The 57,318-nt window shown below is 41.3% G+C and carries 60 protein-coding genes and 1 riboswitch (1 of these 61 cut by a window edge); of the genes, 24 read left to right on the top strand and 36 right to left on the bottom strand.

Annotation, left to right across the window (positions count from 1 at the left end; all coding sequences use genetic code 11):
* Positions 1-78: the 5' end (the start) of a gamma-type small acid-soluble spore protein gene (locus ACFOZY_RS07030; protein WP_378153753.1), read on the bottom strand. The gene continues 105 nt to the left of window position 1, outside the view; the window shows 78 of its 183 coding nt (coding positions 1-78); it begins with the start codon at positions 76-78; the stop codon falls past the left edge of the window.
* 134 nt (positions 79-212) lie between these two features.
* On the bottom strand, positions 213-1,247 hold the full coding sequence (gene mutY, locus ACFOZY_RS07025; RefSeq protein ID WP_378153751.1) for an A/G-specific adenine glycosylase: 1,035 nt from the start codon (positions 1,245-1,247) through the stop codon (positions 213-215).
* 98 nt (positions 1,248-1,345) lie between these two features.
* On the opposite strand from mutY, the gene ACFOZY_RS07020 reads away from it, so the two are divergent.
* Positions 1,346-2,341: a metal-dependent hydrolase gene (locus tag ACFOZY_RS07020; protein ID WP_378153749.1), complete on the top strand. Its 996-nt coding sequence runs from the start codon at positions 1,346-1,348 to the stop codon at positions 2,339-2,341.
* A gap of 35 nt (positions 2,342-2,376) precedes the next feature.
* Here ACFOZY_RS07020 and ACFOZY_RS07015 read toward each other — a convergent pair whose 3' ends face one another.
* The 3 genes from ACFOZY_RS07015 to recX are packed head-to-tail and all read right to left on the bottom strand — an operon-like array spanning position 2,377 to position 3,781.
* Positions 2,377-2,646: a YfhJ family protein gene (locus ACFOZY_RS07015; protein ID WP_378153747.1), complete on the bottom strand. Its 270-nt coding sequence runs from the start codon at positions 2,644-2,646 to the stop codon at positions 2,377-2,379.
* Positions 2,647-2,979 carry a YfhH family protein gene (locus tag ACFOZY_RS07010; protein ID WP_378153745.1) on the bottom strand — a complete coding sequence of 111 codons (333 nt, stop codon included), beginning with the start codon at positions 2,977-2,979 and terminating at the stop codon, positions 2,647-2,649.
* A complete protein-coding gene (gene recX, locus ACFOZY_RS07005; protein WP_378153743.1) occupies positions 2,969-3,781 on the bottom strand; it encodes a recombination regulator RecX in 813 nt (270 codons plus the stop codon). Before recX ends, ACFOZY_RS07010 begins: the two co-directional genes overlap by 11 nt.
* A 128-nt stretch (positions 3,782-3,909) precedes the next feature.
* Here recX and pdaA point away from each other — a divergent pair, with 128 nt between their 5' ends.
* The 3 genes from pdaA (at position 3,910) to ACFOZY_RS06990 (ending at position 6,937) form a co-directional block, all read left to right on the top strand.
* Positions 3,910-4,719: a delta-lactam-biosynthetic de-N-acetylase gene (gene pdaA / locus ACFOZY_RS07000; RefSeq protein ID WP_378153740.1), complete on the top strand. Its 810-nt coding sequence runs from the start codon at positions 3,910-3,912 to the stop codon at positions 4,717-4,719.
* A gap of 67 nt (positions 4,720-4,786) precedes the next feature.
* Positions 4,787-6,142: a 23S rRNA (uracil(1939)-C(5))-methyltransferase RlmD gene (rlmD, locus tag ACFOZY_RS06995; RefSeq protein ID WP_378153794.1), complete on the top strand. Its 1,356-nt coding sequence runs from the start codon at positions 4,787-4,789 to the stop codon at positions 6,140-6,142.
* A gap of 213 nt (positions 6,143-6,355) precedes the next feature.
* A complete protein-coding gene (locus tag ACFOZY_RS06990) occupies positions 6,356-6,937 on the top strand; it encodes a hypothetical protein (protein ID WP_378153738.1) in 582 nt (193 codons plus the stop codon).
* 38 nt (positions 6,938-6,975) lie between these two features.
* Here ACFOZY_RS06990 and ACFOZY_RS06985 read toward each other — a convergent pair whose 3' ends face one another.
* The 5 genes from ACFOZY_RS06985 to ACFOZY_RS06965 form a co-directional block, all read right to left on the bottom strand.
* Positions 6,976-7,704 (bottom strand): HAD-IIB family hydrolase, encoded by a 729-nt coding sequence (locus ACFOZY_RS06985; RefSeq protein ID WP_378153736.1) that lies wholly within the window; start codon positions 7,702-7,704, stop codon positions 6,976-6,978.
* The gene (locus tag ACFOZY_RS06980) at positions 7,646-8,911 is read right to left on the bottom strand and encodes a glycosyltransferase (RefSeq protein ID WP_378153734.1); all 1,266 of its coding nucleotides are present in this window, start codon (positions 8,909-8,911) and stop codon (positions 7,646-7,648) included. The genes ACFOZY_RS06985 and ACFOZY_RS06980 overlap by 59 nt, the downstream gene beginning before the upstream one ends.
* A gap of 142 nt (positions 8,912-9,053) precedes the next feature.
* Entirely contained in the window at positions 9,054-10,235 is a 1,182-nt protein-coding gene (locus ACFOZY_RS06975; RefSeq protein WP_378153732.1) for an MFS transporter, read from the bottom strand.
* A 408-nt stretch (positions 10,236-10,643) separates the two neighbouring features.
* Complete coding sequence (locus ACFOZY_RS06970; protein ID WP_378153730.1) at positions 10,644-11,600, bottom strand: YihY/virulence factor BrkB family protein; 957 nt, start codon at positions 11,598-11,600, stop codon at positions 10,644-10,646.
* A gap of 29 nt (positions 11,601-11,629) precedes the next feature.
* Entirely contained in the window at positions 11,630-12,013 is a 384-nt protein-coding gene (locus ACFOZY_RS06965; RefSeq protein ID WP_378153728.1) for a hypothetical protein, read from the bottom strand.
* Positions 12,014-12,201: 188 nt separating this feature from the next.
* Here ACFOZY_RS06965 and ACFOZY_RS06960 point away from each other — a divergent pair, with 188 nt between their 5' ends.
* Both ACFOZY_RS06960 and ACFOZY_RS06955 read left to right on the top strand, forming a co-directional pair.
* On the top strand, positions 12,202-13,569 hold the full coding sequence (locus ACFOZY_RS06960) for an alanine/glycine:cation symporter family protein (RefSeq protein ID WP_378153726.1): 1,368 nt from the start codon (positions 12,202-12,204) through the stop codon (positions 13,567-13,569).
* A gap of 36 nt (positions 13,570-13,605) precedes the next feature.
* Positions 13,606-13,863, top strand: a complete 258-nt coding sequence (locus ACFOZY_RS06955; protein ID WP_378153724.1) for a DUF1128 domain-containing protein — start codon at positions 13,606-13,608, stop codon at positions 13,861-13,863.
* Between the two features lie 44 nt (positions 13,864-13,907).
* Here ACFOZY_RS06955 and ACFOZY_RS06950 read toward each other — a convergent pair whose 3' ends face one another.
* From ACFOZY_RS06950 to motA, 4 genes are all read right to left on the bottom strand, one after another.
* The gene (locus ACFOZY_RS06950) at positions 13,908-14,822 is read right to left on the bottom strand and encodes a pseudouridine-5'-phosphate glycosidase (protein WP_378153722.1); all 915 of its coding nucleotides are present in this window, start codon (positions 14,820-14,822) and stop codon (positions 13,908-13,910) included.
* A 4-nt stretch (positions 14,823-14,826) separates the two neighbouring features.
* Positions 14,827-15,915 (bottom strand): carbohydrate kinase, encoded by a 1,089-nt coding sequence (locus ACFOZY_RS06945; RefSeq protein ID WP_378153720.1) that lies wholly within the window; start codon positions 15,913-15,915, stop codon positions 14,827-14,829.
* A gap of 104 nt (positions 15,916-16,019) precedes the next feature.
* Positions 16,020-16,787 carry a flagellar motor protein MotB gene (motB, locus tag ACFOZY_RS06940; protein ID WP_378153718.1) on the bottom strand — a complete coding sequence of 256 codons (768 nt, stop codon included), beginning with the start codon at positions 16,785-16,787 and terminating at the stop codon, positions 16,020-16,022.
* Positions 16,771-17,571 carry a flagellar motor stator protein MotA gene (gene motA / locus ACFOZY_RS06935; RefSeq protein ID WP_378153716.1) on the bottom strand — a complete coding sequence of 267 codons (801 nt, stop codon included), beginning with the start codon at positions 17,569-17,571 and terminating at the stop codon, positions 16,771-16,773. Before motA ends, motB begins: the two co-directional genes overlap by 17 nt.
* A 157-nt stretch (positions 17,572-17,728) precedes the next feature.
* On the opposite strand from motA, the gene ACFOZY_RS06930 reads away from it, so the two are divergent.
* The 4 genes from ACFOZY_RS06930 (at position 17,729) to ACFOZY_RS06915 (ending at position 21,131) form a co-directional block, all read left to right on the top strand.
* The gene (locus ACFOZY_RS06930; protein ID WP_378153714.1) at positions 17,729-18,961 is read left to right on the top strand and encodes an aminopeptidase; all 1,233 of its coding nucleotides are present in this window, start codon (positions 17,729-17,731) and stop codon (positions 18,959-18,961) included.
* A 105-nt stretch (positions 18,962-19,066) separates the two neighbouring features.
* Positions 19,067-19,228 carry a hypothetical protein gene (locus ACFOZY_RS06925; protein ID WP_378153712.1) on the top strand — a complete coding sequence of 54 codons (162 nt, stop codon included), beginning with the start codon at positions 19,067-19,069 and terminating at the stop codon, positions 19,226-19,228.
* 253 nt (positions 19,229-19,481) lie between these two features.
* On the top strand, positions 19,482-20,489 hold the full coding sequence (gene mreBH / locus ACFOZY_RS06920) for a rod-share determining protein MreBH (RefSeq protein WP_378153710.1): 1,008 nt from the start codon (positions 19,482-19,484) through the stop codon (positions 20,487-20,489).
* Between the two features lie 75 nt (positions 20,490-20,564).
* The gene (locus tag ACFOZY_RS06915) at positions 20,565-21,131 is read left to right on the top strand and encodes a beta-class carbonic anhydrase (RefSeq protein WP_378153708.1); all 567 of its coding nucleotides are present in this window, start codon (positions 20,565-20,567) and stop codon (positions 21,129-21,131) included.
* Positions 21,132-21,312: 181 nt separating this feature from the next.
* Here ACFOZY_RS06915 and ACFOZY_RS06910 read toward each other — a convergent pair whose 3' ends face one another.
* Positions 21,313-21,870, bottom strand: coding sequence for a GNAT family N-acetyltransferase (locus tag ACFOZY_RS06910; protein WP_378153706.1), 558 nt, complete (start codon positions 21,868-21,870; stop codon positions 21,313-21,315).
* Positions 21,867-23,663 carry a M3 family oligoendopeptidase gene (locus ACFOZY_RS06905; RefSeq protein ID WP_378153704.1) on the bottom strand — a complete coding sequence of 599 codons (1,797 nt, stop codon included), beginning with the start codon at positions 23,661-23,663 and terminating at the stop codon, positions 21,867-21,869. The genes ACFOZY_RS06910 and ACFOZY_RS06905 overlap by 4 nt, the downstream gene beginning before the upstream one ends.
* A 156-nt stretch (positions 23,664-23,819) precedes the next feature.
* Between ACFOZY_RS06905 and ACFOZY_RS06900 the strand changes: the two genes are divergently transcribed.
* A complete protein-coding gene (locus ACFOZY_RS06900) occupies positions 23,820-24,539 on the top strand; it encodes a hypothetical protein (RefSeq protein ID WP_378153702.1) in 720 nt (239 codons plus the stop codon).
* Positions 24,540-24,883: 344 nt separating this feature from the next.
* Here ACFOZY_RS06900 and map read toward each other — a convergent pair whose 3' ends face one another.
* Both map and thiT read right to left on the bottom strand, forming a co-directional pair.
* Positions 24,884-25,633: a type I methionyl aminopeptidase gene (map, locus tag ACFOZY_RS06895; RefSeq protein ID WP_378153699.1), complete on the bottom strand. Its 750-nt coding sequence runs from the start codon at positions 25,631-25,633 to the stop codon at positions 24,884-24,886.
* Positions 25,634-25,718: 85 nt separating this feature from the next.
* Positions 25,719-26,300: an energy-coupled thiamine transporter ThiT gene (gene thiT / locus ACFOZY_RS06890; protein ID WP_378153697.1), complete on the bottom strand. Its 582-nt coding sequence runs from the start codon at positions 26,298-26,300 to the stop codon at positions 25,719-25,721.
* Positions 26,301-26,396: 96 nt separating this feature from the next.
* A riboswitch (TPP riboswitch) is annotated at positions 26,397-26,506 on the bottom strand.
* Between the two features lie 125 nt (positions 26,507-26,631).
* Between thiT and ACFOZY_RS06885 the strand changes: the two genes are divergently transcribed.
* Both ACFOZY_RS06885 and ACFOZY_RS06880 read left to right on the top strand, forming a co-directional pair.
* Positions 26,632-26,982, top strand: coding sequence for a magnetosome magnetite crystal formation protein family (locus ACFOZY_RS06885; RefSeq protein WP_378153695.1), 351 nt, complete (start codon positions 26,632-26,634; stop codon positions 26,980-26,982).
* 62 nt (positions 26,983-27,044) lie between these two features.
* Positions 27,045-27,182 (top strand): hypothetical protein, encoded by a 138-nt coding sequence (locus ACFOZY_RS06880; protein ID WP_378153693.1) that lies wholly within the window; start codon positions 27,045-27,047, stop codon positions 27,180-27,182.
* Positions 27,183-27,199: 17 nt separating this feature from the next.
* On the opposite strand, the gene ACFOZY_RS06875 is transcribed toward ACFOZY_RS06880, so the two are convergent.
* From ACFOZY_RS06875 to ACFOZY_RS06835, 9 genes are all read right to left on the bottom strand, one after another.
* A complete protein-coding gene (locus ACFOZY_RS06875) occupies positions 27,200-28,081 on the bottom strand; it encodes an SGNH/GDSL hydrolase family protein (RefSeq protein ID WP_378153691.1) in 882 nt (293 codons plus the stop codon).
* Between the two features lie 12 nt (positions 28,082-28,093).
* Positions 28,094-29,323: an aminopeptidase gene (locus tag ACFOZY_RS06870; protein ID WP_378153689.1), complete on the bottom strand. Its 1,230-nt coding sequence runs from the start codon at positions 29,321-29,323 to the stop codon at positions 28,094-28,096.
* A gap of 6 nt (positions 29,324-29,329) precedes the next feature.
* Positions 29,330-30,472, bottom strand: coding sequence for a DEAD/DEAH box helicase (locus ACFOZY_RS06865; RefSeq protein WP_378153687.1), 1,143 nt, complete (start codon positions 30,470-30,472; stop codon positions 29,330-29,332).
* A gap of 140 nt (positions 30,473-30,612) precedes the next feature.
* Positions 30,613-31,317: a cysteate racemase gene (cuyB, locus tag ACFOZY_RS06860; RefSeq protein ID WP_378153685.1), complete on the bottom strand. Its 705-nt coding sequence runs from the start codon at positions 31,315-31,317 to the stop codon at positions 30,613-30,615.
* Between the two features lie 3 nt (positions 31,318-31,320).
* Positions 31,321-32,547 (bottom strand): carboxylate--amine ligase, encoded by a 1,227-nt coding sequence (locus ACFOZY_RS06855; protein WP_378153683.1) that lies wholly within the window; start codon positions 32,545-32,547, stop codon positions 31,321-31,323.
* Positions 32,548-32,683: 136 nt separating this feature from the next.
* Positions 32,684-34,162: an amidase family protein gene (locus ACFOZY_RS06850; RefSeq protein ID WP_378153681.1), complete on the bottom strand. Its 1,479-nt coding sequence runs from the start codon at positions 34,160-34,162 to the stop codon at positions 32,684-32,686.
* An 88-nt stretch (positions 34,163-34,250) separates the two neighbouring features.
* Positions 34,251-34,394 (bottom strand): Fur-regulated basic protein FbpA, encoded by a 144-nt coding sequence (locus tag ACFOZY_RS06845; RefSeq protein ID WP_378153679.1) that lies wholly within the window; start codon positions 34,392-34,394, stop codon positions 34,251-34,253.
* Between the two features lie 61 nt (positions 34,395-34,455).
* A complete protein-coding gene (locus ACFOZY_RS06840) occupies positions 34,456-35,004 on the bottom strand; it encodes a VanZ family protein (RefSeq protein ID WP_378153677.1) in 549 nt (182 codons plus the stop codon).
* Positions 35,005-35,008: 4 nt separating this feature from the next.
* Positions 35,009-35,566, bottom strand: a complete 558-nt coding sequence (locus ACFOZY_RS06835; RefSeq protein ID WP_378153675.1) for a nucleotidyltransferase family protein — start codon at positions 35,564-35,566, stop codon at positions 35,009-35,011.
* A 219-nt stretch (positions 35,567-35,785) separates the two neighbouring features.
* Between ACFOZY_RS06835 and ACFOZY_RS06830 the strand changes: the two genes are divergently transcribed.
* Genes ACFOZY_RS06830 through ACFOZY_RS06820 form a run of 3 tightly spaced genes read left to right on the top strand, consistent with a single transcriptional unit; the run spans position 35,786 to position 39,395 of the window.
* Positions 35,786-36,784 carry a TAXI family TRAP transporter solute-binding subunit gene (locus ACFOZY_RS06830; RefSeq protein ID WP_378153673.1) on the top strand — a complete coding sequence of 333 codons (999 nt, stop codon included), beginning with the start codon at positions 35,786-35,788 and terminating at the stop codon, positions 36,782-36,784.
* A 29-nt stretch (positions 36,785-36,813) separates the two neighbouring features.
* Positions 36,814-38,775: a TRAP transporter permease gene (locus ACFOZY_RS06825; RefSeq protein ID WP_378153671.1), complete on the top strand. Its 1,962-nt coding sequence runs from the start codon at positions 36,814-36,816 to the stop codon at positions 38,773-38,775.
* A complete protein-coding gene (locus tag ACFOZY_RS06820) occupies positions 38,772-39,395 on the top strand; it encodes a hypothetical protein (protein ID WP_378153669.1) in 624 nt (207 codons plus the stop codon). The genes ACFOZY_RS06825 and ACFOZY_RS06820 overlap by 4 nt, the downstream gene beginning before the upstream one ends.
* 123 nt (positions 39,396-39,518) lie before the next feature.
* Here the strand turns inward: ACFOZY_RS06820 and ACFOZY_RS06815 are convergent, their stop codons facing one another.
* From ACFOZY_RS06815 to ACFOZY_RS06805, 3 genes are read right to left on the bottom strand one after another with little or no spacing between them, the layout of a single operon-like run.
* Positions 39,519-40,418: a glycine betaine ABC transporter substrate-binding protein gene (locus tag ACFOZY_RS06815; protein WP_378153667.1), complete on the bottom strand. Its 900-nt coding sequence runs from the start codon at positions 40,416-40,418 to the stop codon at positions 39,519-39,521.
* Positions 40,415-41,266, bottom strand: a complete 852-nt coding sequence (locus tag ACFOZY_RS06810; RefSeq protein ID WP_378153665.1) for an ABC transporter permease — start codon at positions 41,264-41,266, stop codon at positions 40,415-40,417. Before ACFOZY_RS06810 ends, ACFOZY_RS06815 begins: the two co-directional genes overlap by 4 nt.
* Positions 41,267-42,508, bottom strand: coding sequence for a quaternary amine ABC transporter ATP-binding protein (locus ACFOZY_RS06805; protein ID WP_378153663.1), 1,242 nt, complete (start codon positions 42,506-42,508; stop codon positions 41,267-41,269).
* 219 nt (positions 42,509-42,727) lie between these two features.
* On the opposite strand from ACFOZY_RS06805, the gene ACFOZY_RS06800 reads away from it, so the two are divergent.
* Positions 42,728-43,276 carry a GbsR/MarR family transcriptional regulator gene (locus ACFOZY_RS06800; RefSeq protein ID WP_378153661.1) on the top strand — a complete coding sequence of 183 codons (549 nt, stop codon included), beginning with the start codon at positions 42,728-42,730 and terminating at the stop codon, positions 43,274-43,276.
* Between the two features lie 64 nt (positions 43,277-43,340).
* Here ACFOZY_RS06800 and ACFOZY_RS06795 read toward each other — a convergent pair whose 3' ends face one another.
* Both ACFOZY_RS06795 and ACFOZY_RS06790 read right to left on the bottom strand, forming a co-directional pair.
* On the bottom strand, positions 43,341-44,093 hold the full coding sequence (locus tag ACFOZY_RS06795) for a hypothetical protein (protein ID WP_378153659.1): 753 nt from the start codon (positions 44,091-44,093) through the stop codon (positions 43,341-43,343).
* 85 nt (positions 44,094-44,178) lie between these two features.
* Positions 44,179-44,619, bottom strand: a complete 441-nt coding sequence (locus ACFOZY_RS06790) for an OsmC family protein (protein ID WP_378153657.1) — start codon at positions 44,617-44,619, stop codon at positions 44,179-44,181.
* Positions 44,620-44,742: 123 nt separating this feature from the next.
* Between ACFOZY_RS06790 and ACFOZY_RS06785 the strand changes: the two genes are divergently transcribed.
* The 5 genes from ACFOZY_RS06785 to ACFOZY_RS06765 all read left to right on the top strand — a co-directional run bounded on the left by ACFOZY_RS06785 (position 44,743) and on the right by ACFOZY_RS06765 (position 50,083).
* Entirely contained in the window at positions 44,743-45,465 is a 723-nt protein-coding gene (locus ACFOZY_RS06785; RefSeq protein WP_378153655.1) for an ABC transporter ATP-binding protein, read from the top strand.
* Positions 45,462-46,211: an ABC transporter permease gene (locus tag ACFOZY_RS06780; RefSeq protein ID WP_378153653.1), complete on the top strand. Its 750-nt coding sequence runs from the start codon at positions 45,462-45,464 to the stop codon at positions 46,209-46,211. The genes ACFOZY_RS06785 and ACFOZY_RS06780 overlap by 4 nt, the downstream gene beginning before the upstream one ends.
* Before the next feature lie 271 nt (positions 46,212-46,482).
* Positions 46,483-47,415 carry a S66 peptidase family protein gene (locus tag ACFOZY_RS06775; protein WP_378153651.1) on the top strand — a complete coding sequence of 311 codons (933 nt, stop codon included), beginning with the start codon at positions 46,483-46,485 and terminating at the stop codon, positions 47,413-47,415.
* Positions 47,416-47,926: 511 nt separating this feature from the next.
* A complete protein-coding gene (locus tag ACFOZY_RS06770) occupies positions 47,927-48,751 on the top strand; it encodes a histidine kinase dimerization/phospho-acceptor domain-containing protein (RefSeq protein WP_378153649.1) in 825 nt (274 codons plus the stop codon).
* A gap of 60 nt (positions 48,752-48,811) precedes the next feature.
* The gene (locus tag ACFOZY_RS06765) at positions 48,812-50,083 is read left to right on the top strand and encodes an ATP-binding protein (RefSeq protein WP_378153647.1); all 1,272 of its coding nucleotides are present in this window, start codon (positions 48,812-48,814) and stop codon (positions 50,081-50,083) included.
* A 134-nt stretch (positions 50,084-50,217) separates the two neighbouring features.
* Here the strand turns inward: ACFOZY_RS06765 and ACFOZY_RS06760 are convergent, their stop codons facing one another.
* Positions 50,218-50,685, bottom strand: a complete 468-nt coding sequence (locus ACFOZY_RS06760; protein WP_378153645.1) for a YndM family protein — start codon at positions 50,683-50,685, stop codon at positions 50,218-50,220.
* Positions 50,686-50,808: 123 nt separating this feature from the next.
* Between ACFOZY_RS06760 and ACFOZY_RS06755 the strand changes: the two genes are divergently transcribed.
* Both ACFOZY_RS06755 and ACFOZY_RS06750 read left to right on the top strand, forming a co-directional pair.
* Positions 50,809-51,264 (top strand): MarR family winged helix-turn-helix transcriptional regulator, encoded by a 456-nt coding sequence (locus ACFOZY_RS06755; protein WP_378153642.1) that lies wholly within the window; start codon positions 50,809-50,811, stop codon positions 51,262-51,264.
* A complete protein-coding gene (locus ACFOZY_RS06750; RefSeq protein WP_378153640.1) occupies positions 51,264-52,451 on the top strand; it encodes an MFS transporter in 1,188 nt (395 codons plus the stop codon). The genes ACFOZY_RS06755 and ACFOZY_RS06750 overlap by 1 nt, the downstream gene beginning before the upstream one ends.
* A gap of 84 nt (positions 52,452-52,535) precedes the next feature.
* Here the strand turns inward: ACFOZY_RS06750 and ACFOZY_RS06745 are convergent, their stop codons facing one another.
* The 3 genes from ACFOZY_RS06745 to ACFOZY_RS06735 form a co-directional block, all read right to left on the bottom strand.
* Positions 52,536-53,930 carry a SpoVR family protein gene (locus tag ACFOZY_RS06745; protein ID WP_378153638.1) on the bottom strand — a complete coding sequence of 465 codons (1,395 nt, stop codon included), beginning with the start codon at positions 53,928-53,930 and terminating at the stop codon, positions 52,536-52,538.
* A gap of 38 nt (positions 53,931-53,968) precedes the next feature.
* Complete coding sequence (yhbH, locus tag ACFOZY_RS06740) at positions 53,969-55,129, bottom strand: sporulation protein YhbH (RefSeq protein ID WP_378153636.1); 1,161 nt, start codon at positions 55,127-55,129, stop codon at positions 53,969-53,971.
* A gap of 140 nt (positions 55,130-55,269) precedes the next feature.
* The gene (locus tag ACFOZY_RS06735) at positions 55,270-57,165 is read right to left on the bottom strand and encodes a PrkA family serine protein kinase (RefSeq protein WP_378153634.1); all 1,896 of its coding nucleotides are present in this window, start codon (positions 57,163-57,165) and stop codon (positions 55,270-55,272) included.
* Between the last annotated feature and the right edge of the window lie 153 nt (positions 57,166-57,318).

Here is a 57,318-nt window from a genome sequence, read left to right as displayed (position 1 = left end):
TTCAGCGCCCTGGTTTTGTTGACGGACTTTCTGAACGTCAGTTTTGGAACCAAAGTTGTTGAAGTTCTTCTTTGCCATTGGATTTTCACCTCCGAGCATTATGATGCGCTGTTCTTTGAGAACTATTCGGAGGTTTTTAAAAATATTTTAAAATGTTTCATCGGCTCTTTTTGATTGGTCATAATGCATAAGCGGCGTTTGTAAATTGCATCTTATTTCATGACTTCATTCTTTATTTTTTGCATTGGAACCGGCAATGGGAGTTCTTCCATCTCTTCTTCAGAAAACCATCTGCAATTTTCACTTAGGTCGTCAGCCTTTGTACTATGAGCTGCCATGCATTTAATATTCCATGTAAGATGGGAAAAGATATGTTTGAACTCCAAAAAAAGGCTCGCTTTTTCAATCCCATAAACATTTTTGACGTCATCAGTTAGAGACTCAACTAACGGAAACTGCCACATGTCTGCCAGAAGGCCGCCTTTAGGACGTTTCTCCATGAGCCATTTTCCTTGTTCATTTTGAATCACAAGCGAAAGAAACTGGATTTCCTTCGTCTTTTTCGCCTTTGTTTTAACTGGGAGAGCTCGTTCCTTCCCTTCATGAAAGGCTTGGCAGAAATCCCGAACCGGACAAAGTAGACATTTTGGTGAGGTGGGCGTGCAAATCAGGGCACCGAGCTCCATTAGTCCTTGGTTGAATGAGGAAGGATCTTCATGGTCAATGAGATTGGTCACGGCCGCTTCAAAAATCTTTCTTGTTTTAGGTTTTGCAATGTCTTCTGTTATTAACAGAATTCGGGAAAGCACCCGCATGACATTTCCGTCTACTGCATGTTCTGGTTTTCCATAAGCTATACTCAAAATAGCGCCTGCAGTATATGGGCCGACTCCTTTTAAGGATGAAATTGTTGGTCTGTTGTCAGGGACAATTCCGTTGTATTGTTCCACTACTTCCCGGACTCCAGCCTGAAGATTTCTGGCCCTTGAATAATACCCCAATCCTTCCCATTTCTTCAGCAATACATCTTCAGGTGCATTTGCTAAATCGTGAATCGTCGGAAATGCGTCGATAAATCGCTCATAATATGGGATAACCGTGTCTACCCTTGTTTGCTGAAGCATGACCTCGGAAACCCAAATTTTATAAGGATCCTTTGTTTGTCTCCACGGCAAGTCTCGTTTTTCAGCATTGAACCAACCGGTTAACGCTTGTCGAAAGGCTTCTTTTTGATCAAAATTCTCCACGATATCCTCCAATGTCAATAGATTATGTCAATAAAATGTAGGGTATAATGGACGTAGATAGTCTCTATTGCAAAAAATCTACATCTTGAAGTAAGGAGATGAGGAAATTGGACACTGGTACACACGTTGTTATGGGAATCGCCTTAAGTGGTTTAGCCACAATTGACCCAATGGTTGCAGCTCATGGTGCGACAGCCACAGCCGTTGTGGCCGGCGTCATGATCGGTTCCCAAGCACCAGATATCGATACTGTCCTGAAACTGCGGAATAATGCAGTTTATATCCGTCACCATCGTGGTGCGACACATTCTATTCCGGCTGTTCTTACATGGCCGTTACTAATATCCATCGCCATTTGGTTTTTCTTCCAGGATGCTAATTTTCTTCACTTATGGCTCTGGTCTTTCTTGGCTGTGTTTCTTCATGTTTTCGTTGATATATTTAACGCTTACGGAACCCAGGCACTTCGGCCATTTTCCGACAAATGGGTTGCACTCGGCGTAATCAATACATTTGACCCAATTATTTTCGGTCTACACGTCGTGGCGATTCTCCTATGGATATTTGGCATAAACCCCGTATGGACTATGCTAAGTTTATACGGAATCCTAACAATCTACTATATTATCCGATTCGGATTACAGGCTGCCGTTCGAAATGCAGTGAAGCATGTACTCCCTGATGAGCCGGAAGAAATTATTGTCGCCCCGACTATGCGATTCTTCCAATGGCGAATTGCCGCCACAACGAAGACACATCACTATGTTGGGCGGGCGTATGGACGCTCTGTTACGATGTATGACAAATTCGAACGGAAAGAACTCCCGGATACCCCACTTGTCCGAGCAGCCATGAAAGATAAAAACATTTCTGCCTTTTGTTCATTTTCACCGATCAACAGGTGGAAGATTACCGACTTAGGGCATCTCCATGAAGTACGATTAATCGACTTAAGGTATCGCAGCAACGGGTATTATCCATTCGTTGCGGTTGCCCACTTAAATGATGACTTGGAAATCGTCAATTCCTATACAGGGTGGATCTTCAGCGAGGATAAATTGCATAAGAAGTTAAGTTTTTTACCCATAGACTAAGAGCATGAGTCAACAGAGTGTTGGCTCATGCTTTGTTATTGTAGAGATGAATCATTGTCTTGCAGTAGGTGTGCGTATTTTGGGTTTGTTGCAGCAAATTCGTGCAATTTTTTCCCGTAGGAGTTAATCCATTGACGGATTACTTTCTCCGTCACTTCCGGTCCATTATAGTCATAACCCGCCTTCGCGTAAGTTGCTTCGAAATCTGACCACAACAATTCAATCCAAGCACGTGCTTTGTTCACAGAAATCATATTGTTTTTCTTTAATAATTCTAATGTGAGTTGATTAATTTTACTTTCCACTTATTTTCCCTCCTTTAAAGATGTGAGCATTGAAATCGGTAGAGCTTCAATATAATTGTCTCCTCCTAATCGATGCCCCCAAGCAAAACGGCCTTTTAGATAATCGATTTTGAAAAAGACTCCAGGGTCCCCTTCAATCCGATATACTTCACCTTTTTTGAATTCAGCAGGATCCATTAAGTAAGCTCTCGCCATGATCGCTTTACGTTCAAGTACGGCAAATTCATTTACGATTCCAAGCTGTTCAGCTTTTCGTGACCGTTCCTTCAAATCAGCAATTTCTTTCCGTAACTCAGCCTCTGTCATATCACTATATTTCTTTTCATTCTCCATCTTCTTCTGCCTCTTTCCGCTCGATAAATCGGTCAATTCTCTCTGATGGAACTCCTTTTTGATACAGTGCTTGTTTTACCCTATAATGGAGTTCCGAACCCTTATATTTCCCGCTATATTTGTTCCAGATTTTTTCTCCTTGCTTATTCAGGAGTAGATCCCAGTCGTCTTCTTCTAATTCAATTTCCACTATCTCAACAACTTGTCCAATCACCTCAAAGCCATAGCCCTTTCGCAAGAGGGTTTCCTGTATTTTTTGCTTTACTTGGAATGGAGTTTTCCCCCGCTCCGTTCTGGCAACCTTCTCAGCGAGTTCTGTTGCTATGGAAATCTGCTCTTTTTCTGAATAGGTGGATAAGATTTCTTCCTGGAGTTCTTTATCGATGCCTTTTTTCCGAAATTCCTGCCGGATCGATTTCGGTCCTTTCTTGCCTGTTGCCTTTTGCGTATTCAATAATGCCTGTGTAAAGGTCTCATCATTTAAAAAACCTAGTTCATTCAGTTTCTGGATCGCTTCTAATACAACCGCCTCACCAAATTCGGAATCCAATAATTTTTTCTTCACTTCAAATTCGCTGCGCATACGGAATCCTAAATAATGGAGAGCCTTATTAAAAGCCTTTCTCACTTCATCCTCGAAAACCATTTCATCGATTGTTAAGTCATCGAGCTCTTTCCCTTTTGTGAGCTGGAACTGGACAAGTACGTTCTCATCTACGCTAAAAGCATATTTGTTGTCCAAATATATATTATAACGCTCAGCATTCTTTTTTTGCCTTGAGATTTTCGTAATTTCCGACATACTTCCACCTCTTCCCCTTTAAAATTATACCTCTAAAAGGACAAGCATTGAAATGCTTCTGCTCATTCCCTGCATAGAACCGGGTGAATGTTGCAACCTATTAGTAAAAAGAAAAGGAAGTGTGAAGTTTGAAACTCAAGCATACAGTTGGCATCTTATTTGCTTCTGCCATTCTTTTAACCGGGATCGCCTTTAATCCATTTTCTTCTGCTGCTGAAAAAGAACTGCATTGGGGATTCAAAAAAGCAGTGAATGAGATCCCTCCCGATGCGGGTGCAGAATTTAATACTCTTCTTGACCAATATGGCGCAATTTATAAAGGTTCACCAGATCAAAAAGTCATTTATTTAACATTCGATAATGGCTATGAAGCAGGTTATACGGAATCGATCTTAGATACGTTAAAAACCGAAAATGTACCAGCAACGTTCTTTTTAACTGGGCACTATTTGGAAAGCGCGACTGATTTAGTTAAAAGGATGATAAAAGATGGACATATGATCGGCAACCATTCTTACGGTCATCCAAATCTGGCAAGGTTAAGTCCGGAAGGCATGGAGAAAGAATGGAAAAATTTTGATAAACGGTTAGAGGAACTGACAGGTCAAAAACGGACGATCTACACACGCCCGCCTGAAGGGACCTTCAATGAACAAGTGTTAAAGGTAGGAAATGACCTCGGCTATAGGCATATCTTTTGGTCTGTCGCTTTCATCGATTGGCACCGCGATCGTAAGAAAGGCGGTCAATATGCTTATAATGAGCTGATGAAGCAAATTCATCCTGGCGCGATTGTCCTTATGCATACTGTTTCCCCGGACAATTCGGATGGACTTCCGGATTTTATCCGTGACGCTAAGAAGAAGGGTTATACATTTGCATCGTTGGATGATTTGGTAGCCAATTATGAAGGATTGCCATATCCTTTAATTCAATAAGTTTCTTCTATATAATAGGAGGATGTGGAATTAAAGGAAGTGAATCGTTTTGCAGACAGAACCAATTATGAAAATGGGACAAAAAGTCCCTTTAACGATAAAAAGACTTGGGATTAACGGAGAAGGGATCGGTTACTTCAAACGGAATGTCGTTTTCGTCAAAGGTGCGCTTCCCGGTGAAGAAGTGACAGCTGAAATCACTGCACTTAAACGTAACTTCGCAGAAGCGAAAGTGCACTCAATTCGAAAACGCTCACCTCATCGCCAGGAGCCACAATGCGGCATTTATGAGCTATGCGGTGGATGCCAGTTACAGCATTTGGCATACCCGCAGCAGCTGAAGCATAAGCGGGACATAGTCATTCAAGCACTTGAAAAATATGTTAAGGACTTAGTTCCTGCCATTACAGTACATCCGACAATCGGAATGGACAATCCATGGCGCTATCGGAATAAAAGCCAGTTCCAAGTGAAGCGGCTTGGCAATCGGGTCGCAGCAGGCTTATATGCAGAGAACTCTCATCGGCTCCTTGATATCGAGGACTGTATCGTTCAGCACCCAGATACTACCCGGATCACGAATGGGGTAAAGAGAATCCTGGACGAATTAAATATCCCGATCTATGATGCGAAGAAGAATAAGGGATTGATCCGAACTATAGTCGTTCGAACCGGAATTAGAACCGGGGAGATTCAAGTTGCCTTAGTGACAACTAAAAAGGAACTGCCAAAGAAAAACCTTTTGTTAGAAAGAATTCGTTCGGTGGATCCGAAAATTGTTTCGATTGTCCAAAATATCAACCCTGCGAAGACTTCACTCATATTCGGGGACGAAACGATGACGTTACAGGGCAAGGACACTTTGCATGAAGAATTAGGAGAGCTTGCTTTCGATTTATCTGCCCGAGCATTTTTCCAGTTGAATCCCGAACAAACGGTCAAGCTTTACAATGAAATTAAAAAAGCAGCTGCGCTTACCGGCAAGGAATCTGTCGTAGATGCGTATTGTGGTGTCGGGACAATCGGTCTTTGGCTGGCTGACCAAGCAAAGGAAGTACGTGGCATGGATGTAATCGCAGATAGTATTAAGGATGCCAATGCAAATGCTGAAAAATACGGTTACGATCACGTTGAATATGTTGTTGGAACTGCAGAAGATTGGCTTGCTAAGTGGAGAAATGAGGGCTATGTGCCTGATGTATTAACTGTTGACCCACCGAGAACCGGACTTGCTGACAGTTTGCTAAAGACGATCTTGAAGGTCAAACCGAAGCGTTTTGTCTATACATCCTGTAACCCTTCTACGTTGGCAAAGGACTTAAGCCAATTATGTAAGATTTATGAAGTCTCCTATATCCAGCCGGTCGACATGTTTCCGCAGACTGCACAAGTGGAGTGCGTAACTTTGTTAACCCTTAAATAACAAAAAACCCGTTTCTGACGGGTTTTTTTCTGTTCACAAATGTCGAATCAGCATTAAATAGTCTTGAGTCAGCATTAACCAGTATTAAGTCAGCATTAAATCCATTTGATTCAGCATTAAATCGATTTAAATCAGCATTAACCAACTTTCTCCCCATTTCATATTGGAATTCAGTGGAAATTCCTTCATACTATCATATAGGGGGGTTCGGGAATGGATCAAAAAGAGATAGGTCAAATGAGATTGAAGCAAGTTGGTTTAATGAATGGGATCTTTATAACTGCAATGTTGCTATTCTACGCTACAACCTATTTTTATCCAATCAGATTTACTCATTTTTTCTTCGTGTTAGGGACGATTGTTCTTATTCAAGGAGTATACGGAATGAGAAAGGGAAGTTCTACAAAATCCATCTTTCCACACATGGAAAAAGTGGCAATCTATGAAAAAGAAAAGATGGGCAATGAATGGGGTAAGCAACGAAAAGCAGTTCATATATGGAATTTGATTTTAAGCTTAATACTTTTTATTCAGGCTTATACATATCAGTCTAATGATAGTGGAGAACTCTTTCAATTACCCCCTTTGCTTATGCTGATTATTGTCTTTTTCCTCTTAGTCCTGATGAATTTCAGCATGATCTTCCACTTCAGAAAGGTGGACCGCTCTACTTCTGAACAGGAGTTAAAAGGTTATACTTGGAAGTCCAACTTAGTAGCTGCAGGAATAGGCATTGTGTTTGCCCTACTAATGATGGTAAACATTATTTCATATGTGTTTTCCCAATTTAATTAAACTAAAAATCCTGTCGCCCACTATGGCTGACAGGATTTTTAATGTTGTCCGTAAAAGTGCTCCCAAGCTTCCAAAATACCACCCGCACATTCAGCTTTTGCGCGGTAAATGGAATCGGTATCTCGTAACTCAGTGACTAATTCCTTTTGTGCATTTCCGACAACGACGGCTGGATAGCCAATTGATAGCATTTCCAAATCGTTTCCTGAGTCCCCTGCAACCATTAAATTGGCGTCCGAGTACCCATAAGTTTCTACTATATACTTTAACGCTTCTCCCTTTCCGCTATCAGGAGGAAGAATGTCCACATCTTTTCCAGAACTGTATATAAGCTTATGGGAGATTCCTTCTCTATTGAGTTGTCGATCGAAAGCATGTACTAATTCATCGTCATTGGACACGTGAAAAGACAGTCTCGTATCAACCGCTATATTTTGGGGAATCAACCCTTCAAATTTTGCTGCCACCATTTTCACCCGCTCCGGCTCCCAGCTCTTCTCCATCTTCTTCTGCCAATCTTGGTCCAACTTTAACGTCTTTCCTTCGAATATTTTCGTCCCGACATCCGTGATCAGGAGTTCTGGTTTTGGGAGATGCTCCTCCTCTATCAGTTCTAAAACTGAAAGGAGATGTCTACCGGTAATATAGACTAAAGTAACCTCATATGGCTGACTTTTATAATAAGTGAGCAACGACTCCAATCCTTCTTTAGAGCCAACTAGCGTTCCATCCAGATCCGTTGCCAACAAGTGTGTCGCGTCTCGCATCGAGAACCTCCTCGTAAAGTCCTTTTACTTTCGCTGTGATCGCAGGCCATTGGAATTCTTCTGCAGCCTTCTGTGATGCTTGTTTCCCAAGTTTCTGTGCGAGTAAGTCGTTGCTTACTATCGCCTCCATTGCCACAGACAAATCGTCTTCATCCTTAGGCTCAACTAAAAGACCTGTCACTCCATCTTCTACGACATTACGTAAACCGCCTACATTGGATGCAATCACCGGGCTTCCACAACCTTGCGCTTCAGCAGCCACCATTCCGAACGACTCATAATAGGAAGGGACGATTGTGGCAGTAGCCGCATTAAAAAAGTTAGAGAGCTGTTCTTGTGATTGTGGACCAACAAAACGGACTTTATCTTCAATACCGGTTACAATCTTGCGCAGCTTGTCCTCTTTTGGAAGACCCTTCTTCAAATCGATGGCATTCGGTTCACCGCCAGCTACGATCAGTTGTATCCCCTCAGGTACACCATTCCGTTTAACCATTTGTTTATAGGCGCGCAATAATGTATAAATCCCTTTTGTTTCCTCAAGTCTGCCTGCATAGACAAGCAATGGACCTGTACAACCGATTTCTTTACGGATCGCTGCGCGATTTGCCTTAATGTGGAAGGCTTTATCGACACCAATTGGAATCACTTTTACAGGTGAGGAATCCGGTTCAATTTCACCTATTAGAAGCTTCTCACTTTTGGTAGTAGCCAGTACAATTTGTGCAGCACGCATAATTTCTATTTCAGCTTCCTGCCTTCTCGTATCTGTAATGCCAGTTGCTCGTTCTTTTGCAATGCCAAGTGAATGTGATGTGTGTATAAAGGGGAGATTTAATTCTTTATCAAGCTTCTTGCCGATTAAGCCTGATAACCAGTAATGAGTGTGGACCATATCATAGGAATATAATTGTAGTGCTTCTTTCATTTCACGATAGAATTCCGGAAGCAATTCGTACATTTTGTTTTTTGAAACAAAGCCTTTATGACCTGCAGCGATTCGAACCACTCTGCAGGATTCGCCGAATTTTTCAATTCGTGGAGCGTCTGCGTCACTCCAATGTGTGACAACATCCACTTTGACTCCTTTTTTATCCAGCGCTAAAGCTAATTGGCGAACATAATTGTTCTGGCCGCCTGCCTGTTCTCCGCCAAGCTTTGCCAAAGGATCGCCATGATCGGAAATAAACAATACCTTTTTTATCATATATTCATCTCATCTCCTAACACGCTGAATTTTCATAAGTCGTGTCAATACTATACCCTTCGCTTAACCTATTAAACATAAACCTTGGTAGATAGTTTTCTAACATAATAAAAGAATCTGCCTAAAAGCAGATTCTCAGCTATTATGGATTAACCAATTTTGTATTATGTTTCCTGCCACTCACTAATAATAAAATGAAAATGAGGAATAGCACTCCGGCAATGAGGATGAAGAAACTTAACTGATCGGCAAGTTCCAAGAAAAGACCTCCTAAGAAAGGACCGGATAATGAGCCTAAACTAAAGAAAATTCCACATAGAAGGTTCCCTGTAGGAAGCAATTCTCTTGGTGTTGAATCAGCCATGTAGGCGATACCAAGGGAGAAAGTCGAGCCGATAAACATCCCTGCTACTAAAAAGAAAGATGCGATGATCCAAGCGTTCGATTCATAAAAACTGGCAATAAAGAAAATGAATGAGCCTACAGACAGTACAGATAGCAAGATATTTTTCCTGCCAAAGCGGTCACTAAGATGTCCAAGTGGTATTTGAGTCAGCAACCCGCCAACCGAGAAAGAGGAAATAATAACCGACAGCATTGAAACGTCGATACTTGTCCTTAAGGCATAGACAGGATAAATCGCATTCAACGTTGACTCAAGGAAGCCGTATCCGAATCCTGGCAATAGTGCAAACCAAGCGATTTTTGTTGTTACCGAAAATCGCTTAAAGGCGCCTTTTGTCGATGTGGAACCAGACATATGTTCAGGGAAGTCATTGTCCACTAAGAATACGAGCGACCAAGCTAACATACATAATATGCTGGAAACGATAAACGGAAGTCCTTCGAATATATGTATCAAATTGACAAACAGTGGACCAGCTGCAAAGCCGACTCCAAATGATAACCCATAAATAGCAATATTCTTCCCAAGTTTCTTTTCGGGCGAAGTACTCGTGATCCAGGTTTGTGTTGCAAAGTGGAGCGCATGATCCCCAATCCCAATGAATAAACGAAGTACGAACCAAAAGATGATGCTCTTCCATAACGGGAAGAGGAGCAAGGACAAGAATACAAGGGCTCCTCCTACAATGATGACTGGTTTATAGCCATATCTCCGTAATGGCGCTTCCATAAACGGAGATATTAGTAGTGTACCGACATACAGGCCAGTTGCATTCAATCCATTAAGTGTCACAGAGATTCCATCCTGCTCAAAGATCACGGAAATAAGGGGCAAAAGCATCCCTTGTGAAAAACCCGATATCGCGACTATCGCAACTAATATGTAAAATCTTTTTTTACCATTTATAATTTGTTTCATATTCTTTCCTCCCAAGTACCAAGAAACATCGTACCACAGGAAAGACGTTTTATGAAAAACAAAAAGGCCCAGTCCGTGTCTTTAACAGATCGCGGCTGGGCCTTTACGTATCATTCATATCTAATTGTTTTTCCATCGACTATCATTTTCGGCGGTATGCCGGAGAAATGTTGTAACCCCTCCTTTGCTCTAAGATGTTCATTGTCTTTTTAGCAGCACTCCCCTCAACCGAAAAGTTAATAATAATGTAACACCTCTCTCGACTTTTGTAAATATTCAAAATACAAATAATATTAAATTATTTCTTTTTACCTATGTCCATTCTCTAATCACTTTGTTTCTCATTTGATTAAGTGCTTTACTCCTAATTGATGAATCGATTAGGAACGAATAAAGAAACCGGAAAGGCTATGCCTTCCCGGTTTTTACAGCAATTGCTTCTTTTCTTTCTTGCCATACCGCATTTACTTGCCCTCCAACCATAAGAACAATAGAGGAAAAGTAAAGCCACATCATTAGGATAATGACGCCTCCGATACTACCATATGTACCAGAATAGTTCGCAAAGTTGGATACGTAAAACGAGAAACCATAAGTGGTAAGTATCCATCCAATAACTGCAAAAATCGCTCCCGGCACAGCATTTTTCCAATGCAACTTCTTATTCGGCACAATCCAGTAAATCAGGGTGAAAATAATCAAGATGAATAGAGGAGTGATTGTCCAACGAAGACTATTCCAAACTTTCACAAAACCTTCTTCAAAACCAAAATTGGAGAAAAGTACCCGTCCAATTTGTTCACCAAAAATCGGAAATACAAGCATGAGAATGACAACTCCGATCATCAACAAGGTGAACAAAATCGACATTCCTCGCACGATATAAAACGGTCGTGTTTCAGTTGAAAAATAAGAGCGGTTGAGCGCCTTTGTCAATGCGTTCATCCCTAGTGAAGCCGACCAAATGGTCGCGATAATCCCGAATGATAAAAGACCGCCATTACGGGTAGCCATGATTTCATTAAGCGTATTAGAAATTGTCCGATACACATTCGCAGGAGCATAGTCCTGTATAAAGCTTAACATCTGATACTCTGGAATATTTAAGAACGGTAATAATGTAATTAAAAAGATTAATAGAGGAAAAAGGGATAAAAGGAAAAAGAAGGCCAGCTGAGAGCCTAACCCTGTCACGTCCACTTTCTGGATTCTTAAGATCAGTTCTTTCGAGAATCCTTCTTTTGTTGTAACATCTGCGTCCCCATCATCGTGAACGAACCATTTCAGCTTGGCCATGAAGCCCTTCTTTTCCCCTTGTTCCTCTTCAAATTCATTTTTTACGCGGTTTTTCGGTTCCAATTCCACTGACTTTTTAACACTTCCTTCAGAAAACGTCAGTTTCCCATCTGAATTTGTTCTGTTGGAGCTTGTGGCTGTTGAATCAGGGTTTTGTATTCTTCCTTTGACTCGGTGAAAGCATCTTTTGTATCCATTACTAAATTCTTCACCTGAGGAGTCAAGTCTTTCATTTCTTGTACCTTTTCTTGCACGTAAGAAATGTCATTAGTAACTTGACCATAAACCGATTTTAACTGTTCCGTCCGGTCCTGCATCTTCCATTTTAAAATGTCCGGATTTTTTGAATAGAATTTGACGTCAGCTGATAGGCTTTTCGTCCTTCTCATCAAGTCTTCTCTTGTCCGTCGGTCGAACAGGCTGATGCAAGCCCCTGCAATTGCTCCGTACATCATGTATTTGCCTAATTTGCTTTGGTTCATCTTCTAATCCCTCCATTCTTGAACATATTTTATTATACCCGGGAACATGAAAAGAAAACTTGAATCACAATGCTAAAAATTACCCTTGACTTTAATTTAAATTTTGTGAATATTGTTAATAAGGAGGTGAACTTGTACTATATTTATAAAGTTCAAGATAGAAGAAAAACCAAAGGAGATGAGAAACTGTGCAAGCATTCGAAAAGGTGTTAGGTGCTATTGGCGATATTGTTTGGGGTCCGCCTTTGCTTATTTTAATCGTAGGTACTGGTATTTATTTAACTTTTAAGTTGGGCTTTTTACAAATTCGCTTACTTCCTTATTCTTTAAAATTGGCATTTTCAAAGAGCCAAGACAAGAATTCCGAAGGGGATATTTCACACTTTAAAGCTTTAATGACCGCCATGGCCGCCACCGTTGGGGTTGGTAATATCGTAGGGGTGGCCACAGCGGTAGTAATCGGCGGACCCGGTGCGCTCTTCTGGATGTGGATGTCTGCCTTCTTCGGTATGGCAACCAAGTATGGTGAAGCCATATTAGCTGTTAAATATCGTGTAAAGGATGCCAATGGCCAGATGGCCGGAGGTCCTATGTATTACATTGAACAAGGTTTGAAAATGAAATGGCTTGCGGTCTTATTTGCCATCTTCGGCTCTATTGCCGCCTTCGGTATTGGAAATGGTACTCAGTCCCAAGCAGTTGCAGGAGTAGTACTCCAAACATGGAACATTCCTACTTGGATTACTGGAGTCATTCTTATGGTTGTTGCCGCTCTTGTTATTTTGGGTGGAATCAAATCCATCGGTAACGTAACAGCATTCTTCGTTCCGATCATGGCTGCTTTCTATTTGATTGCTGGACTAATAATTATTTTAACCAATCTTCCTGCAATTCCTGCAGCATTGGGTCTGGTTTTCAGCGATGCATTCACAGGTTCAGCTGTAGCAGGTGGTGCAATCGGTACGGTAATCCGTTACGGAGTTGCACGTGGCGTATTCTCCAACGAAGCAGGTCTCGGATCTGCTCCGATTGCCGCCGCAGCTGCAAAGACCGATATGCCAGGACGCCAAGCTTTAGTATCAATGACTCAAGTATTTATTGACACCCTGATCATCTGTTCTATCACTGGGCTGACAATCGTCATGTCGGGACTATATGATTCAGGACTTGAGGGTAGCGCTTTGACGGCTGCAGCCTTCTCTGAATTCCTTGGAGGAGCGGGGCCTGTTGTTGTTTCCATCGGGTTGATTTTCTTCGCTTCGTCTACAATCTTTGGTTGGGCATACTATGGAGAGAAATGTTTCCAGTATTTGTTCAAAAATCCGAAAGCCATTTATATTTACCGTATTCTGTTCGTTTTAGTTGTACCAATCGGTGCTACGGCTTCGTTGGATATCGTCTGGACATTCTCGGATGTCGCAAACGGTATGATGGCTATCCCGAACTTAATAGGCTTACTTGGTCTATCCGGAGTCATTGCACTTGAAACGAAGAAGATTTTGGCGAAGATCAAAGAAGAAAAGAATGGTGTTACATCTTCCGATGAAGCTGCATAATCGATTTTCGATTTGACATACGGGAGAATCAATGAAATGATAAATCCGAACAAAGTGAAAGGGGTACTGACTTTGGACTTATCAAATCCAACTCCCGCGAATATCGACTATATGGTCAGCCAAATAAAAGAAAAACTGCGAATGGTCAATGTGGATGCCGTAAAATCTGAACACTTTAGTCAAGAACAGTATGAGGATTTACGCGACATTTATGACATGGTCATAAAAAGAGACACGTTTAGCCCAAGTGAAATGCAAGCAATTGCTGCAGAACTCGGCAGTTTAAGAAAGTGAAAAATCCCGTTCCACATAATCGTGGGACGGGATTTTTTGGGCAATTATTTCAATCCGTTGTATGCAACGGCGATCGCCGCACCGACTTTTGCATTATTTTTTACTAATGCGATATTCGCATCAAGACTCTTACCTTCTGTTAGTTCTTTCACTTTACCTAAGAGGAATGGTGTCACTTCTTTGCCGTGAATTCCATTTTCATTCGCTTCAGCTAAAGCTTGATCAATGATAGATGTAATGAAAGCCTCTTCAAGAGCATCCTCTTCAGGTATCGGGTTAGCGAAAACGACTCCACCCTTCATATTCAAGTCATGCTTTGCTTTTAACAGTTCAGCAGCAGTCGCTGCTTCATCAACTCGGATTTCCAATTTGATCGGGCTCGTCCGAGTATAAAATGCAGGAAGTACATCTGTTCCTACCCCTACAACTGGTACACCTTTCGTTTCAAGATATTCCATCGTGAGTCCAAGGTCCAAGATTGACTTCGCGCCTGCACAAATAATGGACACATCCGTCTGAGCGATTTCTTCCAGGTCTGCTGAAATGTCCATTGTCGTTTCGGCTCCACGGTGAACACCACCAATTCCGCCTGTGACGAAAATGCGAATGTCAGCAAGGTCTGCACAAATCATTGTAGCAGCAACTGTTGTTGCACCCAATTGCTTCGTGGCAATCAGATAAGCGATATCTTTTCTTGAAGCTTTAGCTACATTTTTACTTTGACCAAACATTTCAAGTTCATCATCAGAAAGGCCGATTTTAATCTTTCCGTCTACAATAGCTATTGTTGCCGGTACAGCTCCACCATCGCGGATGATCTGCTCAACTTCTCTTGCAGTCTGTACGTTTTGAGGATACGGCATACCATGTGAGATGATGGTCGATTCCAATGCAATAATCGGCTTTCCTGATTCTTTAGCTTCTAATACTTCTTTTGAAAAAGATAAATACTGTTCCATATTCTTATGCCTCCATCTCGTTTCTTAAACTGTTCGCTGTTAATTCTTTTCTTACGGTGTGTGAAGATTGAAGAGTTTGAAATGCATTCGTTTGCCCTGCTTGAATCGACATTTCCAATGGCCATCCAGTTATTCTTCCATGGATCAATCCACCGACAAATGCATCACCTGCACCAGTGGCATCGCTCATGTGATTTAATTTCTCAGCCGAGAAATGCAAAGTGCTCTTATCACGAGTGCATGCGACGACACCTTTAGAACCCCAAGTGACGATTGCATTCGTCACACCTCTATTGCAAAGCTCCTGAGCAGCAGCTTCCCAAGTCTTCTGATCCTGAATATCGACATTTAAATAGGCCTCAGCTTCGTCAACATTGCAGATTAACCAGTTTACGCCAAGTAGATTGTCCGGCAACCTGTCCATTTTCGGTGAAGATACTGCAACAACGGTCAATTCAACATCTGATTCAAGCGCAATCTTCCGAAGATAATCGATTGTATCTTTTGGACAATTCAAATCAGTTAAGAGCATTGAAGCGTTCCGAAGAAAGCTTTCAGATTTACTCAAGACAGCTGGTGTCAAATATTCATAAACATCCATCACAGCAAGAGCAACGCTCATTTCCCCTGTCGGTTCAATAACAGCTGTGTATGAACCGGTGGAAACAGACGTAAACTCAACGGATTGCAGATTCATGAAAGGTAATGACTCCTGTTCGATGAACGTCCACTCCGAATCTTGTCCAGCTGCCGTTATTAAACGGACTTTGTGGCCAAGCCTGCCCAAGTTTTCAGCAACATTCCGTGCAACCCCACCAACACTTTGTGAAACCTCGGCTGGATTGCTGGTACCCTGCTTCATTACATTTTTAAGATGGAATTTCCTGTCGACATTCGCCCCGCCAATACAAATAATTTCATTTTCCTCTGGCAGAATATAGGCCCTTCCAATGATTTTCCCTTCACGAATTAATCGTGAGATGGCATTAGCCAGAGCAGGTCGGGACATATTCAATTTTTCCGCCATCTCTTGTTGGGAGAGGAAAGGAAATTGTTTGATCAAATCTATGATGGCTTGATCTTTAATACTCATAGCAGCACATCCTATCAAACATTTGTTTATAATATAAACTTTTGTTCATAAGAAGTCAAATAAAAAAAGAGGTGCATAACTAATATAGCTACACACCTCATTTGTTATTCAGTTTTCTCAATGCTTGTACCGTCTTTTAAAACTAAAGGTTCAATCAGGACTTCAACCCGTCTATTTTTAGCTCTTCCCTCAGTTGTATCGTTCGAAGCGATTGGCTGATACTCGCCATAACCTTTCGCACTAAATAAGAGTGGATCCAATTCTTGATTCTCCAAAATGATTTTCAGGAAATTAACTGAACGCATGACACTCAATTCCCAATTGGATCTGAATTCTGATGTATTCATCGGGACATTGTCTGTATGCCCCTTAACAATGATGTGTCGTGGAGGATCAAAAGACAGTAGGTCTCCGATATCTCGTGCTATCGGTAAATATTCTTCTTTTACATCAGCGCTGCCTGGATCGAAAAGAATACTATCACGAATTGTCACAAGTAAACCTTCGTCAGTCAGCTTCGTTTCAAACTGCTTTTCTAATTCGTTTACTGCAATATAATTATCGACTCGATCTTGAATTTCCCCTAATGCTTCCTGATCTTCCAAATAAGCAGCATCTTCATTCTCGTCCTCTTCTCTTTCAGGCGCAACCGGAAGTGGGGTTGAACTTGGCGTCTCTAAAAAAGAAGTACCACCGTCAAAGATCTGGCTAAATGCTTCAGAGAATTGCTGAAGCTTTTGCACGTCTACACTACTCGTTGCAAATAGAACGATAAACAGGGCAAGCAATAGCGTCATCAGATCTGAATAAGGAAGTAGCCACGACTCGTCGACATGGCCACTTTCATGCTTCTTTTTACGCTTCTTTGCCAAGGTCTGTTTCGCCGCCTTCCTGTAAGGATTTCCGCTCCTCCATCGATAGGTACGAAGAAAGCTTCTGCTCGATCACGCGAGGAGCTTCCCCTTCCAAAACAGAAAGAATCCCTTCTATAATCATCAGCTTTTGACGGGCTTCCTCTTTGGATTTCCGTTTCAGCTTATTGGCAAATGGGTGCCAAAGAACATAGCCGGTGAAAATCCCCAATAATGTGGCTATGAAGGCTGCGGAGATTGCATAAGCCAATTTGTCGATGTCACTTAAGTCTTTTAACGCGGCGATCAGACCGACAACGGCCCCCAAAACCCCTAATGTAGGAGCATATGTACCAGCAAGTGAAAAGATTTGAGCCCCTGTACTATGGCGCTCTTCCATAGCATCTACTTCTTCAGTTAATACATCGCGGATGTAGTCTGCATTTTGACCGTCAATAGCCAAGCTCATGCCATTTTTCAAAAATGGATCCTCAATCTCGTCCAATTGGGACTCCAGGGACAGAAGTCCTTCCCTTCTCGCCAAGTCCGCCCATTTTGAAAACAACTTAATAATTTCCATATCTGAAACAAGCTTTTGTTCTTTAAATACTAATCCGAATAGTTTCGGCACTTTCTTAATATCTTTCATCGGGAAACTGATAATAACCGCCCCTGCTGTTCCGGCGATGATAATCAAAAAGGCCGCCGGGTTAATCAAAGCGTCCGGTGTTACACCTTTTAAAAACATCCCTACAAACAATGCGATAAGCGCTAAAATAATCCCGAAAACCGATGATGAATCCATTGTTGTACCCCCAGATTTCTTTTCTTTCTTTTATTTCGGCAGAAACCGTCAATTCTTTAGTGCAAACAACAAATTGAGCTAAAATACGAACATGTTTGACATTGCAGGGGTAAAGTCAAAAAGGTACTATGGTAATACAGAGAAAGGAGAAACGATTATGGCATCTTTTAATGAAAACCTAACAAAGTACGCTGACTTGATCGTGAAAGTCGGTGTTAATATCCAGGAGGGACAAGAACTATACATATCCACATCCTTGGACAGCGTTGAATTAGTACGTGAAATTGTGAAAAGTGCATATGCAACAGGTGCAAAGAATGTCTATGTTGACTGGTCTGATGACATAGTTACTCGCACACGTTTTGAAATGGCTCCTGAGGATTCCTTTAGTGAATTTCCGTCATGGAAAGTTCAAGAACGTGAGCAATTGGCTGATAACGGTGCTGCATTTATCAGCATCATGTCGCAAAGCCCTGACTTGTTAAAAGGCATAGACTCTTCTAAAATTGCAGCCTTTCAAAAGGCAAGCGGCTTAGCTTTAAGTAAATACCGCCAATACGTCCAATCCGATAAAATCAGTTGGACTGTTGTGGCTTCCCCTTCAAAGAAATGGGCTGCCATGGTGTTCCCAAATCTTCCGGAAGAAGAACAAGTACCCGCATTATGGGAAGCGATTTTCAAAGCAGTGCGTGTAGATGAAGCAGATCCAGTAGCAGCATGGAATAAACACGACGAAACACTCCATGAAAAAGTAGCTTACTTGAATGAGAAAAACTATCAAAAACTTCATTACACTGCGCCTAATACCGACTTAACGATTGAACTGCCATCAGGCCATTTATGGGTCGGAGCAGGAAGTGTAAACGAAAAAGGAAATGAATTCATGGCAAATATGCCGACTGAAGAAGTATTCACTGTTCCATTGAAAACCGGTGTAAATGGTGTTGTATCCAGTACAAAACCGCTAAGCTTCGGAGGAAATATTATCGATGAGTTCAAAATCACTTTTGAAAATGGCCGGATTGTTAACGTAGAAGCCAAAGAAGGCGAAGAAGTCTTGAAGAAGCTTGTTGAAACTGATGAAGGTTCTCATTACTTAGGAGAAGTGGCACTTGTTCCACACCAATCGCCAATTTCCCAATCAGGACTTCTCTTCTTCAACACGTTGTTTGACGAAAATGCATCCAACCACTTAGCAATCGGAAGCGCTTATGCTTTTTGTATTGAAGGTGGTAAGTCAATGTCCCAAGAAGAATTGGCTGAAAACGGATTAAACCAAAGTATCACTCATGTCGATTTCATGATTGGATCTGAACAAATGAATATTGATGGCATTACAAAAGATGGGAAAATAGAACCTATTTTTAGATACGGGAACTGGGCGTTCTAATTTCTGTCACAAATTATGTTGTAACTAAGATTTACCTCTTAAAATAAGAGAAAAAGTCTTGTATAATATAGTCGTCGATACAATAGTATTTAAGGAGGTACATTCATGGGTCTATATCTCTCTATCGTGATAGGTTTCACTGTTTTGTTATTGATCACAATATATACTGCCACATATTTCTTAAGAAAAGGTCTTCCTATTGAAGATTCCGTTATAATCGATCCGATTCCAACTAAAGAAGCATCTTCTAAAGAAACCGTCGCCTAAGACGGTTTCTTTTTTATTCTCTCTTTTATTACAAACGCTGTATAACTAAAACATTCATTTACATTTTCGTGACATCCATGTATCAAAAAAGTTACAACGTGATTCTCTTTTCCCATCTTTCTGCACTCATCCCCTCCCTTTTACTCATTTTTTATTGAAATAGTTGATACATCCCAGTTAATACCATATGAGAATAAAATTAAAATCTTCTATAATAAGTGAGTGCAACCTACCTGTAAGGAGGAAATTTATCATGTGGTCAAGTTTAGATATTGGAATTGATTTAGGAACTGCGAATACATTAATTTATACAAAAAATAAAGGAATTATCGTAAATGAACCAACCGTTGTTGCGATTGACAATAAAACCAAAAATGTAGTTGCTGTAGGCACTGAAGCAAAAAGCATGATTGGTAAAACCCCAATGAGTATTTCAATTATTCGTCCGTTGAAAGATGGTGTAATTGCGGACTTTGATATAACGACAGAGTTCTTACGTCAAATGATGGCGAAGGCCGGAAAAGTCTTAGGAAACTCTATTCGCAAACCGAGGGTGATGATATGTGTGCCTTCAGGAGCTTCTACAGTGGAGAGAAAAGCGATTGAAGATGCGGCTCGATTCAGTGGAGCCAAAGATGTGCACCTCATAGAAGAAACTGTAGCCGCTGCAATCGGCGCCGACCTTCCAGTTGCAGAGCCTGTCGCAAATGTCATTATCGATATTGGCGGTGGGACAACTGAAGTCGGTATCATCTCTTACGGTGGAGTAGTTTCCTCCACTACCGTCAAAATGGCTGGCGATCGAATGGTCGAGGATATCGTTAACTTTGTCAGAAAACAATACAATGTCCTGATTGGTGAGCCCACTGCAGAATTGATCAAACAAGAAATTGGCTATGCTCTCATTCCACATAAAGTTGAAACGATCGAAGTTCGCGGACGTGATGTAGTAACCGGACTTCCTAAAATGATTGAATTGAAGTCTACTGAAATTCAAGAAGTATTAAAGGAACCATTATTGGCAATTATGGAAGCAATCCGCTCTACCTTAGAGTTCTGTCCGCCAGAATTGTCCGGAGACATTGTTGATCAAGGTGTTGTACTTACTGGTGGAGGCTCAAAGCTAAAAGGAATGGTAGAGTGGCTTTCTCAAGAATTATCTGTACCCGTCCATCTTGCACCGGAACCTCTTGAATCAGTAGCAAAAGGTACCGGAAAGTCTCTACTAATGATTGACCGTCTAAAGAAAAAAGCAAACTGATAATTTGAAAGTGGTCATACCACTCCTGTTTATGTACAATTAAGATTGAAATCTAAGTAGTAAGGGAGTATAGAAATGACACTTTTACATGACATTTTAAAACATAATGAAACATTTGTAGCTGAAAAACAATACGAACAATATGCAACTTCCAAGTTTCCTGACAAGAAAATCGTTGTACTTACTTGCATGGATACAAGATTGATTGAGCTTTTACCGAAAGCGATGAATTTTAAAAATGGTGATGCAAAAATCGTAAAGAGTGCCGGTGCCATTATCAATCATCCTTTCGGCGGAATCATGAGAAGTATCCTTGTGGCTGTTTATGAATTACAGGCCGATGAAGTATTTGTTGTTGGCCACCATGATTGCGGCATGAGTTCCATTGATCCTGAGAAGATGATGGAAAAAATGAAAGAGCGTGGGATATCAGAGGAAACGTTCGCTACCCTAAGAAATGCAGCTATTGACCTTGAGGAATATTTAAGAGGTTTCGAAAATGTCGAAGAAAGTGTTCGACATAGCGTAGAAATGCTTAAAAGCCATCCATTAATGGATAAGAAAGTCCCAGTTCACGGTTTAGTTATTGATCCTGCAACGGGTAAACTGACAACTGTGGAAGACGGTTATTCGACAAAGTAGAATTCTATTTCCCGGGAAATCGACACTAAATAATAGGTAAAAAGAGGGCATCAGTCTATGACCGATGCCCTCTTTTGCGTAACAATAATTAGTTGTAACAAAGTGTCTTAGTAATTATACACGCCTAATACTGGAACCACTGTCTCATCTTGACGACGGCATGCCGCCAAGCCTTCCCTTTTCAAAAGTCCTTTTCTAAGACAGCATACATGTAGTGATCTTCCCACACACCGTTAATATAGAGAAGTTCTTTGAGCAGGCCTTCACGTTGAAGTCCTGCCTTTTCAAGAACTCTTATGGAACCGGCATTTTTGGGAGAGACATACGCTTCAATCCTATGAAGGCCTAAATCTTTGAAGGCGAATTTCAATACTAATTTAACCGCCTCTGTTGCATAACCTTTTCCAATTTGTTGTTCGTCGATGGAATAACCGATGAAACCGCTTTGGAAAGGTAAACGCTTAATGCTATACATAGAGATATGACCAACAAGTATGCTGGTCGAAGAATCAAATATTCCAAAGCTGTATTCTCGTTTGTCCCTCATCTGATAGAGAGATTCCCTTATTTTTTCGCGTTGGACCGGGACCGTGTAATAGGAATTATGATGTTTCGGTTCATAGATGGACCAATAGAACTTATTTCGAATCAGTAATTCCGTCAGTGCTCCGGCATCTTCTTCTTTTAATATCCGCAAGTAACATTTCTTGCCTTCAAGTAATATCAAAACGATTTTCACCCTTTAGTTAATGTCAAAAATTCCTCCACGTCTTTCACACATAATTGTACACCTTTTTCCCAAAAAGCACGTTGTGTTACATCTTCACCTAAATGTTTCATGGCAAGATCTTCAACTGTCATGACAGCTGTATCACGTAGAAGCGCGACATACTTCTCTTCGAAGTTTGTCCCTTCTTCCAATGCTTTTGCATAGATACTCAAGGAGAACAAGTACCCAAACGTGTACGGGAAGTTATAAAACGGCACTCCCGTTATATAGAAATGCATTTTAGATGCCCAGAAATGCGGATGTGCTGCATCCAAAGCATCGCCATATGCTTCTCGCTGAGCTTCTTCCATTAATTCGTTCAAGCGGCTTGCAGAAACGATTCCATTCTTCCGCTCCTCATAAAATCTTGTTTCAAATAAGAAACGAGCATGGATATTCATAAAGAACGCTACACTTCGCTGAATCTTATCTTCCAGCAAAGAAAGCTTCTCTTCCGGCGAATCCGCCTCTTTAACGGCTGCATCTGCCACAATCATTTCAGCAAAGGTTGATGCTGTTTCCGCAACCCCCATTGCATATAGACGGTTCATCCAATGTACTGGCCGAAGCGCATAAGAATGGAATGCATGACCTAATTCATGAGCTAAAGTTGAAACATTGGACATGGTCCCGCTATAGGTCATGAAAATCCGGGATTGATTCGACAAAGGCATACCTGTACAGTAGCCGCCTGGTTGTTTATGTGGGCGGTCTTCTGCTTCAATCCAACCATCTTCAAGAGCCGTTTTGGCCAAAGAGGTTAATTCCTTACCGAACTTTGAGAAATGCTTCAGGATGAATTCTGCACCTTCCTGATACGAAATCTTTTGGGTAGAAGATGTGATCGGGGCATCGAGATCATACCAATTCATTCTTTCCTTCCCTAAAATCTTCGCCTTCTGATTCAGGTAGTCAACAAATGGCTGCTTATATGCAGTAATAGCATCCCACATTGCGTCTAGTGTTTCCTGTTTCATACGATTGATTTGTAACGGTTCGGAAAGAACATTGTCCCATCCACGTTTTTCGTATACCGATAAACGGAATCCTGCCAGATGATTCAATGTTTTAGCAAAGAAGTCCTCTTTCTGTTCAAATGCACTTTCGAGCGCATCGAATGCTTCTTTACGGACATGAGGATCAGGGTTAGAACTTAAGTTATTGGCTTGGCCAACCGAGAGTTCCTTTTCCTCCCCGGCAATTCTAACTTTTACCTTCATTTCTCCGATCAAAGCATCGTAAAGTTCTCCCCAAGCGTGGTACCCATCCACACCTAAAGTTGTTACTAAGATTTCTTCCTCTTCGGATAAAAGAAGTTTTGATTTAGTTCTCCATTCATTCAGAACGAATGTGAAAGGTGATAATTCGTTTGACTTTAATAGTTCTGACCATACACTGTCATCCGTTTTTGTTAATGTCTGTTGTAATTTTAAGAGAGAAGTAGATAGATTTGCTCGTAATGACGCAATTTCACTGCCTAATAATACTGCCTTTTTGTCAGTCGTATTCTGTGCAGCGAGGCAACCGATGACCGCCCCAGCTTCTTGTAAGTTCATCGCCGTATTTTTCAGTTTTTCGATGAGCTTAGCAACCTCTTCGGCCTGATCACCCGAAGAAGGAACGTTAAATTGTTCTACATCAGTTCTCAGTTTTTTTAACATTTCAGTTGTTGTGTTCAAGTGTTCCCTCAGTTGAGTAGATTCACTTCCACCTTTAAAGAACACGTCTAAATCCCAAACTTCTGGATACATCGTTTTAGTCATTCCATGTACCTCCTGCGTCTAAATTTTCCGAAAACATTATTAGTATAGCATGTTCTTAGCATTAACGGAACAGATTCCAAATTGTACAAAAATATTCACATAATCCGTTTGTCGCTTCATTCTTTCTATGTATACTATTAGAAGGGAGGGTTGCTCATGCCGCAAATTTTACTGATGTCCATCATGCTCATATTACTTGCTGCATTTAATTTGGCTGCAGACTTATTTAAATTTAACGGTCACACGACAGCCGAACTGACAAACTGGCTACCCGTCCTGATTACACCAGTTGTAGTGACGTATGCAATTTGGATTGTCCTCTACGCCCTTCTTGCGGTTTGGATTTATCGTCTATATAAAAAACGGCACGACCAAAGTCAAAAACTTACAATGCGCAGCATTCTTTTCTCGATTAGCTGTCTTTTAACAATTACATGGAATTGGTTTTTCCACTTCGAACTTTACTTTTGGACAATCATCTTCCAATTCGCTCAATTGCTATCCATATTTGCACTTTACTTAACCTATGGTAAGTTAAAAAGTAACTGGCAGGATAAGCTTCCTATTTCAGTATTTTTCAGCTGGTCCATTATGGTATGTATGTTCAATGTCGCTTTAGCACTCACCTACTTTGAATGGAGCGGTTGGGGTATAAGCGATCCACTATGGACGGTCATTTTCTTAACAGTTGCGGCTGCAATCGCACTGCATTTCCGCTATCACTATCATGATATAGCCATAGTGGTTATATTCGTCTGGACATTCCTTGGGATTGTACTGCAAAATGGCATAGATGAATTACTTGTTTCTGCAGCTTCTTTATTCCTTTGCGGTGTAATGATTTTCGGAATACTGTTTATTAAAAAAGAGGCATAGGCCAACAGGACGTTGGTCCAAAGGCGTTGTCGCAGGACGCGGCGCTTTTAGCCTTTGTTCCCTCAGACAGGACGTTGGTCACAAAGGCGTTGCCAAATAGCTTCCTGAATCCACTTCTTTGCAATTTTGCGACGAGCGAAGCGGTGGAGCAGCCAGGACGCGGGCCAACACTATGTTGGTCACAAAGACGTCGCCGCAGGACGCGGCGTATTTAGTCTTTGTTCCTTAGTCTTTGTTCCTTAGTCTTTGTTCCTTAGCCTTTGTTCCGCCTATTTATCCAGAGTTCTTATACCTTTTCTATCTGTTAAAAAGAGGCATAGCCAAAATGGCAATGCCTCTTTTTCTTAATCTAATTTTGTAATTAGTAATGGTTCCCCATTTGTCACAATTACGGTATGTTCAATTTGAGCAACCAATGACTTATCAGGTGTGACGAATGTCCAGCCATCACCTGACTCCACAATATGCTCAGCTTTTTGTGAAATGAACGGTTCAACAGCCAAGACCATTCCTTCTTTTAAGATGGTCGGATCCCACGCATCGTAGTAATTTAAAATATATTGAGGTGCTTCATGAAGGGATTTACCCACGCCATGGCCAGTCAAGTTTTTAATGACATGCAAGCCATTTGCCTTCGCTTCACGTTCCACTGCTTTACCGATTTGATTTAGACGTGATCCTACTTTCACCTTCAACATCGCACGGTCAAAGGAACTTTGCGCTACTTCACATAGTTTTTCTTTTTCCGGATATCCATCACCAACAACAAAAGAAATCCCCGTATCTGCAAAATACCCGTTATATGAACCAGAGACATCCACATTCACGATGTCGCCTTCCTGAATTACCCGATTACCTGGAATACCGTGTGCCACTTCTTCATTGACGCTAATACATGTGAAACCTGGGAAATCATATTCCCCTTTCGGTCCCGATACGGCACCGTTTTCTTCAAACATGCGGCCAGCCAAGTCATCTAATTCCTTCGTTGTAACACCCGGCTTAGTTGCATTCTTTAACGCATCACGAATCTCAGCCACGATTCGGCCGATCATCTTTAAATTTTCAAAATCCTCTTTTGTTTTTGCTATCATTTATAAGATTCCCTTCTTTTAGAGCTCTTCTTAACTATATCATAAGAAAAGATGACTACCCAAACATAGTCATCTTACCTAATCATCAGTTATTTGGTTGTAAAAGTCTTGGCGCAGTCATGAAAAGAATCGAACAGACAATTGCACCTAACAAGAATACAGGGATCATGTAAGTTGAATTGTAAATTAAAGAATACAGGACCACATTTTGCTCTCCGGCAAACTCACCGAAGAAGAAGATGCCGGTAATTACATGAACAATATAACGTAAGAATGACCCGACAAATGCGCCACTTACTACTGCTATGACCATTCCCTTTTTATGATCCAAATCCTTCGCCTGGAGGAAGCGGTTTCTAAAAAGTCCGGCAAACCCGATGACGATGAACGCAATTACATAATCCAATCCGACTTGTAAAATAACAAAACCAAAAGATAACGGGGCAGCATAGAAGTTACCCGTTATTAGCTGTAGTAATCCTACGATGAATCCTGTTAATACCCCTGCCCAAACACCTCTTCTAAAGGCCATTAATAGTATGGGCAGCATCACTAAGGTGATTGACCCGCCCTGTGGCATTTCAAATACCAAGAGCCGATCAAGTACAAAGCCGAGAGCACCAAAGATGGCAATCTCCATTAACATCACTAATCTTTTATTCCTCATTTTACGTTCCCCCAGTTCCGATGATTGACACAAGGGGCTCACGATAGGCCGGTAAATAAAAAACGACGCCACGGACAGAGCCGGACATCGAGTATTGTCGGTTTCTATCCACATCCCTACGCAAGCACTAACTTACAGGTTCAAAGGGTCTTGAACATGGCACTGTTCAATCTCAGCCGTCCTAAACGGCTCCCCTTGTGGGTCTTCATCGATTATTCTATTCGTGCCTATTGTACACAATTTGCAGAAAAGAATCAACATTTCCTTTAATCTTTGAAACTTTTCTCTCAAAGTTGTGTAGACTATAGTATACGTTAGGAGGTTGATATAGATGGATAATAACCGTGTCCTCGCTGCATTATGCTATTTCAGCATTTTGTTTGCACCGTTCTTATTACCTATTATTGTCTTTTTTATTGCACATGATAAAGAAGTGAAGATTCACGCAAAGCGGGCATTATTATCACATCTGATACCGGTTGGACTTGGAATCATCGGATTCCTTTTACTCATTGCTGTTTCCTTCCAGTCGATGAATATGAATTATTATGATCCTTACGCTGATTCATCCGGTTTCTTCTGGACTGCTGGTCTGCCTTTCATTTTCATGATTGCTTATATTGTAGTTTCCCTGATTATAACGGTTTGGAATATTTACCAAGGAGTCAAGGTACTTCGATGAGTTTCACTTGATCTCTATACGGGAATCTTATTGGTATAGGCGAATTAACAGGAGTGAAATATATGAAAATGAAACGCTTAATCAAGACTGCCATTAAGTGGGCACCGGTCATTTATCCGATAGCCCGGAAATTTCTGAGTTCCCGTAAACAAAAACAAGTGATCAATTCAAAGGATTATAAAAACCGGACTTTTCAATAATAGAAAGTCCGGTTTTTTTATGTCCGATGAAGTTCATCGATCATTACATATAAGTTAGGTGTCAAGGGTCCTTTACTGGCCGTTTCATCCTCTTTTGGAGTGTTCATTTCCTTGCTTAGTTCCTCGAAAGATTTTGGCGCAGGCTGTGGCAGTTCTGATTGGCTTACTTGAAGATTTCCTCTTGTCATGACGTCAAAAAATGAGTTGGCCATAATCCGGTAACCTTCCATGTTCGGATGCACATCAGCCGGGTTCGGGATATAGTCTTTTGCATTTTGTTCGAACCCTTTTGATACATCGACAAACTGTACATCTGCGATCTCGGCCACGTTTTTCAGAATCTCATTTAAACGGTTCAATTGACGAGCAGTGCCGTTCTTTTGAGCCTCTAATACGTGTGGATAGGGAAAATAATAGCCCATAACGTAGATTTCTGCTTTGGGTGCCCTACTTTTGAGTTCCGAAATCATTTCAGCCATGTTAATCCTTACTCTATTTAGAGCAAAGTCAGCCTGAATCTGCTGGAATGACAAGGTGCCTGAACGACTATCATGACGGACCATCCGAAGCAGGTCATTCGCTCCAGCAGAAATTGTAATCAGATTTGCCTGGCCAAGTATTTCCTGGGTCTCTTCTCTCTTAACTGTCCGTACTACATCGTTTGTTGTGTAACCAGGGAATGACAGGTTTTTAGTAAATGCAGCGACCGGCAAATTCCGTGATAATTCTTGAGCGATCAAGTCACTATAACCAGCATCTATTTCTTTGTTTGGCGTTTGTCCGGCTGCTAAAGAATCACCGATCGCGACATAAACGATCGGGTATTTTTGCTCCGCGAATACTGGCAATGGCGTAAGTAAGAGAAAGACAGCGATTATAAGAAAGGCTATTTTTTTCACTCGATCATCCCTTTAGAATGCCCAATTTCCCTTACGGAAGATTGGTTCTAATGTTCCATCAGCCAGCTCTCCATCGATATCCATTTCCGCACTGCCGACCATGAAATCCTCATGCGTAATAGATGTATTGAGTCCTACTGAAGGGAGTTGGCTTTCAGTTAAATCACGACCGCCTTCAACATTCGTTCCATAAGCTCCACCAAGTGCTAAGTGGTTGGATGCATTCTCATCAAATAATGTATTGTAGAACAAAATGTTGGATGACGAAATGGGTGATTCGTGTGGAACGAGGGCTACTTCGCCCAAGTAAGCTGAACCTTCATCCGTATTCAGCAATTCCTTTAGCAAATCTTCCCCTTTTTCCGCTTTTACATCGACCACTTTTCCATCCTTGAACGTTAAGACGAATCCATCGATTACATTTCCGGAATATACGAGAGGCTTCGTGTTTGAAACAGTTCCGTTAACCCCAGAACGAAGCGGTGCAGTGTACACTTCCTCCGTTGGCATGTTGGCTATGAAGGGTACTCCAGCCGGGGTTTTACTCGCACCACTCAGCCATATATGCTTTTCTGCTAACTCAATTGTCAGGTCTGTCCCAGGCGCTTTGTAGTGGAGCTTTTTATAATGTTTTTCATTCAGCATGGTGGCTCGGCTTTCTAACTCTTCAATATGGGTATGCCATTTTTCAACTGCATTCCCTTCACCAATTCGGACGGTGCTAAAGATTGTTTCCCATAACGCATTTACTTGTTCCTCTTCAGGAAGATGAGGGAATACTTTCTTTGCCCATTTTTCAGAAGGAATCGCAATAATGGACCAAGCAATCTTGTCAGACATCACCGCATTCCGGTAATTCTCCAATGCTTTCCCTCCCGCCTTCTGCTGTGCAGAAATCCGGGAAGACGGAATCCCTTCCAATAGATCCGGGTCTTCGGAGTCAATCCATAACAAAGCACCATTTTTTGCAATCAGTTCATCACGTTGCTTCGCTGCCCATTCTGGATAGTGGTTAATCTCTTCTTCTGAAGCATTTTCGTAAAACGCTCTTGATACAAATTCATCTGTAAAATTCACGGTAACACGGGACGCCCCTGCCTTGTAAGCTTCCGCTACTACAAGACGTGCAAACTCTACGGCATCCGTTGTAGTATTGATCAGTACTGGCTGCCCTTTTTGGACATTCATTCCGACTTGTACCGCAAGTTCAGCATACTGAGCTAATTTTTCATTGAAATTCATAAATGATTATCCCTTCTTAGAAACGGTTTTTGAGTTCCCCTCAATAATCTTTCCTTTATGCCAAATTTTCTGCACGGGTTTTTCTCCAAGTGACTTGGTCAATTTTTTATAATCCTTTTCGTCGTTATACGTCAGAAGTGTCAGTACTTCGCCATCGGCTCCTGCTCTTCCTGTCCGTCCAGACCTGTGTAGATACTGCTCCGTCTTTTTCGGAACATCGACGTGAATTACATGTGTAAGGCCTTCGATATCAAGACCACGTGCAGCCACATCTGTGGAAAGAAGTACACGAACTTCCCCTTTTCTAAATGAATCCAGAGCATTTTTACGCTCTTCTTTTTTCATTTCAGAATGAAGTGCCACAATTTGTGCATCCCGGAATTTCAGTTTCGTCTCCTTCATCAACAATTGATCCATATGATTTACGAAAGCTAATGCACGAATTCCTTCTATATGGGAAATCCGTCTTAAAAGTTCAGTTTTATCTCGCACGTCAACCTTTATGAAAGAGTGAACGACCGTGCCTAATTCCGGAAGTTCTTGTGCTTCAACTTTTATATGGACCGGTTCATCCATCATCCGATCTGCAACTAGTTCAATTTCTTCCGTAACTGTTGCTGATACTAATACTATTTGCTTTTCCGGGTTTGCCTGGTCAATAAAAGACTTTGAAACTACGCGATGCTCTCGGCTCAGTAACTGATCCCCTTCATCCAATATGAGGTATCGGATGTCATGCATCTTTAACTTTTTTGCCTTGATGAGTTCATTCAGTCTTCCAGGCGTACCGACAACGATCGTTGGTTTCTTTTTAAGCTTTTCAATTTGCCGCTGCATATTGGCTCCGCCAATTAGCTGTGCCACCGTTATAGGCGTCCCCTCAGTCCATTCCCTTACGACTTCGACGATTTGCATGGAAAGTTCCTGTGAAGGCGTGACAATCAATGCTTGAGTTTGTTGTCGGGTGCCGTCTACTAATTGGAGCAATGGGAGTACGTAAGCTAATGTCTTGCCAGTGCCTGTAGGGGATTGAGCAACGATATCCTTACCTTCAAGCATTTCTGGAATCATTTTTTCTTGGATCGGCATAGGGGACTCGAACGTCCATTTTTTCTTGGTTGATTCATTGAGCAATTGTAAGAAAGACATTGAATTCTCCACCTCTTATCTAATGCTTTTAGTGTACCATAAATGCCTTCAAAGTCAGTGAATTGGACAATATCCACATGAAAAAGAGCGACTGTCCATTAATCAGTCGCTCTTCTTTCTAATGAAGTTTTCTACATATTTCATTTTTTATTCAATTCATAGCCGCAGGCAAGGATGGACTCTTCGGCTAAGACTAACATAGAGTCCAAGTAAAGTTCTTGTAGGTTAAGCTCTTCCCTGACAATCGATAACTCAGTACACCCTAAAATAACCTTGTCACATTTTTGTTCGACCATATAGAACTCAATTTCCGTCCATAATCTCCGATCAGCCGGTTTGTTTGCTTTGACATAATCATAAATGATAGACATAACTTTTTCCTGAGTTCCTTCATCCGTTACGACTGGAACAATCCCTGCTTTTTTGCAGGCATCTTGATAAACACCAGCAGTAATTGTTCCAGTTGTACCCAAAATACCGAGACGCTTTACTCCGTCTTCGGATGCACGTTTAACTGTTTCCTCAATCATGTTTAGGATAGGAACGGGTGAAGCTTGCTGCATTTCTGAGTAGAAGCTATGTGCTGTGTTGCATGGGATTGCAATAATTTCCGCTCCGATCGATGTCAGGCGTTGTATGTCTTTAATCATAACCGTCACAGGGTTCGGTTTTGTTCGATCAAGTACGTACGCTGTACGATCCGGAATCTTCGTATTATTGGTTATGACCATGTCAACGTGTTCCTGGTCTTTAGATGCGTTTGTCCGCCTTACAATCATTTCACCTAAAAGCATCGTCGCCAAGGGGCCAACCCCTCCGACGATGCCAAGTGTCTTCTTCTCCATACGTTATGACAAACCTTTGTTGTTGAAGTATTTTTTGTATTTTCTATAGTAGTTCAAGTTGTTAAGCTTCAACTTCATCCAGCGTTTCGGGCTGAAATCTTCTTTGTAAAACAAGGAGTTTGTCGCCTTTCCTTCCTCGATGAGGCGCTTAGCCTCCTCTTTCATTTGTTCATTTTGTGCATATTTGAATAGAACACCGGGAGGAATAATCAGCCACAAATGTTTGTTTTTCGCATATGTCAACTCTTGCGGAAGGTTTAAAATATGATCATCCGCTACATATTTCATCAAGTTATAACCGCTTGCCGTAACATAATAGCTGCTCCGTCCGTTACGCAAGTTAATTTCGAACAGCTTGTACTGTCCGTCTCGCATGTCATATTTCATGTCAAAGTTGGCGAATCCGGTATAGCCGATATCCTCGAGGAAGAAGCGGACCTTGTCCAGCAATTCTTCATCATAAGTATTGATGATTGCTGCGTAACTCCCGATCCCTTCTGGAGAATGTTCTTCCAGAATCGGATTACCAAGAGCCATAAGCTTAACTTTTCCGTCTTTTCCGACATACGCATTCAACACACGCATATAGGAATCATCACCTGGGATGAATTCTTGGATGGTCAAGTTATCCTGATAGGATGAGCTATAGATGGCATCAATAATTGCCGTCTTTTCTGCTTCATCATGTGCCACAAATACTTTCTTTTTCCCCGGGAATGAACATTTCCAGTATTCTACTGAATTTGACGCTTTAATGATGATCGGGTAGTCGAAATCGAATGTAAAACTATGACGTGTATCGAAGGTGCAAAGAGTTGTTTTTGGATAAGCAAAACTATACTTCTCACACATTTCGTAAAAATTCTCTTTTAACACGATCCGATCCATTAAATCTTCATCGATATACGGAATGGCAAAATAACTTTTGAGAGTGGGCTTGTTTTTAATGATTAGCTTGGCATAATCATCTCCACATGCCAACAATAATAGATTTTGATCCTTGAACTCTTCTGCAATCTGTTTGAGAGCAGGTATAAAATAATCCTGTTCATTGAGATTAGGGATTACACGGAAATTCAAAATCTTACTATCTTGAGTAGCAGTTAAATTTGCACGACCTAATACAAGCGGTTTAATTCCATAAGCCTCATGGAAAGCACGAGCCATTCCATAGGCATTCATATCTGATCCTAATAATATCGGCAGGAAAGGTTGTTTTCTATTATTCATTGATTACTTCACTCACTTTTGTGAATTTAATTGCTTTTCCATTCTATCACATCTAATATGTGTGTCGCCATGCGATGAAGGTTGCATATGCATATTTAAGCCTTCAATACCTGTCTTGGTCATTTATTGCAATTGTTCACTGATTTTCGTCTTCCTCAAGCCATTGAGGCTTTCTTCTCGCTTTCGTCGCTTGCTCAAAAGAATAGGCATACGCAATGAGATTAGGCTCAGCAAACGCTCGACCTGAAAATGTTATATTGAAAGGTTCCCCTTCCCCTGTAAATCCTGCAGGCACAGTAATTGAAGGGTATCCAGCAGCAGCCCCAAAGCTGCAACCATGGTCTTGCGGAAAAACAAGTGCTGCTACGTCATGCTTTTCCAATGCTTCGCCAAGAGCAATCTCACCCGCTAAGTGGCGATTGCGTTCAAGAGCTTCAATATACTCCCGTTCTGTTAAGGTACCACTGATACGATCGGAGCTCTCTAACAGGCTTTGACCAAACTGTAAAGTCTCTTCCGAATGACTATTGTTGAACTGTATGACATCCTGCAATGAACGGATTGGGTTCGTTGGTGTGGTCTTGGCCAAGTACGCGTTTAAGTCGGATTTAAATTCGTGGAGCAGTACATCGTAACCTAAATCATTTTCCATCGTACCAAGGTCGATTTCATCGACAATAGTCGCTCCTAATCGTTTCAGTTTTTCAATTGCTTGTTCAAAGATTTCCAAAGTTTCCGTTTTGGTTTCTTTTTCAAATATTTCACGTGCAATTCCAAGTCGGACGCCTTTTAAAGCGTTCTTATTAAGACAAGCTAACCAATCGACACTTTCCCAAACTGTAGATTTAATCGTAACCGGATCTTCTTCGTCATAGCCGACCATTTCCGCGAATGCGATTGTTACATCCTCGACTGTCCGAGCCATAGGACCTGGCGTATCCTGTGTGTGGGAGAGCGGAATGACACCTGTTCTACTGATTGCGCCAACTGTTGGTTTTAGACCAACTATTCCATTTTGGGCAGATGGATTCAAGATGGATCCGGAGGTTTCAGTTCCAATTGAAAATGCTGCCATGTTGGAAGCGATGGCTGCACCTGATCCAGAGCTCGATCCACCGACGTCAAATGGACCGTACGGATTTTTTACTTGGCCACCACGGGAACTCCAGCCATTTGTCATGCGGTCGGACATAAAATTCGCCCATTCCGTCATATTCGTTTTCCCTAAGATGACTGCCCCGGCATCTCGAAGCTTTTGGACTAAAAAGGCATCTTTTTCAGCAAAGTGGTTTTGCATCGACAATGAGCCAGCACTCGTATGCATATGATCTCCTGTATCGATATTATCTTTTAATAAGACGGGGATACCATGTAACGAAGATCTTGGTCCTTTAACAGAACGCTCGTAGTCTAATGCCTGTGCAATTTGAAGGGCTTGAGGATTAATTTCCAAAACAGCATTCACATTAACATCTCGTAAGGAGATATTCGCTAAATACATAAGTGTCAATCCTTCAGAAGACAGTTCTCCTGACTCCATTTTTTCTTGCATCTGACCAATTGTTGCTTCATCCAGCCAGTTATCCCGTAACTCTTCCAATTGATTAGACTTCATTCCCGTTACCTCCGCTTGAATTCTTTTCTTTCATTTTACATTTTTGTTCCGAAAAGAAAAAATTCCAGTGTTCATGACACTGGACGTTTTAACGATATTTTACCGTATATTCTTTCATTAACTCATAGGATGTCAATTCATATAATTGTTTTCCATTTACTTTAAAAATCCCATTCTCTAAAAGATGTTTAATGATTTTTTCTTTCACTTTCGAGTCTTCTTGCGCTTTCATGCTGACTACTCCTTCTTTCTAATCTCACTCTTATTTTTACCCGCCCTAAATTAGACTAAAACTACCTGCTAAATTGTTTAAATCTTTTGGCAGTAACAGCAGGTATACATCTGTAAATTCCATAACCGATTAGGGCACCAAAGGTATTGAGTATTAGATCATCTATATCACTGCTCCGATCCAATGCAAGCTGTGTAGACTCAATGAATAAAGAAATAAGGAAACCTGTCAAGATTGCCCTCTTTGCATTGAACCGTCCCCAAAGAAGCGGAAGAAGTAAACCAATTGGCATAAAAACAATGATATTGCCCAAGAGATTTATGGTGAAAGGTTCCCAAAATCCCGCATCTTGAATGGCATTGAACGTATCAACGAATACCTTGAATGGCACCGAGTTCACCGCTGTTTGTTGATCCGATGCGTCTTGGTCAAATGTTAAAGCGAATAAACCGATGATAAAAGAGAAGAACAGAACCACACCTGCTTCATGTAATGGAGTTATCCTCTCATTCCTTAAGTTTAACCATAGGAAGCGAATAACAACAAAAGTAGGCATGGCAATGATTAAATAGCTGAACATCGAAGCAATGTATTCAATGATCGTATCCATTCAATCACTCCCGACAGACTTTTAGCCCTTTCCAATTCTGTTCCCATTTTTTCGTATTGAGTCTTGTTTCAAAAATGGACATTAACCGTGTCTTTTTAAATGGCGGTGTGGGCCTAATAATTCCATTCAGGACATCCTCGGTCCCCCATGGGGCTATAAGAATGATGTTCCCGGATTGATCTAATTTCACACCAAGAGCCGTAGCTGTTTCGGGGAATTTTGATATTCCATCAGCTGAAGAGCTGTATGGAGGCACGCCATTCAACACATGCATTCTCGCCTGATTCTTGACTGACCATCTCGGCCCCGGCATCATTGAACAAAGTTGTTTTTCATAGAACTTCTCAATTCGTTCCTCAATATTCCCTGGTTCAAAATATATGACGTCTATATCATCTAAAAGGGTTCGTTCCCCAGTTCCGAATCGGACATCCCATATTTTTGAACGTACAAATCCTGCACAAATCCACCAATCGGGAAGACGTAAAATATCAACTGCTCGAAGAGTTTCCATCATCCATTCATCTTCCCGAATCATCTTTACTATTTTTTCTTCATTCAAATTATCCCACTCCCTTGATGACTACTATTCTACCAATGTTTTAACCTATTTTGCCCGCTAAAATTATTAGAAAATACTGAATTAACGTTGCAATTCATCTTTCTTTAAAAGTATAATAATGTTAACTCTTCTAATTGAGCAGCAATTACTCCTATGGCTTCCACTTCATTTGAAAACGCTATCATTTTGAAGGGATTTACTATTTCTGGGGGGATGAACTTGAAAAAGAAGAAGGCATTAGGCTTCAAACTACTAGTTATTGGATTGGCGTTCCTACTTGCCGCATGTAGCGGCGGAGGTGCTAAAAACATCGCAATCGGACCGCCTGCGAGTGAGACGAACAACGTTTCAAAACTCATTTTGGAAGCTTATGGACTTGGCGAAGGGGATTACAAGGAATTCCAAGAAGGTTTCGGTGATGCAGCTGACGGCGTACAAGACGGGAATATTGACATTTCCATCGGGATCTTAGGATTGCCTGCAGCAAGCATTGAAAGTTTACAAGCTTCTGTTGGGGATGTTGTAATGATGAGTCTTTCTGATGAAGCAATCGACTATATAGAAGAAAATAGTGGTTACAGAAAACACATCATTCCGAAAGAAACCTATGATTTCTTGGATTCAGATATCCAAACGGTCACTGCTTATGCAATTCTGATGGCAAACACAGATACGATCGATGAGGACCTTGGATATGAGCTTGCAAAAATCATGATTGAGAAAGCAAGCGAAAATACACATGCGCAGGCCAAACAAATGATTTTAGAAAACGCATTGAAGGGTGCGGAAGGTCTACCGATCCACCCTGGTGCGAAAAAGTATTACGAAGAGCAGGGATTAACAGTTGATAATCCTGTCGCTGAAATAGGTGCAACCGACCGCAAAAATGAACTGATCTTAGGTACAGGTAGCCAAGGTGGTACGTATTATCCACTTGGAGGCGAAATGGCAAGCATCTGGAATAAGTATATTGACGGTATTAACGTCACAAATACAGAAACAGGAGCATCCGTTGAAAACTTATCCAGTATCCGGGATGGAAATATGGATTTGGGTATGACGGTTCATGTTCCAGCCATGCTGGCAGTCAATGGGGAAGGTGCTTTCGAAGGAAGTGCAGTGCCGAATGCTGCTTTCATCGGTCACATTTATCCTGAAGTCGTTCAAGTTGTGACACGTGAAAATGCTGGTATTAAAAGCTTTGATGATTTGAAATAAAACGTTACACAGAATAGAGAGGTGGCTCGATGAGTGACAAGCAAACCGTAAATGCACAAGAGATGTTAGAGAAGTACGACAAAGAAAACCAATACCGGACAAATATCGGCAAGTGGGCATGGGTTGTGACATTTTTAGGTGTCGCTTTGACCGCCTTCCATCTTTATACGGCCTATTTTGGGGTCCTGCCATCCCAGAAACAAGGAGCTGTCCATTTAGGGACAGCTCTCGGCATTATTTTCCTTCTGTATCCTGCTAAAAAAGGGCTGCAGAAAATTCAAAAGACTGTTCCATGGTATGATCTCGTCTTAGCTTTCACGGCCATGTACGTGACTTACCACAAAATCATTTTCTTCGATTCGATTCTGCAAAGCAGAATCTCCGGCTACAGTATGATGGACACAGTTATTTCTATTTTAGGAATTGTATTGGTATTAGAGGCTACACGAAGGACAGTCGGTCTTCCAATCGTCATTGTTGCCTCTGTAGCGATTTTGTATGCGATTTTCGGAAATCTAGTACCGACAAAAATACTTTCTCATCCGGGATTTTCGGTTGACCGTACCGCCACTACTCTTTGGTTCAAAGAGAGCGGTGTTTTTGGAACCCCGATTCAGATTTCTGCTAAATTCATTTTCCTGTTCCTATTCTTTGGAGTCATGCTGATTCAGACGAATATCGGAAAGTTTTTCAACGATGTAGCATTCTCATTAACTGGTCGGTACACCGGAGGTACGGCGAAAACAGCCGTTGTTGCAAGTGCCCTTCAAGGAACCGTTTCCGGTAGTTCAGTAGGAAATACAGTAGCTACAGGTTCATTTACAATACCGATGATGAAAAACGCCGGATTCAAACCTGAGTTTGCTGGCGCCACAGAAGCAGCGGCTTCTACTGGAGGTCAAATCATGCCACCTATGATGGGAGCTGCCGCTTTCATCATGATGGAATATTTGGGTGTATCCTACAGTGTGATTATGCTTGCTGCCTTAATTCCAGCCATCTTGTATTTCACTGGAATTTTCATTGGAACGCATTTCGAGGCAAAAAGGCTTAAAATTTTGGGATTACCAAAGGATCAGCTTCCTTCGTTCACAAAGTTGATGAAAAAGAACTGGTATATGATCATACCTTTGGTCGTCATTATTACGACCATCATGTCTGGGTTTACGCCACAACGGGCCGCATTGTTCGGTATACTTTCTGCCTTTGCAGTCAGTTTTGTTCAAAAAGAGACCCGAATGTCATGGCGGAAAATCATTTACGTCATGGAGCAGGGTGCGAGAGTAGCGCTTCCCGTAATTGCTGCAGTAGCTGCTGCAGGAATCATTGCCGGAGTCGTCAGTATGACCGGACTTGGAGCGAAGTTTGCAGCTGGTGTCATCGCATTGTCTATGGGGCACCTAATCTTGGCCCTCTTCTTCACGATGATTGCTTGTATCGTATTAGGCATGGGGCTTCCGACTACAGCTAACTATGTGGTTACGGCTACCATTGCTGCACCTGTACTCATCAATGAATTCGGAGTTACTCCGATTGCTGCCCATATGTTCGTATTCTATTTCGGAATTGTAGCTGACATTACCCCCCCTGTTTGTTTAGCAGCTTATGCAGGGGCAGGTATAGCTGGAGCTAATCCATTTAAAACAGGGGTGACCGCCGTTAAATTGGCAATCGCAGCGTTCATCATCCCGTTCATATTCGTCTATAATCCGATACTGGTCATGGTCGATGTTGAACCGATTATGCTCATCGTCTCAATCTTTGCAGCACTCATCGGTATGATGGGAGTCAGCAGTGCTCTAATCGGCTACTTTATAAGAAATTCAAGGCTTTGGGAACGAGCGATCCTCCTCGTTGGCGGATTAATGTTGATCGTTCCGGAAATCATTACGGATGTCATCGGATTATCATTAGTAGTAGTCGTTTGGTTCGTCCAGAAACAACGGTCTGATGAAGATATAGCAAAAGTAAAGGAGCGTATCGCAGTTTGAAGCTAACAACATCGAATAACGATACGAAGATATTCACAAGGATGCTGGCAGTGCTTACTGTCAGCTTTCTTTTCCTTTCTTTCGGGTCTACAGCATCCGCGTCAATGGAACCTGCGGAAATACGAGAAATCAATGACCAAGCTCCCTATCATCTGATTGGGACTGTTACTGAGGACAAGCTGATCCAACAGTTATCCGTGTCAAAGAAGTCGCCATCCCAGCTTCGCATGATGACGATCGAATTAATGGAGCTCAATCGTGCCCCGACAAACGAACCGCTGAGAACAATTGAAGCGACGTATACGTATAGCCCGCCATGGGTCAGTCGTGATGGTGGGAAAGGGATGGATATTGCTGTCGGAGATGTCATTGAAGTTTGGTTGGATGAGGGAGAGTTTGGATTAGAGCCTGCTATCGGGGGAGATTCTGTTCAGCATGTTTTTTATGTGAAAGAACGGCCGATTCATATTCGGGAACCGATTACTTCAAAAGCATTGCATGTAACTGAATCATTTCTACAAAATCCTCATACCGTTGGTAATTCCGTTGTCATCACGGGTCTACTCATATTATCTGCCTTATTGGCCTTCTTAGGTCGGCGAAAACTAAAGCATAACTAACTAAAAAAAGAATCTGCCACCAACTGTAGAGTGAGCATTGCCCAATTAGGCTTTGCTCTCCTCCTTACAGAAGCGGCAGATTTTTTTATTGTGATTCACTTAACGATTTGGAATGGTATTGACTTACTTGGCTAAGTCTTCGATTGAATCGATTTCCATGTATGTTGGAACGACTAAACCAATTTTTACTCCAGTCATACTAATTCCTAAATCTTCAAATTTACCATCAAATTCTTTTGCATACGTTGCATGCGTTAAAGGTAACCAGGCTGCAAGTGAAGCATCTGCACTACCATCAGCAACAGCTGTCCACATTGGTCCAGCCTCAACTTGTGACATTGTCACATCATACCCGATATCTTCTAATACCAATTTCATGACATTTGTACTGGCAATCTCACTATCCCATGCCACGTAAGCAAGTTTAATTTTATCTCCGTCTACTTTTTCAACACCGTCTGTCCATTCTGCAACTTTTTCTGGATTTGCATCAATCCAATTCTGGGCAGCAACTTCCGGCTTTTCTCCGTCTTTAATTTCAATCATGACTGCACCCATATCATCCTCTGACCAATTAAAGTTCGAAAGGATTTGATGAGCTTCCGGCATGTCTTCTTTCAGTCCAAGACGGCCAATTGTATGGATTTCTTCCTCTCCACCGTATACACCTTTTGGATCTTCAAGATATTTCAAATCGTATTCAGCAAATTTCCAGTGAGGTGTCCAACCTGTTACAATGATTGGCTCCTCTGCATCATATGCTTTTTTTAGAGCTGCAGTCATGGCTGCGCTTGAACCAGATGTTACAGTCCAATCCTCTAAACCATACTCATCAATTGCTTTTTCAGTTGCTTGCATAATACCGGCACCTGGGTCAATTCCGGTAATCTTATAGTCGAGTTTTTCACCGACAGACTCGCTTGAAGATGAACTATCACCCTCTGCATCATTTCCACAAGCTGCTAAACCTGCTGTCAATAAAGCGATTGCTCCTAAACCTACTAACTTCTTTTTCAAATTCATATTGTTTTTCCCCCTACTTTTCTTTTTCCTGCGTGTTGTGTAATTCTATCTAAAATGATTGCCACAATGACAATCGATAAGCCAGTTTCAAAACCGACTCCGGTTTTCAACTGCGTAACAGAACGGTAAACTTCTTCACCGAGACCTGGTGCCCCTACCATGGAGGCAATAACCACCATGGAGAGTGAAAGCATGATACTTTGGTTCACACCCGCCATGATCGTCGGTTTCGCCAAAGGTATTTGAACCTTGCCAAGCCGTTGCCACGTAGTAGATCCAAATGCTTCCGTCGCTTCAATCAGCTCACTTGGAACTTGTTGAATTCCCAACATAGTCAGCCGAATAGTTGGCGGCATTGCAAATATAACGGAAGCGACAACCCCTGGCACAACTCCAATATTAAAGAAGAAGATTGCTGGGATTAAGTAAACGAAGGCCGGCATCGTTTGCATCAAGTCTAAGATCGGATTGATAACCTTACGGACCTTGCTGCTCTGAGAACCCCAAATTCCTATTGGAATCCCGACAACCACTGCAAAGAAAACGGATGTCAGCACCAACGCCAACATTTGCAGCATTTCATACCAATAACCTAAATAGTCGACAAATAACAGGCCGATCAATGTAAAGATGGCAACCTTACGTGTTGAGATCAACCAAGCAAGTGCGGCGAATAAAACAGCTAATAGTATGGAAGGGACCATATTTAATAGATCGACCGAACCTTCGACTACACCTTCCAAGAAATCTGCGATTCCATCGAAAACAGTTCCGAAAGTTGCTACTAACCAATCTACTAACTGATCTATCCAGTCCGCGAACGGAATACGAGGTAATAGTTCATCCACCTACATCACCTCCAATTCAGAACTTGCTTCTACAGCTTCTTCCGCTTTTTCATTAATAAACTGGTCATCTCCAGCTAAAGCTCCAATTAATGCACCTCGGATAATAATTCCTAACAGTCTTTGGTCTTCGTTAACCACTGAGACTGGGATTGTAGCCGTTGATACCGTGTCAAACAAGTCTGTTAACACTGTATCCGGAGTTACTTTTACTATATCCGTGATCAGCACATCCCGAAGAGAAAGATCCTCTTCCACTGCTTTTAGTGCATCTTGAGCAGTAACTGCTCCTATCAGTTTGTTTCCTTTATCAACAACGTAAATAGAAGAAATTCCAAGCTGGTTCATTAAACGTAGAGCAACACGTGGACCACGTTCAATCGGTACAGAATCCGCCTTTTTCATAATGTGGCCGGCCGTCAGAACTTTTGATAAATCTACGTCCTCGACAAACCGTTCTACATATTCATTGGACGGGCTCATTAAAATTTCTTCCGGTGTTCCAATTTGGACGATTTCCCCATCTTTCATCAAGGCGATACGGTCGCCGATCCGAAGTGCCTCATCCAAATCATGGGTAATGAAAATAATCGTTTTCCCCACATCACTGTGTAACTGCAGGAGTTCGTTTTGCATGTCTTTCCGGATGAGAGGATCCAGCGCACTAAAAGCTTCATCCATCAGCAATACATCAGGATCTGTTGCAAGTGCCCTTGCAAGTCCTACACGCTGCTGCATACCTCCGCTCAATTGGCTTGGATATTGAGTTTCGTAGCCTGCAAGACCTACGAGTCTCAACGATTCCGTTGCCTTTTGACGACGCTGTTCTTTTGGAACACCTTGAAGTTCCAAACCATATTCCGTATTCTCGATAATCGTCTTATGCGGAAAGAGAGCAAAGTTCTGAAACACCATACCGATTTTCTTTCTTCGTACTTCTCGGAGCTGTTCTTTGTTCATCTGCATGAGGTCTTCACCATCCAGCAATATTTTCCCGGATGACGCATCAATCAGACGGTTGAGCATTCTCACCAATGTGGATTTTCCACTTCCTGAAAGTCCCATGATGACAAAAACCTCTCCATCGTACACATCAAAACTTGCATTTTTGACCCCAACAGTTGCTCCTGTTTGTTTTAGGATTTCCGCTTTCGTTTTCCCGTCAGAAATCATTTGTGTTGCTTTTCTTCTGTTCTTACCAAATATTTTCGAAGCTTGGAGAACTTCTATTTTTTTAGTTCTCATTTCCCCGTTCATATTCACACTCCTTTTGCTTAACTCCTTAATTAGTATAAAGGTAATATAAAATGAAAACAACTGTTCAAACTTTTTATTTAGTTCATACAGAAAAAACTGTACGAACTATAATTATTATAAATTGCATTTTAAAAGTGGGTATAATACATTTAGAATATTAAACACATGCTGTAATTATGAGCCATTAATAAGTGGAGGGACATCATCATGGAAGGCAAAGAACGCTTAGAAAAAGCCCGTGAACGTATTATTGAAACGATTGCACAAAATATTCATCTATACGGTTTGGCTCCTTCAGTAGGCAGACAGTACGGGGTCATGTATTTCCATGATGAACCGTTGACTCTTGACGAAATGACCAATCTTTTAGGTATGAGCAAGACGAGTGTCAGTACTTCTGTCAAGGCGTTAAGCGACCTGAAACTGGTTGAACGCGCCTGGAGAAAAGGAATTCGAAAAGATTTGTATCAAGTAACGGACGATTGGCATCAAAATTTTATTGATCTGTTCTCGATCAAATGGCGCCGATCCGTTTCCCTCCATAACGCAGCCATAAAAAAATCAATAGCTGAGTTGGAGACACTCATCCAAGACCCAGAAATATCTGCTGAAGTGAAAGAGTTCGCGGTTGAGGATATTGAGAAGCTGAAAAGTATGAAAGCGTATTATGAATGGCTCGATCGGTTAGTGGATGCTTTCGAGGACCAAGAAATTTTCAACTTGGTTCCTAAAGAACCGGGTTCATCGGACAAGTGATTCATATGTAATAAAAAACAAGGCTCCTCAATCGAGAAGTCTTGTTTTTACTTTTTTATATTTTTTAATGAAGATTACGGGAGGTTGTGTTTTCTTCCTTCTCCGAATCTCCTTCACTTTCTTTATTTTTTGGGGATAGCCGCTGGAATAGTGCAGCAGTCGTTTTGTACAAATTCTCAATCTTTTCTTCTAAATGATTTGTACGCTCAAACAATACTGATCGGATATGATCGATTTGCCGATTCAACTTATCAATCAGTCCCTCTTGGCTATCGATTTTGTCGGCCACTTCCTGCTGGACCGTTTCTAACCTTGTCACTTGATTGGAAAGGGTTTTTTGAATTTCCGTCTGTTCATCGACTTTTACCTCAATCCGCCCATTCGACTCACTTAAATCACTTAATCGTGTCATGAGATCTTGGTTTAACCGGTTCATATCTTCCACTTTTTGTACGAGATCCTTCTTGCTATTTTGCTCATGCTTTAAAACAAGTTGGAGTTTACGATTCTTAAGCTCCAAGCTTTTAAGCCATGCCAATACGGCCTGCTCCAATTCCTCGTGGCGCTCACTCATTTCCTGCATTTCCTCCAGATGCTCCATAAGTTCTTTCCACTGATTGGATTGCCGTATTTCCAACTTTTTCTGTGAATGTCTTAAGCCATATATTGCCCGGTGGAAGGTCCTGTTCGTTTTCTGCTGGTTCTCCAGCACTTCCGACAAATAATCCCTGCGTTCAATCCTTTGGTTTGACTCATTCAATTTTTTTCGGTTTCGATACACGCCCGGGTGCTGATTGTCATTCATATACAAGCCCATATGCCTCACACCCCCTTCTGATCTACTCTATTATCTTATGCGGGAGATAAGAAGAAGGGCACTGACATAATAGAATTCATCACGTTTATGAGATGGTCGCTTCTAATTCCAATTCAACATTTCCTGCAATCGCTCTGCTGATCATACAGGAACTCTCCGCCTTTTCTGCAAGTCTCTTGGCAAGGGAGCGTTCACGTTCCGATGCTCCTTCTTTTAACTCAATAGTGGGGCGGTGAATAATTTTCTTATATGTAAAAACTCCATCCTTTACTTCTACAATCGCCTCTGATTCCATCGAAAGGGATTTTTTCTCAAGTCCACTACGCTCCATCATAGCTGCTAACGTGATGATATAGCAGGTTGCAGCGGCTCCTAATAACATTTCATCCGGATTCGTACCAACACCCGGTCCATCCATTTCTGGAGGAATTGAAATTTCAGTTTTTAGATTTCCCGATTCAATCGTCCCGACGTCATTTCTTAAACCAGGCCAATCTGCTTTTAAATGAAAGTGATGCAATGCCATAACTACGTCCTCCTCTACTCTTCTTTCCTCTATTTTACACAAAACTGCTATTGCCCTTAAATTGTCCGCCTTTATGTTATAACTATTACTAACGAAAAGCCTTTTAGAAAGAAGTGAATCTAATTGAACTATCAACCTGCTATTCATTTTAATAACGTCAATTTCTCTGCAAATGACCATAAAATCTTAAAGCAAGTTACGGGTTCATTTCCGGAAGGATCGATCACTACTTTAGTGGGACCATCGGGGGCCGGGAAGACGACTCTGTTAAAGCTTTGTAATGGATTATTATCTGCTGACTCAGGAGATATTTATATACATGGCAAACCGATTGACACGTATTCTCCACCTGTCTTAAGAAGATTAGTCGGTCTCGCCCTCCAAAGTGCTCCAATGATTCCTGGCACAGTTTGGGAAAATCTTGCACTTCCCCGGACCTTAAAACAAGAAAAGTTGGACCAAAAAGAAGCACAAACGGCATTAAACAAAGTTGGGTTGCCAGAGGACTTGTTGAAGCGAAACACGAAAGATCTTTCCGGTGGACAACGTCAAAAGGTCTCCATCGCCCGCACCTTAATGAATCGTCCAGAAATTCTTTTGCTGGATGAAATCACTTCTTCTCTCGATCAAACTTCAAGGCAAGAAATCGAAGACTTGATCGTTAAGGTCAATAAGAACGGGACAACCATCGTTTGGATTACACATAACTTGCAGCAGGCTCTTGAAATAGGAACGTTTACATGGGTATTAATGGATGGGGAAATCATTGAAACCGGTGATAGTGCGCTATTAAAATCTCCGACTAATGAACGAGTGCAAAAATTTGTGAAGGGGGAAGGAAAATGACGTTCACTACGTTGTCCTTAACCTTAATATTTGTCCTGATTCCGCTTATTCTCTCCAAAACATTTGGATTAGGCTTGGAAAAAGATACGCTTATTGCGACAATTCGCTCAATTATTCAATTATTGGTCATTGGTTATGTACTAAAGTTTGTTTTCGACTCCGATAGCTTTGTCTATATACTCCTCATTGTTCTGCTAATGATCATCGCAGCAACTAATAATGTGAAGAAAAAAGGACTTTCAATCAAGGGCATCACTTGGAAAGTGGCGGCTGCGCTCATTTTTGTAGAAGTGCTGACGCAATCGATTCTTTTAGGCTTCCGGATTATACCTCCCGAAGCACCATACATCATATCGATTAGTGGTATGGTGATTGGGAATTCAATGGTTCTTGCGATTCTTTTCTTAAATCGTTTTACTGCAGAAATTGAAGCACGCCATGAAGAAACAGAGTTGATCCTTTCACTTGGAGGCACGCCAAAACAAGCCGTTCATCGGCAGTTGCTCAGTGCCATAAAAGCCAGTATGATTCCAACCATTGAAAGCCAAAAAACGGTAGGACTTGTCCAATTGCCTGGCATGATGAGCGGACAAATCATCGCCGGTGCCGATCCTGTCATCGCAGTGCAATTTCAATTGCTTATTCTCTTTCTTTTATTGACGACAGCCGGGGTCACAAGCGTACTTTTAGGGTTTCTTTCCTACCCGGTTCTATTCAATGAAAAGATGCAATTTATAAAAGAATAACTGCCTTCTTAAAAAAACAGCCAGTTTCCACTTTTAGAAATCTGGCTGTTTTCTCTTTACCCTGCTGACCATCATGAACTTCCAATCTTACAAGGGCTTGGTTTCCCTCCTGTACGTTGGAATTTTTAAGATACCTCTCCTCTGTTTGACACGTCCTTTTTAAACTATGCAACTCATTCCCGATTGACCGGTTTTATTGTTAGGTTCTTTCATGTCCGGCTATTTGAACCAATATACTAAGAGAACTAAGAATAAAAAGGAGCTGCAAACTATGGTGACAAAACCGCCAGCCTTGAAAACCGGTGACACGATCGGGATTGTAACTCTTGGAAGCCCATTGGCTGCGGAACAAATAGACTTGGGAATTGATATACTTCAAAAGATGGGTTACAAAATTGTCGTAGGGGATTATGTATATGCTGCGAATGGCTTTTTAAGTGCCGGTCCTCGGGAACGTGCCTCCGACTTAATGAAGATGTTTGAAAATCCTGAAGTTAACATGATTCTTTCAACACGAGGTGGAGTCGGTGTAGAGGGGATCTTGCCTTATTTAGATTTCTCGACAATCTCAAGAAATCCGAAAATCTTATCTGGCTATAGTGACATTACTATTCTTCAGAATGTCCTTGTGGAATATGCCAACCTTCTATCCTTCCAAAGCCTAATGCTTCTCGACTTCGACAAAGATATTCCTCAATATAATTTAGATCAGTTCTTTTCCGCTACTTCTGTTCGGGAGGTCCCCTGGCAAATTGAAAACCCACCTGAAATCTTAAAGACAAGCCTCGTTCCGGGAAACGTTTCAGGGATGCTCATCGGCGGAAATTTAACTTCATTTATCGGTACATTAGGCACACCATACGAAGTGGATACGACAGGGCGAATTCTAATATTAGAAGAGACCCATGAACCGGCGAATACGTTTTATCGATACATGACTCATTTAGCAATGGCCCGGAAGCTTGATGATTGCGTAGGAATCATCATGGGGGAATGTACTGGATGTGAGGCAGCGTACGGAAAGACATACGACGATATCATACAAGAATTTCTCGTTCCATTAGGAAAACCGTTAATGACAAATGTCGCAACTGCTCATGGAACTTATAAAGCCGCAATCCCTCTGGGGGCTACCGTAAATTTGAATACGTATAGCAATACCATTACAGTCATGGAGTCGGTTGTTTTAGACTCTGTAATATAATTTTTTTCTTAAGCTCTTATTTTAAAAATAATTTAATATTATTTGAATATTTCATCAGAAAGCATTGTCTATTACTTTGGTACCAGTTATGATATGGGAAAATAGCAAAAATTGCTGGAGTGACCATATGGAATCGCTTACCTACCATTTCCTGTTTAACCTTTCTTTAATGCTCGCATTATTTTATGTTTTTTATATTTCAACTGTAAATCTGAGGATGGTCATATCTCGCTTTCCGGGAATTTTCTTTTATTCTTCATCACTTATACTGTGTTTCGTATTTTCGTTCCGGTTGAATGATTTCTTTGTCATTGATATGCGCTTCGTTCCTTTTCTTATTGGCTCCCTTTACCATCCTTTAAGTCTTCTTCTTGGTATATTGGCAATAATTGTTCGGGGCTTTTATGGAATCGATGAAGGGTTCTATTTAAACGCACTTGTTTTTTCCGTGCTTAGCTTGGCCTTTTGGAAATGGCGGTACACTTTTTTGAAATTAAAACCACTCACCAAGATGATTGTAACGTTTACCGCCACATCACTATTCAGTTTAGGCACATTACTCATATCAACTACGTGGATCCCAGCTGAGTATGTGATGGAGATCTGGTTTGCGGCCTTGACTGTACCTGCCATGAGTGCCTTGATACTTACTTGTCTAATTGAACTGATTGCTCATAATGAGGAAAATGAACGCCGGCTATTTAAAGAGGAAAAGTTAAAAGCAATTGAACAGATGGGAGCAGCCATATCACATGATATCCGCAATCCCCTCACCGCAGCAATTGGTTTCACAGAATTACTTTCTTCCGACTCTATTAACCAGGAGAGCCGAAAACACTTCACTTCTATTCTTAAAACTGAAATTGAACATGCGGAACAAATTTTACAGAACTACCTAAACTTCACGAAACCTGCAACATTATCTTTCACCAATGTATCGATTGATAACGAGTTAAATAAGGTTGTCCAAATGCTACAGCCCTTAGCAAATCTTCATTCTATTAAGATTGAAACTAATCTAATATCTAAAGGTACTATTATTATAGACCGTCAGAAATTTAACGAAAGTGTCACTGCCTTTATCCAACATTCCCTGCTCACCATGGAGCCAGGTGGCACACTTGTCATCAGCTCATCCTTATCTAAAACTAAAGTCATCATTCGTTTAGACATCCATGAAGTCGCCTTATTAGGAAAAAATTATCTTGAGAAGAGTTTAAATGAACAAAACGCACTATTGTCGTCCATGCATACGATCAAAGCTATGAAAGGCATGATCGAAAGTAAAACTACTCCTATTGGACATACATTCCTACTAACGTTTAAAAAAGGGTAAAAGATTAGATTTTATACGAGCAGCTATAGTATCTAAGTTGACTCATAAGGAGAGCCCCCCTTGCAAATCGTCGAACACTTTTTATTTAATCTGTCGCTATTAGTTGTATTATTATTTTTCTTAGGTTTATGGGGAAGACACTCAAGTGATTCCACCTTAAAAGTTCTAACAAAGACGTATTTCATCACTAGTATATCCATCTGTTTTTTCTTTTCGTATCCCATTAATGAGAATGTTCTTTTGGACCTTCGGCTTATTCCGTTTATCATTGGTTCTCTCTATGCAGGGATGGGCATTATTTTAGGAATACTGGCTGTGATCGTCAGAGGATTTTTCGGGTTTGATCTCGGTTTTATACTGAATGCACTACTATATTTGACCCTTGCCCATATCTCCATAAAATGGGCCCCTAAATTCCTGGTCCTACTTCCTAAGCAACGTATATTGGTTGCAGTTTATATCACTCTCGCAATTGGAATTCTTCAAGGTCTCGCTTTAGATTTTATAACACAGGAGCATCCTTGGGGTGCATATACTGCCTATTTGTTCATCCAACCAATCGGAGTTGGGCTTATTGCATTCTTCTTGGAAGAGTTGTGCAAGTCCAATAAATTTAAAAACCATAAAGTAGAGACAAAAAGACTAGAAGCTGTTGAACAAATGGGTGCTGCCATCTCTCATGAGATACGGAATCCTCTAACAGCTGCCCTTGGTTTTGTGCAATTGTTAGAAAATGATCAGTTAAATGAAGAAGAAAGAGAACTGTATTTATCGATTTTAAAACAAGAGCTTCATTCTGCTGAAAACGTCATTCAAGACTATTTAACCTTTTCCGATCCAAATATCGAAAAGGAGAAGTTCGATCTTATTCAAGAAGTTACAAATGTAGTCCATTCGTTAAAACCACATGCACAGAAAAATGAAATCAGGATCATTACTGTATTACCTAAGAATGTAATCATCGAAGGAGACCGTCAAAAACTCCGTCAATGCTTGATGAATATTATGAAAAACGCCTTAGAAGCTATGGAAAATGGCGGATTATTGAAAGTGAAGGTTATTCTTCATTACTCAACTGTAACGATTCGTATTAAAGATACAGGACCAGGTATGACAAAAGAGCAGATCGAACGAATTGGAGAACCATACTATTCAACAAAAGGTGATCGAGGTACAGGTCTTGGCCTTATGGTCGTATTTAGTATAATTCGAGCGATGAACGGGACAATCCATGCTGAAAGTGAAGTAGGCAAAGGGACCGTCTTTGAAATTTCCTTACCCACAATTCCCTCTGATATAGAGATACGTACCATGTCTAACATTTACATATAAGTAGAACAAATTTCTTGTCTTTATAGCTCATATTGCCTCACGCCTTCGTGAAGCAAAGCCAAAAAGAAATGTCCGGTAAAGCGATACATGTCTACATTCTGAAATGCCGGAGCTCAAAAGAGCTCCGGCATTTTTTAGTAATCTGTGTCATTTCTGCGGGCTTCATTTTTTGCTTCTTCTGTGTCAAACTCTTTCCCGAATTCTGTTTGCAGATCCGTCCGGTTGTAATATCCCCGTTGGCTTTCCAATGTCATTTCTTCACCGTCGTCACTCTTTCTCAATCCTTCCATATAACGATGGAAGAACATTTCGCCAATTGTCAGTGCAATGGCGGAGAGTATGGCGGCCGTTGCTAACGGAACTGGACCCTCGAATAGATAAGAGCCCAAAAACCAAACGATCAATAAGGCTAGTCCGAAATCGAGTGCAGAGGAAAAGAGGTTTCCGGCTCGGGGCAGAATATAAAGATCAGCCACATAGCCGATTCCTGTAATAACTAAGCTCAATATTAAAATATCAGTAAACGATACCGCGTAAAACCATCCAAGTACCAGCCATAGTACCGCTAATGTCATTAGAAATTTAACAACAAGTGATTTCATAGACCTCAACTCCTTTCTTCAGTTTTCTTCGTTATGTTTTCCAATTTCCTAAGTTTCATCCGAAAAGGTTTGACTGTATACAGGAATTTTTGTTATCATCATTTAGTTAGCAAGGCTAACTAAATGACTGGGGTGATTTCTATTTCTGCATATCATGACTTTCTCAGAGAGCTTGTATTACTTCATCGTCCATTTGATCATCACTTACAGCAGCAATTGGCAAAGCACGGGTTATTCCGAGCACAATGGTCAGTTTTATATCGCTTATTCCATGAAAAAACTTCAACAATCGGCGAACTGGCAAAATCTCAATTTGTTGAAAAACCGACGATGACCAAAATTGTTAATCGCTTATTTGAGATGGAAATAGTGGAACGGATTCAAAGTGAGGACCGGCGAGAAAAGAGAATTCAGCTAACAGAGCATGGTCAACTGATCTATTCTGAAGTGAGACAATCAATCGACCAATTTGAACAGAAAATTGTGGAGAACATTTCCATGGAGGAACAAAAAGAAGTGATTCGTATTATGTCGATAGTCAGGTCTAACCTATCTAATTTAGAAAAGGAGAATGATTAGTGGAAAACAAAGAACAATTATGGACAAAAAACTTTTTGACTGTCTCAGCTATTAATTTCTTTTTAACTTTAGTCTTTTATTTATTGATGGTTACAATCGCTCTTTATGCTGTTGCGGAATATGATGCATCGACGAGTGAAGCGGGACTTGTAACTGGAATATTCATAATCGGTACTTTAATCGGACGTTTAGGAATTGGGCGTTACATGGATCGAATCGGCCGGATGCGTACATTATTTATCGGTCTGATTTTTTTCATTGTTACTTCTATGATGTACTTCTTAGACTGGGGATTATCGTTCCTTTTAATTAATCGCTTTATCCATGGTTTATCATTAGGAGTTGCAAGTACAGCCACGGGAACACTTGTCGCTCTTATTATTCCAACTACCCGTAAAGGTGAAGGCATTGGTTATTACAGTATGAGCGCCACTTTAGCTACGGCAATCGGCCCTTTCATCGGACTGTATATGAGTCAGCACTTTACTTACAATTTAATCTTTTCATTTTGTGTAGGTTTGGCCCTTTTTAATTTGATAATTTTTGTACTTTTAAAGTCAGGTTATACAGAAACAGAAATTGCTCCTGTCGAACAACAGAAAGGTTTCCGTATCTCCAACTATTTAGAGCCGAATGCGATTCCGATTGCTTTTATAACTCTTGTAGCAGCCTTCTGCTATTCAAGTGTCCTTTCTTTTATCAACTTCTTCGCAGTTGAAAACGAATTGGTAAGTGCTGCGAGTTATTTCTTCTTAGTCTATTCAATTGCGATTCTCCTTTCTCGTCCGATTACAGGAAAACTTTTTGACTTAAAAGGTGCAAATATCGTTATTTATCCAGCATTAGTCCTATTTGCAATCGGCATGTTTCTATTATCCATCGCGTCAACGGGAGTTTTGTTATTACTTGCAGGGGTTCTGATCGGTGCAGGATTCGGCAACATTCAATCATGTACTCAGGCAATAGCGGTTAAACTGACATCGCCACAACGAATGGGTCTTGCCACTTCAACGTTTTTCATTTTCTTGGATGCGGGTCTTGGATTTGGACCGTATTTGCTTGGTTTCCTTATTCCTTTTACAGGCTATAACACACTGTATGGGATATTAGGCGGCGGCGTTCTCTTCACTATTTTCCTCTACACAATCCTTCATGGAAGAAAAGACAGAGTATTGAACACCCATTAAACAACAAAAAGAAGTCAGTTTTGGAAATTACGAGAACACGCAAATTTCCACTGACTTCTTTTCTATTTCGCCATACGATTTTTCTCATGTGAATCTCCGATAAACCTTTTTGCCATCATACGTATAAACAATTGGCTTCTCACTAACAGTCGTTTCCATATGAACAGTCCTGCCCCATAATTGATAAATATACGGAAGAACATGTTCGAGGTAGTGTGGATCCAGCTCGGTCCCTTCATATTCATGAAGCAAGTAAAGTTCTCCGTTCTTTAAATAATCCCCGTTTTCGACGACGATGTAAGGGAACCCCCCATTTACCCTCATGGAAACTAATTGATCCCTGACCTGCTCATAATCCTTATCAGATATTTTGTAATCGTTTCCTGACTTCTGGAATAAATACAAATCCTCTCGTTTCACTAAGTCCTTCGTCAAATAATTACGGATAAAGGAAAGGTCTGATTCAATTTCTCTAACCTCAAATATTTTATCTCTGCCCGAATTCGGTTTAATACCTGTTCTAATCATTTCTTTCGTTGGATTGTTATATCGTTTTTCAATATCCTCAAAAATCTTCAAACCTAAATAATAAGGGTTGATGGAGGTCCGCGAAGGCTGAACGACTGCAGCATTCAACTTGGCGAACTCAATGGTTTCGTCTGTCGTTAAATCCAGTTCCCGAAGAATTCTCTGATGCCAATACGATGCCCATCCTTCATTCATAATTTTCGTTTCGAGCTGCGGCCAGAAATAGTGCATCTCCTCACGAATCATCGTTAAGATATCCCGCTGCCACTCCGTCAATTCACGGCTGTATTCTTGAATGAATAGAAGCAAATCCTTTTCAGGTCTTGGCGGGAACTTCTTTCGTTTCGGGGATTCCTTCTTTTCCGACTTTCCGTCCAAATTCCACAAATCATCATATGGAGTAATGGGTGCTGCATTCGGTTCTTCTTCCTCTTGAAGTAATTCATATTGAAGTTTCGGCCGTACGATTGACGGATCAATATGTTCTTGAATCGACAATATAGCATCGATAAACCGTTCCACTTCATCCTTGCCGTATTCTTTTTCATAAGCGGCGATTCGTTCGGCCGTTGCTGTCATGCTCTCGACCATGTCCCGCCGTGTATTTGAAAAGCGGACATTATTTTTGAAGAAATCACAATGGGCCAAGACGTGCGCGATGATCAACTTATTTTGGATTAAGCTATTGGTATCCAGTAAAAACGCATAGCAAGGATTCGAATTAATGACAAGTTCATAAATCTGGCTAAGTCCTAAATCATATTGGAGCTTCATCTTGTGAAATTGTTTACCGAAGCTCCAATGTGTGTATCGAGTTGGCATCCCATAAGCCCCGATGGTGTAAATGACATCAGCGGGGCAGATCTCATACCGCATTTCAAAAAAATCAAGGCCGAATCCCTCTGCAATTTCTGTAATTTCCTCGATAGCTTTCTTTAAAGTTACGTCCATTCATGTTCCTCCCAAAATCAGTAATCGGGAAGGCCCGTTCAGACTGTTTCTCCCGCCTTATGAAAAATGCCTTTCAATGCATGATAGACATCATTCTTTTCTTTCAATGTATAATGGCGGAACTTAGGGCTGCTAATATTCTTGTAGGCGGACATCAACGTCGAATAACGGTTATGTGCATTAACCTCCCCGTATCCGAACATGCGGGAAAGCTCCATCAGCTCATTCACAAGCCGGACACAACGTTCATTATCATTGGACATATTTTCACCATCCGAAAAGTGGACCGGGTAGATATTGTAGCGAATTGGACTATACTTATCATGAATCAGTTCCAATGCCTTTTGGTAAGCGGATGAACAAATTGTTCCCCCGCTTTCTCCTTTTGTGAAGAAATCCTCTTCTGTCACAACCTTTGCTTCTGTATGATGCGCGATGAATTCAATATCAACGGTCTCGTACTTTGTACGGAGGAATTTCGTCATCCAGAAAAAGAAGCTGCGCGCCATGTACTTCTCAAATTTCCCCATTGATGCACTCGTGTCCATCATGGCGAGGACGACAGCTTTGGAATCCGGCCTCAGTACTTCGTTCCACGTTTTAAACCGTAAATCATCATTATAAATTGGTGTAATTCCAGTACTTCCTTCCATTGCGTTACGCTTGATCGCTGTCAGGATAGTTCGTTTTTTATCGATATTCCCCATTAGACCTTTTTTCCGGATATCATTAAACTCAATTTTTTCAGTAATGAAATCAGACTGTTCTTTCCTCTCCAAGTTCGGCAATTCCATTTCCTTGAACAGTGCACTTTCTAAATCAGCCATCGATACTTCTGTTTCATAGAAGTCCTCACCAGGCTGATCTCCCGCTTCTTTTCCGTTCCCTTGGCCTGCCTTTTGATCGCCTCCTCGGGCCACCACATCGCCGACTTTACTGTCACCATTTCCCTGGCCGACATGTTTTGACTTATCGTAGTTATAACGGATTTTATATTCGTCCAGAGATCGGATCGGGATTTTAATCACTTGTTTTCCGTTGGAAAGAACGATACTCTCTTCACTCACTAAATCAGGCAAATTATTCTTAATGGCTTCTTTCACTTTATCCATATGACGTTGTTGATCCAAATACCCTTTTCGATGCAATGACCAGTTTTCCTGAGAGATGACAAAACGACTATTCGGCTTTTCGTTCATTTACATCCTCACCCATCTATTATTAGAAAGTTTATAATTTTCTCTATACTATGCAGAAGGGATGATGGTCACGCATGATATTGGGTATAAAAAAACAAGACTAATTTTTAATCAGTCCTGTTTTTTTACCCTACACAAACTTATCGATTCAAGAGACTCCCTACATATCGAAGCAATTCATTCGCGGAAGAAGGATTATAGCCATGCTCATCCACAAGTCTGGCCACTACTTCGTTGATTTTCTTTAATTGGGATTCGTCCGGAGTTTTCGACGACGTTGTAATTTTAACGACATCCTTCAAGTCAGCAAATAGCTTCTTCTGTATTGCTTCGCGCAGCCGTTCGTGCGAATTGAAGTCAAAGCGTTTCCCTTTTCTGGCGAATGCCGAAATCCGGATTAGAATTTCTTCCCGGAATGCGCGCTTTGCATTTTCGGAAATCCCAATTTGTTCTTCTATTGAACGCATGAGCTTTTCATCCGGATTCAATTCCTCGCCGGTCAGTGGATCGCGGATCTTGTGCTTATTGCAGTAAGCTTCTACATTATCCAAGTAATTATCCATCAATGTCTTAGCAGACTCTTCATAGGAATAGACGAACGCCTTTTGTACTTCCTTCTTCGCGATGTCATCATATTCCCTTCGGGCTATGCCGATATAATTCATAAATGACTCTTTATCTTCCTTGGAAATGGAAGCATGCTGATCCAATCCGTCCTTTAAGGATCGAAGTACATCGAGTGCATTGATCGATGGTATTTCCTTGCGGATAATGGCAGATGATATCCGGTTAATGACATACCGCGGATCTATACCATGCATTCCCTCTGTCGGATACTCTCGCTTCAATTCCTCTAAGTCAATCTGATTAAAGCCCTCTACACTTTCTCCATCATACAATCTCATTTTCTTCACGATATCGACGCCCTGTTTCTTCGGCACCTCCAGCCTCGTCAGGACTGAGAATATCGCTGCGGTACGTAGCGCATGCGGAGCGATATGCACATCCGCCATATCACTTTCCTTGATCATCTTTTCATAGATCCGCTCTTCTTGTGACACTTTCAAGTTATAAGGGATTGGCATGACGATGATTCGGGAATGCAACGCTTCGTTCTTTTTATTGGCAATAAACGACCGGTATTCTGTTTCATTCGTATGAGCAATAATGACTTCATCTGCGCTAATCAGTGCAAACCGGCCAGCCTTGAAGTTACCTTCCTGGGACAATGACAGCAAATGCCATAAGAATTTTTCATCAAGCTTCAACATTTCTTGGAACTCCATAATTCCACGGTTAGCTTTGTTCAATTCTCCGTCAAAACGGTACGCACGAGGATCGGATTCAGAACCATATTCCGCAATCGTAGAGAAGTCGATACTTCCCGTCAAATCTGCAATATCTTGTGATTTGGGATCGGATGGCGTAAATGTACCAATTCCAACTCGGCGATCTTCTGAGAAGAAGATCCGTTCCACTAAAACATCTTCAATTCTTCCATCATATTCTTTCTCCAAACGCATCGTATTAAGAGGCGATAAACTGCCTTCAATCCGCACTCCATATTCCTTGGCGAAGTCATCTCGTAAATGACTCGGAATCAAATGAAGGGGATCTTCATGCATCGGACAGCCCTTAATGGCATAAACGGCTCCTTCATCAGTGCGCGAATAATGCTCCAAGCCACGCTTCAATAAGGTAACAAGTGTTGACTTCCCTCCACTTACAGGTCCCATCAGCAGCAAGATCCGCTTTCGGACATCCAGTCTTTTAGCGGCAGGATGAAAATACTCCTCGACTAACCGCTCCAAAGATGACTCCAGTCCGAAAATTTCTTCACCAAAGAAATGGAACATTTTCTGCTCGTTCCGCTCCGTCACTCCAGCACTTTTAATCATGTTATAGATTCGGGAATGGGCTGTCTGGGCAACTTCTGGCCGTTCCTTCACAATACTCAAATAATCTGCAAACGTACCAACCCATTTTAATCGATTCTCTTCTTCACGGTAGCTTTTCACCTTATTCAAAATGTCCATTGTGTTCCCTCCATTCAGGGCATGGTTTAGTACATAGTATGAAAAGTCAGAGGTGTTGATACCGACTCTTTTAATGGACAAATCTGCGGCATGAACACGCCAGCATAGCTAAAACTCATTAAATTTCCCTAAAGTATAAAAACCACCATCTCT

Source organism: Chungangia koreensis (assembly GCF_042651785.1).
Lineage (GTDB): Bacteria > Bacillota > Bacilli > Bacillales_A > Planococcaceae > Chungangia > Chungangia koreensis.
Note: the sequence above shows the minus strand (reverse complement) of the source record. Positions and strands in the feature narration are given on the sequence as shown.

Excerpts from the sequence above, each read along its gene's own strand:
- mreBH (WP_378153710.1), top strand. The coding sequence starts at position 19,482 with ATGTGGTCAAGTTTAGATATTGGAATTGATTTAGGAACTGCGAATACA.
- ACFOZY_RS06815 (WP_378153667.1), bottom strand. The coding sequence starts at position 40,418 with ATGAATTTGAAAAAGAAGTTAGTAGGTTTAGGAGCAATCGCTTTATTG.
- thiT (WP_378153697.1), bottom strand. The coding sequence starts at position 26,300 with ATGAGGAATAAAAGATTAGTGATGTTAATGGAGATTGCCATCTTTGGT.
- ACFOZY_RS06915 (WP_378153708.1), top strand. The coding sequence starts at position 20,565 with ATGACACTTTTACATGACATTTTAAAACATAATGAAACATTTGTAGCT.
- ACFOZY_RS06825 (WP_378153671.1), top strand. The coding sequence starts at position 36,814 with ATGAGTGACAAGCAAACCGTAAATGCACAAGAGATGTTAGAGAAGTAC.
- ACFOZY_RS06950 (WP_378153722.1), bottom strand. The coding sequence starts at position 14,822 with ATGGAACAGTATTTATCTTTTTCAAAAGAAGTATTAGAAGCTAAAGAA.
- ACFOZY_RS06865 (WP_378153687.1), bottom strand. The coding sequence starts at position 30,472 with ATGTCTTTCTTACAATTGCTCAATGAATCAACCAAGAAAAAATGGACG.
- ACFOZY_RS06805 (WP_378153663.1), bottom strand. The coding sequence starts at position 42,508 with ATGAGAACTAAAAAAATAGAAGTTCTCCAAGCTTCGAAAATATTTGGT.
- ACFOZY_RS06850 (WP_378153681.1), bottom strand. The coding sequence starts at position 34,162 with ATGAAGTCTAATCAATTGGAAGAGTTACGGGATAACTGGCTGGATGAA.
- ACFOZY_RS06965 (WP_378153728.1), bottom strand. The coding sequence starts at position 12,013 with ATGAACCAAAGCAAATTAGGCAAATACATGATGTACGGAGCAATTGCA.
- ACFOZY_RS07010 (WP_378153745.1), bottom strand. The coding sequence starts at position 2,979 with ATGGAGAATGAAAAGAAATATAGTGATATGACAGAGGCTGAGTTACGG.
- ACFOZY_RS07020 (WP_378153749.1), top strand. The coding sequence starts at position 1,346 with ATGAGGAAATTGGACACTGGTACACACGTTGTTATGGGAATCGCCTTA.
- ACFOZY_RS06800 (WP_378153661.1), top strand. The coding sequence starts at position 42,728 with ATGGAAGGCAAAGAACGCTTAGAAAAAGCCCGTGAACGTATTATTGAA.
- ACFOZY_RS06990 (WP_378153738.1), top strand. The coding sequence starts at position 6,356 with ATGGATCAAAAAGAGATAGGTCAAATGAGATTGAAGCAAGTTGGTTTA.
- motA (WP_378153716.1), bottom strand. The coding sequence starts at position 17,571 with ATGGATTCATCATCGGTTTTCGGGATTATTTTAGCGCTTATCGCATTG.
- ACFOZY_RS06780 (WP_378153653.1), top strand. The coding sequence starts at position 45,462 with ATGACGTTCACTACGTTGTCCTTAACCTTAATATTTGTCCTGATTCCG.
- ACFOZY_RS06955 (WP_378153724.1), top strand. The coding sequence starts at position 13,606 with ATGATAAATCCGAACAAAGTGAAAGGGGTACTGACTTTGGACTTATCA.
- cuyB (WP_378153685.1), bottom strand. The coding sequence starts at position 31,317 with ATGGAGAAGAAGACACTTGGCATCGTCGGAGGGGTTGGCCCCTTGGCG.
- ACFOZY_RS06760 (WP_378153645.1), bottom strand. The coding sequence starts at position 50,685 with ATGAAATCACTTGTTGTTAAATTTCTAATGACATTAGCGGTACTATGG.
- ACFOZY_RS06930 (WP_378153714.1), top strand. The coding sequence starts at position 17,729 with ATGGCATCTTTTAATGAAAACCTAACAAAGTACGCTGACTTGATCGTG.
- ACFOZY_RS06885 (WP_378153695.1), top strand. The coding sequence starts at position 26,632 with ATGGATAATAACCGTGTCCTCGCTGCATTATGCTATTTCAGCATTTTG.
- ACFOZY_RS06985 (WP_378153736.1), bottom strand. The coding sequence starts at position 7,704 with ATGCGAGACGCGACACACTTGTTGGCAACGGATCTGGATGGAACGCTA.
- ACFOZY_RS06790 (WP_378153657.1), bottom strand. The coding sequence starts at position 44,619 with ATGGCATTGCATCACTTTCATTTAAAAGCAGATTGGCCTGGTTTAAGA.
- ACFOZY_RS06840 (WP_378153677.1), bottom strand. The coding sequence starts at position 35,004 with ATGGATACGATCATTGAATACATTGCTTCGATGTTCAGCTATTTAATC.
- ACFOZY_RS06755 (WP_378153642.1), top strand. The coding sequence starts at position 50,809 with ATGACTGGGGTGATTTCTATTTCTGCATATCATGACTTTCTCAGAGAG.
- ACFOZY_RS06975 (WP_378153732.1), bottom strand. The coding sequence starts at position 10,235 with ATGAAACAAATTATAAATGGTAAAAAAAGATTTTACATATTAGTTGCG.
- ACFOZY_RS06770 (WP_378153649.1), top strand. The coding sequence starts at position 47,927 with ATGATTGTAACGTTTACCGCCACATCACTATTCAGTTTAGGCACATTA.
- rlmD (WP_378153794.1), top strand. The coding sequence starts at position 4,787 with ATGAAAATGGGACAAAAAGTCCCTTTAACGATAAAAAGACTTGGGATT.
- map (WP_378153699.1), bottom strand. The coding sequence starts at position 25,633 with ATGATAGCAAAAACAAAAGAGGATTTTGAAAATTTAAAGATGATCGGC.
- yhbH (WP_378153636.1), bottom strand. The coding sequence starts at position 55,129 with ATGAACGAAAAGCCGAATAGTCGTTTTGTCATCTCTCAGGAAAACTGG.
- ACFOZY_RS06900 (WP_378153702.1), top strand. The coding sequence starts at position 23,820 with ATGCCGCAAATTTTACTGATGTCCATCATGCTCATATTACTTGCTGCA.
- ACFOZY_RS06880 (WP_378153693.1), top strand. The coding sequence starts at position 27,045 with ATGAAAATGAAACGCTTAATCAAGACTGCCATTAAGTGGGCACCGGTC.
- ACFOZY_RS06980 (WP_378153734.1), bottom strand. The coding sequence starts at position 8,911 with ATGATAAAAAAGGTATTGTTTATTTCCGATCATGGCGATCCTTTGGCA.
- ACFOZY_RS06845 (WP_378153679.1), bottom strand. The coding sequence starts at position 34,394 with ATGAAAGCGCAAGAAGACTCGAAAGTGAAAGAAAAAATCATTAAACAT.
- ACFOZY_RS06870 (WP_378153689.1), bottom strand. The coding sequence starts at position 29,323 with ATGAATTTCAATGAAAAATTAGCTCAGTATGCTGAACTTGCGGTACAA.
- ACFOZY_RS06795 (WP_378153659.1), bottom strand. The coding sequence starts at position 44,093 with ATGGGCTTGTATATGAATGACAATCAGCACCCGGGCGTGTATCGAAAC.
- ACFOZY_RS06735 (WP_378153634.1), bottom strand. The coding sequence starts at position 57,165 with ATGGACATTTTGAATAAGGTGAAAAGCTACCGTGAAGAAGAGAATCGA.
- ACFOZY_RS06925 (WP_378153712.1), top strand. The coding sequence starts at position 19,067 with ATGGGTCTATATCTCTCTATCGTGATAGGTTTCACTGTTTTGTTATTG.
- ACFOZY_RS06855 (WP_378153683.1), bottom strand. The coding sequence starts at position 32,547 with ATGAATAATAGAAAACAACCTTTCCTGCCGATATTATTAGGATCAGAT.
- ACFOZY_RS06945 (WP_378153720.1), bottom strand. The coding sequence starts at position 15,915 with ATGAGTATTAAAGATCAAGCCATCATAGATTTGATCAAACAATTTCCT.
- ACFOZY_RS06745 (WP_378153638.1), bottom strand. The coding sequence starts at position 53,930 with ATGGACGTAACTTTAAAGAAAGCTATCGAGGAAATTACAGAAATTGCA.
- recX (WP_378153743.1), bottom strand. The coding sequence starts at position 3,781 with ATGTCGGAAATTACGAAAATCTCAAGGCAAAAAAAGAATGCTGAGCGT.
- ACFOZY_RS06905 (WP_378153704.1), bottom strand. The coding sequence starts at position 23,663 with ATGACTAAAACGATGTATCCAGAAGTTTGGGATTTAGACGTGTTCTTT.
- ACFOZY_RS06775 (WP_378153651.1), top strand. The coding sequence starts at position 46,483 with ATGGTGACAAAACCGCCAGCCTTGAAAACCGGTGACACGATCGGGATT.